General features: G+C 51.5%; 53 protein-coding genes (2 of these 53 cut by a window edge). 22 read left to right on the top strand and 31 right to left on the bottom strand.

Going from position 1 to position 57,671, the window contains the following annotated elements; all coding sequences use genetic code 11:
• From Q9292_RS06890 to purM, 8 genes are all read right to left on the bottom strand, one after another.
• Positions 1–342: the 5' end (the start) of a hypothetical protein gene (locus Q9292_RS06890; protein ID WP_313986282.1), read on the bottom strand. The gene continues 858 nt to the left of window position 1, outside the view; only the first 342 of its 1,200 coding nucleotides appear in the window; the start codon lies at positions 340–342; its stop codon lies off the left edge, out of view.
• Positions 339–1,178: an FkbM family methyltransferase gene (locus Q9292_RS06885; RefSeq protein ID WP_313986280.1), complete on the bottom strand. Its 840-nt coding sequence runs from the start codon at positions 1,176–1,178 to the stop codon at positions 339–341. The genes Q9292_RS06890 and Q9292_RS06885 overlap by 4 nt, the downstream gene beginning before the upstream one ends.
• Positions 1,175–2,458 (bottom strand): ABC transporter ATP-binding protein, encoded by a 1,284-nt coding sequence (locus Q9292_RS06880; RefSeq protein WP_313986278.1) that lies wholly within the window; start codon positions 2,456–2,458, stop codon positions 1,175–1,177. The genes Q9292_RS06885 and Q9292_RS06880 overlap by 4 nt, the downstream gene beginning before the upstream one ends.
• Before the next feature lie 3 nt (positions 2,459–2,461).
• Positions 2,462–3,247: an ABC transporter permease gene (locus Q9292_RS06875; protein ID WP_313986276.1), complete on the bottom strand. Its 786-nt coding sequence runs from the start codon at positions 3,245–3,247 to the stop codon at positions 2,462–2,464.
• A gap of 354 nt (positions 3,248–3,601) precedes the next feature.
• Positions 3,602–4,876, bottom strand: coding sequence for an RsmB/NOP family class I SAM-dependent RNA methyltransferase (locus Q9292_RS06870; RefSeq protein ID WP_313986274.1), 1,275 nt, complete (start codon positions 4,874–4,876; stop codon positions 3,602–3,604).
• 39 nt (positions 4,877–4,915) lie between these two features.
• Positions 4,916–6,010 carry a DUF3108 domain-containing protein gene (locus Q9292_RS06865; protein WP_313986272.1) on the bottom strand — a complete coding sequence of 365 codons (1,095 nt, stop codon included), beginning with the start codon at positions 6,008–6,010 and terminating at the stop codon, positions 4,916–4,918.
• 25 nt (positions 6,011–6,035) lie between these two features.
• Positions 6,036–6,737 carry a DUF3108 domain-containing protein gene (locus tag Q9292_RS06860; protein ID WP_313986270.1) on the bottom strand — a complete coding sequence of 234 codons (702 nt, stop codon included), beginning with the start codon at positions 6,735–6,737 and terminating at the stop codon, positions 6,036–6,038.
• Positions 6,737–7,783 (bottom strand): phosphoribosylformylglycinamidine cyclo-ligase, encoded by a 1,047-nt coding sequence (purM, locus tag Q9292_RS06855; RefSeq protein ID WP_409934477.1) that lies wholly within the window; start codon positions 7,781–7,783, stop codon positions 6,737–6,739. Before purM ends, Q9292_RS06860 begins: the two co-directional genes overlap by 1 nt.
• 173 nt (positions 7,784–7,956) lie before the next feature.
• On the opposite strand from purM, the gene Q9292_RS06850 reads away from it, so the two are divergent.
• Positions 7,957–9,087: an AI-2E family transporter gene (locus Q9292_RS06850; protein WP_194749796.1), complete on the top strand. Its 1,131-nt coding sequence runs from the start codon at positions 7,957–7,959 to the stop codon at positions 9,085–9,087.
• A 20-nt stretch (positions 9,088–9,107) separates the two neighbouring features.
• A complete protein-coding gene (locus tag Q9292_RS06845) occupies positions 9,108–9,713 on the top strand; it encodes an HdaA/DnaA family protein (RefSeq protein ID WP_313986268.1) in 606 nt (201 codons plus the stop codon).
• Between the two features lie 39 nt (positions 9,714–9,752).
• On the opposite strand, the gene Q9292_RS06840 is transcribed toward Q9292_RS06845, so the two are convergent.
• On the bottom strand, positions 9,753–10,847 hold the full coding sequence (locus tag Q9292_RS06840) for a diguanylate cyclase domain-containing protein (protein WP_275356468.1): 1,095 nt from the start codon (positions 10,845–10,847) through the stop codon (positions 9,753–9,755).
• Positions 10,848–11,031: 184 nt separating this feature from the next.
• Between Q9292_RS06840 and Q9292_RS06835 the strand changes: the two genes are divergently transcribed.
• Positions 11,032–12,663: an NAD(P)/FAD-dependent oxidoreductase gene (locus Q9292_RS06835; RefSeq protein WP_313986265.1), complete on the top strand. Its 1,632-nt coding sequence runs from the start codon at positions 11,032–11,034 to the stop codon at positions 12,661–12,663.
• A 65-nt stretch (positions 12,664–12,728) separates the two neighbouring features.
• On the opposite strand, the gene ahpF is transcribed toward Q9292_RS06835, so the two are convergent.
• The 4 genes from ahpF to Q9292_RS06815 all read right to left on the bottom strand — a co-directional run bounded on the left by ahpF (position 12,729) and on the right by Q9292_RS06815 (position 17,576).
• Positions 12,729–14,294: an alkyl hydroperoxide reductase subunit F gene (gene ahpF / locus Q9292_RS06830; RefSeq protein WP_313986263.1), complete on the bottom strand. Its 1,566-nt coding sequence runs from the start codon at positions 14,292–14,294 to the stop codon at positions 12,729–12,731.
• 189 nt (positions 14,295–14,483) lie between these two features.
• Positions 14,484–15,047 carry an alkyl hydroperoxide reductase subunit C gene (gene ahpC / locus Q9292_RS06825; RefSeq protein ID WP_313986261.1) on the bottom strand — a complete coding sequence of 188 codons (564 nt, stop codon included), beginning with the start codon at positions 15,045–15,047 and terminating at the stop codon, positions 14,484–14,486.
• A 153-nt stretch (positions 15,048–15,200) separates the two neighbouring features.
• Positions 15,201–16,007, bottom strand: a complete 807-nt coding sequence (gene soxZ, locus Q9292_RS06820) for a thiosulfate oxidation carrier complex protein SoxZ (protein WP_313986259.1) — start codon at positions 16,005–16,007, stop codon at positions 15,201–15,203.
• A 9-nt stretch (positions 16,008–16,016) separates the two neighbouring features.
• Positions 16,017–17,576 (bottom strand): M48 family metalloprotease, encoded by a 1,560-nt coding sequence (locus Q9292_RS06815; RefSeq protein ID WP_313986257.1) that lies wholly within the window; start codon positions 17,574–17,576, stop codon positions 16,017–16,019.
• A gap of 127 nt (positions 17,577–17,703) precedes the next feature.
• On the opposite strand from Q9292_RS06815, the gene moaC reads away from it, so the two are divergent.
• The gene (gene moaC / locus Q9292_RS06810) at positions 17,704–18,192 is read left to right on the top strand and encodes a cyclic pyranopterin monophosphate synthase MoaC (protein WP_313986255.1); all 489 of its coding nucleotides are present in this window, start codon (positions 17,704–17,706) and stop codon (positions 18,190–18,192) included.
• A 779-nt stretch (positions 18,193–18,971) separates the two neighbouring features.
• Here the strand turns inward: moaC and Q9292_RS06805 are convergent.
• A complete protein-coding gene (locus tag Q9292_RS06805; RefSeq protein ID WP_313986253.1) occupies positions 18,972–19,982 on the bottom strand; it encodes an NAD(P)/FAD-dependent oxidoreductase in 1,011 nt (336 codons plus the stop codon).
• Between the two features lie 73 nt (positions 19,983–20,055).
• Positions 20,056–22,032, bottom strand: a complete 1,977-nt coding sequence (locus tag Q9292_RS06800) for a cation:proton antiporter (RefSeq protein WP_194749709.1) — start codon at positions 22,030–22,032, stop codon at positions 20,056–20,058.
• 224 nt (positions 22,033–22,256) lie between these two features.
• On the opposite strand from Q9292_RS06800, the gene Q9292_RS06795 reads away from it, so the two are divergent.
• Genes Q9292_RS06795 through Q9292_RS06775 form a run of 5 tightly spaced genes read left to right on the top strand, consistent with a single transcriptional unit; the run spans position 22,257 to position 26,883 of the window.
• Positions 22,257–23,258 carry a KpsF/GutQ family sugar-phosphate isomerase gene (locus Q9292_RS06795; protein ID WP_313986376.1) on the top strand — a complete coding sequence of 334 codons (1,002 nt, stop codon included), beginning with the start codon at positions 22,257–22,259 and terminating at the stop codon, positions 23,256–23,258.
• A gap of 25 nt (positions 23,259–23,283) precedes the next feature.
• Positions 23,284–23,907: an LPS export ABC transporter periplasmic protein LptC gene (gene lptC, locus Q9292_RS06790; protein WP_194749711.1), complete on the top strand. Its 624-nt coding sequence runs from the start codon at positions 23,284–23,286 to the stop codon at positions 23,905–23,907.
• A 22-nt stretch (positions 23,908–23,929) separates the two neighbouring features.
• A complete protein-coding gene (gene lptA, locus Q9292_RS06785) occupies positions 23,930–24,580 on the top strand; it encodes a lipopolysaccharide transport periplasmic protein LptA (protein ID WP_194749712.1) in 651 nt (216 codons plus the stop codon).
• A gap of 8 nt (positions 24,581–24,588) precedes the next feature.
• Entirely contained in the window at positions 24,589–25,332 is a 744-nt protein-coding gene (lptB, locus tag Q9292_RS06780) for an LPS export ABC transporter ATP-binding protein (protein ID WP_194749713.1), read from the top strand.
• A 6-nt stretch (positions 25,333–25,338) separates the two neighbouring features.
• Positions 25,339–26,883 (top strand): RNA polymerase factor sigma-54, encoded by a 1,545-nt coding sequence (locus Q9292_RS06775; protein ID WP_275356460.1) that lies wholly within the window; start codon positions 25,339–25,341, stop codon positions 26,881–26,883.
• A 45-nt stretch (positions 26,884–26,928) separates the two neighbouring features.
• Here Q9292_RS06775 and tyrS read toward each other — a convergent pair whose 3' ends face one another.
• On the bottom strand, positions 26,929–28,167 hold the full coding sequence (gene tyrS / locus Q9292_RS06770; RefSeq protein WP_313986250.1) for a tyrosine--tRNA ligase: 1,239 nt from the start codon (positions 28,165–28,167) through the stop codon (positions 26,929–26,931).
• A gap of 124 nt (positions 28,168–28,291) precedes the next feature.
• Here tyrS and Q9292_RS06765 point away from each other — a divergent pair, with 124 nt between their 5' ends.
• Both Q9292_RS06765 and gltA read left to right on the top strand, forming a co-directional pair.
• Positions 28,292–29,419, top strand: coding sequence for an anhydro-N-acetylmuramic acid kinase (locus Q9292_RS06765; protein ID WP_194749777.1), 1,128 nt, complete (start codon positions 28,292–28,294; stop codon positions 29,417–29,419).
• Between the two features lie 183 nt (positions 29,420–29,602).
• Complete coding sequence (gene gltA / locus Q9292_RS06760; RefSeq protein ID WP_275356458.1) at positions 29,603–30,892, top strand: citrate synthase; 1,290 nt, start codon at positions 29,603–29,605, stop codon at positions 30,890–30,892.
• Positions 30,893–30,945: 53 nt separating this feature from the next.
• Here gltA and speD read toward each other — a convergent pair whose 3' ends face one another.
• A complete protein-coding gene (speD, locus tag Q9292_RS06755) occupies positions 30,946–31,317 on the bottom strand; it encodes an adenosylmethionine decarboxylase (RefSeq protein WP_313986246.1) in 372 nt (123 codons plus the stop codon).
• 125 nt (positions 31,318–31,442) lie between these two features.
• On the opposite strand from speD, the gene Q9292_RS06750 reads away from it, so the two are divergent.
• From Q9292_RS06750 to Q9292_RS06725, 6 genes are read left to right on the top strand one after another with little or no spacing between them, the layout of a single operon-like run.
• Positions 31,443–32,441, top strand: coding sequence for an SPFH domain-containing protein (locus Q9292_RS06750; protein ID WP_313986244.1), 999 nt, complete (start codon positions 31,443–31,445; stop codon positions 32,439–32,441).
• A 12-nt stretch (positions 32,442–32,453) separates the two neighbouring features.
• Positions 32,454–34,409, top strand: a complete 1,956-nt coding sequence (locus Q9292_RS06745) for a DUF4178 domain-containing protein (protein WP_313986242.1) — start codon at positions 32,454–32,456, stop codon at positions 34,407–34,409.
• 13 nt (positions 34,410–34,422) lie between these two features.
• On the top strand, positions 34,423–34,566 hold the full coding sequence (locus Q9292_RS06740) for a hypothetical protein (protein ID WP_156171694.1): 144 nt from the start codon (positions 34,423–34,425) through the stop codon (positions 34,564–34,566).
• A gap of 15 nt (positions 34,567–34,581) precedes the next feature.
• Positions 34,582–34,797 (top strand): DUF350 domain-containing protein, encoded by a 216-nt coding sequence (locus tag Q9292_RS06735; RefSeq protein WP_049639492.1) that lies wholly within the window; start codon positions 34,582–34,584, stop codon positions 34,795–34,797.
• Positions 34,790–36,358, top strand: a complete 1,569-nt coding sequence (locus Q9292_RS06730; RefSeq protein WP_313986238.1) for a polyamine aminopropyltransferase — start codon at positions 34,790–34,792, stop codon at positions 36,356–36,358. Before Q9292_RS06735 ends, Q9292_RS06730 begins: the two co-directional genes overlap by 8 nt.
• 3 nt (positions 36,359–36,361) lie before the next feature.
• Positions 36,362–37,957: an FAD-dependent oxidoreductase gene (locus tag Q9292_RS06725; protein ID WP_313986236.1), complete on the top strand. Its 1,596-nt coding sequence runs from the start codon at positions 36,362–36,364 to the stop codon at positions 37,955–37,957.
• A gap of 40 nt (positions 37,958–37,997) precedes the next feature.
• Here Q9292_RS06725 and erpA read toward each other — a convergent pair whose 3' ends face one another.
• From erpA to rplM, 6 genes are all read right to left on the bottom strand, one after another.
• Entirely contained in the window at positions 37,998–38,354 is a 357-nt protein-coding gene (gene erpA, locus Q9292_RS06720) for an iron-sulfur cluster insertion protein ErpA (RefSeq protein ID WP_313986374.1), read from the bottom strand.
• Between the two features lie 66 nt (positions 38,355–38,420).
• The gene (locus Q9292_RS06715; RefSeq protein WP_313986234.1) at positions 38,421–38,828 is read right to left on the bottom strand and encodes a polymer-forming cytoskeletal protein; all 408 of its coding nucleotides are present in this window, start codon (positions 38,826–38,828) and stop codon (positions 38,421–38,423) included.
• Between the two features lie 64 nt (positions 38,829–38,892).
• Positions 38,893–39,255, bottom strand: a complete 363-nt coding sequence (locus Q9292_RS06710) for a hypothetical protein (RefSeq protein WP_194749718.1) — start codon at positions 39,253–39,255, stop codon at positions 38,893–38,895.
• The gene (argC, locus tag Q9292_RS06705) at positions 39,255–40,301 is read right to left on the bottom strand and encodes an N-acetyl-gamma-glutamyl-phosphate reductase (RefSeq protein WP_194749719.1); all 1,047 of its coding nucleotides are present in this window, start codon (positions 40,299–40,301) and stop codon (positions 39,255–39,257) included. The genes Q9292_RS06710 and argC overlap by 1 nt, the downstream gene beginning before the upstream one ends.
• A 118-nt stretch (positions 40,302–40,419) precedes the next feature.
• Positions 40,420–40,812 carry a 30S ribosomal protein S9 gene (rpsI, locus tag Q9292_RS06700; RefSeq protein ID WP_049639496.1) on the bottom strand — a complete coding sequence of 131 codons (393 nt, stop codon included), beginning with the start codon at positions 40,810–40,812 and terminating at the stop codon, positions 40,420–40,422.
• Between the two features lie 22 nt (positions 40,813–40,834).
• A complete protein-coding gene (rplM, locus tag Q9292_RS06695) occupies positions 40,835–41,263 on the bottom strand; it encodes a 50S ribosomal protein L13 (RefSeq protein WP_194749720.1) in 429 nt (142 codons plus the stop codon).
• Between the two features lie 362 nt (positions 41,264–41,625).
• Here rplM and Q9292_RS06690 point away from each other — a divergent pair, with 362 nt between their 5' ends.
• Positions 41,626–43,185, top strand: a complete 1,560-nt coding sequence (locus Q9292_RS06690) for a hypothetical protein (protein ID WP_313986229.1) — start codon at positions 41,626–41,628, stop codon at positions 43,183–43,185.
• Here the strand turns inward: Q9292_RS06690 and ubiA are convergent.
• The 6 genes from ubiA to thiS form a co-directional block, all read right to left on the bottom strand.
• The gene (ubiA, locus tag Q9292_RS06685; protein WP_313986227.1) at positions 43,177–44,040 is read right to left on the bottom strand and encodes a 4-hydroxybenzoate octaprenyltransferase; all 864 of its coding nucleotides are present in this window, start codon (positions 44,038–44,040) and stop codon (positions 43,177–43,179) included. The genes Q9292_RS06690 and ubiA overlap by 9 nt on opposite strands.
• 24 nt (positions 44,041–44,064) lie before the next feature.
• Positions 44,065–44,619, bottom strand: coding sequence for a chorismate--pyruvate lyase family protein (locus Q9292_RS06680; RefSeq protein WP_313986225.1), 555 nt, complete (start codon positions 44,617–44,619; stop codon positions 44,065–44,067).
• 5 nt (positions 44,620–44,624) lie between these two features.
• On the bottom strand, positions 44,625–45,782 hold the full coding sequence (locus Q9292_RS06675) for a murein transglycosylase A (protein ID WP_313986223.1): 1,158 nt from the start codon (positions 45,780–45,782) through the stop codon (positions 44,625–44,627).
• A 167-nt stretch (positions 45,783–45,949) separates the two neighbouring features.
• Positions 45,950–46,333: a Co2+/Mg2+ efflux protein ApaG gene (apaG, locus tag Q9292_RS06670; RefSeq protein ID WP_275356445.1), complete on the bottom strand. Its 384-nt coding sequence runs from the start codon at positions 46,331–46,333 to the stop codon at positions 45,950–45,952.
• Positions 46,334–46,335: 2 nt separating this feature from the next.
• Positions 46,336–47,118 carry a thiazole synthase gene (locus tag Q9292_RS06665; protein ID WP_313986372.1) on the bottom strand — a complete coding sequence of 261 codons (783 nt, stop codon included), beginning with the start codon at positions 47,116–47,118 and terminating at the stop codon, positions 46,336–46,338.
• A gap of 51 nt (positions 47,119–47,169) precedes the next feature.
• Positions 47,170–47,373 carry a sulfur carrier protein ThiS gene (thiS, locus tag Q9292_RS06660; RefSeq protein ID WP_194749782.1) on the bottom strand — a complete coding sequence of 68 codons (204 nt, stop codon included), beginning with the start codon at positions 47,371–47,373 and terminating at the stop codon, positions 47,170–47,172.
• A 336-nt stretch (positions 47,374–47,709) separates the two neighbouring features.
• On the opposite strand from thiS, the gene Q9292_RS06655 reads away from it, so the two are divergent.
• Positions 47,710–47,889 carry a hypothetical protein gene (locus Q9292_RS06655; protein WP_194749724.1) on the top strand — a complete coding sequence of 60 codons (180 nt, stop codon included), beginning with the start codon at positions 47,710–47,712 and terminating at the stop codon, positions 47,887–47,889.
• 287 nt (positions 47,890–48,176) lie between these two features.
• On the opposite strand, the gene gndA is transcribed toward Q9292_RS06655, so the two are convergent.
• Together gndA and Q9292_RS06645 are read right to left on the bottom strand one after the other, a co-directional pair.
• Positions 48,177–49,691, bottom strand: a complete 1,515-nt coding sequence (gene gndA, locus Q9292_RS06650; protein WP_194749725.1) for an NADP-dependent phosphogluconate dehydrogenase — start codon at positions 49,689–49,691, stop codon at positions 48,177–48,179.
• Between the two features lie 168 nt (positions 49,692–49,859).
• On the bottom strand, positions 49,860–50,600 hold the full coding sequence (locus Q9292_RS06645) for a dienelactone hydrolase family protein (RefSeq protein ID WP_194749726.1): 741 nt from the start codon (positions 50,598–50,600) through the stop codon (positions 49,860–49,862).
• A 182-nt stretch (positions 50,601–50,782) separates the two neighbouring features.
• Between Q9292_RS06645 and Q9292_RS06640 the strand changes: the two genes are divergently transcribed.
• The 3 genes from Q9292_RS06640 to Q9292_RS06630 form a co-directional block, all read left to right on the top strand.
• On the top strand, positions 50,783–51,736 hold the full coding sequence (locus Q9292_RS06640) for a serine protease (RefSeq protein WP_313986218.1): 954 nt from the start codon (positions 50,783–50,785) through the stop codon (positions 51,734–51,736).
• A 107-nt stretch (positions 51,737–51,843) separates the two neighbouring features.
• Positions 51,844–53,124 (top strand): glutamate-1-semialdehyde 2,1-aminomutase, encoded by a 1,281-nt coding sequence (gene hemL / locus Q9292_RS06635; protein WP_313986216.1) that lies wholly within the window; start codon positions 51,844–51,846, stop codon positions 53,122–53,124.
• A 444-nt stretch (positions 53,125–53,568) separates the two neighbouring features.
• Positions 53,569–57,671 carry the 5' portion of a glutamate synthase-related protein gene (locus Q9292_RS06630; protein ID WP_409934478.1) on the top strand. Its footprint extends 547 nt past the window's final position, so the window shows 4,103 of its 4,650 coding nt (coding positions 1–4,103); the start codon lies at positions 53,569–53,571; its stop codon lies beyond the right edge, outside the window.

Here is a 57,671-nt window from a genome sequence, read left to right as displayed (position 1 = left end):
TTCAAAAAAATCACGGTACGTTATGATTGATGTAATGAGAAAATCTGCATCAACAACCCAAAACCAAGGAGTATCTACAAAACTGTCACCAATAAGCTTAATGTACATTTGGTTACGAAAATCATCTTCGACCAATTCAGGAATATCATCCTTGTAATGGATTACCAAATTTTCTGGGCACAGCACTTCAGATAGAGCTTGCGCGTCTTTTCTCCAAATGACGACATGAATATTGCCTCTGATTTTAAAAAAAAGTTTATAGCTTAATAAAAAATGTCTTAATAATTTAATATCTTGACCATTTGAGACAATTAAAACATCCAGCTTATCCTCTTGATTCATAAGCTTTTTATTAGTAACTCACTTGAGAATTTAGGATCTTCATTGAAAAGTGGGGTGTAAAAAACCTCCTCTTTATCTCCAGCAGAATGCGGAGCTTTATAAAAACCTTTAAAGCCCCGTTGCTCAAACCATCTATAGATTGCTAGATCATCTCCAGCCTTACCTAAATTTGAAAGCTCAACAACAAATACTACATGACTCATAAACTCAATAGAGGACTCCATACCTTTTAAAATATCGAGTTCAGCCCCCTCACAATCAATTTTTACTACCTTTAAATTTGATAAGAACTCTCTACATTTAAACAAATCATCAAATCTCGTAGCTAGTACCTCTTGCTTTAACGGCTCCACTGTATTACCGACAAAAATACTATTTTTTCCAGGATTCAAAGAGTTACTCAAATAAAAACTCTCAAAACGAATAGAAGCAGAGCCTAATGCTATATTTAGCAACGCAATATTCTGCTCTTGGTTAGCATTGACGTTCTTTAGAAGCTTTGCAGACTCCCTTATAGAGGGCTCGACACTAAGGCAAAATTTTGCACCATTTTTAATGGCTAATAGAGATAACACACCGTGATTTGCTCCAATATCCATCACCACGCCATTTCTTGCGTACTGGGCAACAGCACTCAAAAAAAACGGATTAATATTTCGACCAAGCAAAACAAATCGATCTAGCAATGAGAGTGGCGATATATAAAGCAAAACAGGGCCATATTTTACTTTTAAATTAAGAATTGAGAAGAAACTCAAAAATAATCTTCCCCAAAACCCCAATGATGCTTCCGGCGGGAAGAAACGGGCAACAATTCTTCTGATCACAAAAATCATAACTCTACCGACCCGACTTCAACAGGCAGCCCAAACATTCCGACAAAAGGAGCTTCATCTTCTTGATAATTCCAAAATACTGATATCGGACCTAAATTTGGCGTTTGATCGAACGTACCACCACTATTTGGTCCAGTTTTATATCCAAGAGTGACTACAATTGAATATTTCCCGGACTCTAAAAGCATGGGCAAAGTGAAATTAAATTGTTTCAAACCAATCGTTGTCACTCCAGCCGAAATAAGCTTATTAGAGTTAAAACAAGTCACTAACTGACCATACTTGTTAACTATACCGACCGAGATAGTTTCCGTGTCACTACCAAAGCTTTTAAAAATCACTTTCAATGTAACGCTGCAACCTATTCTGATAGAGCTAACATTCAAGTCGTTTTCATCATGAAGCGCAACTTGAAACAATGATGGCGACGAAACCGAATCTAAATCTTTATCAGTTTGCCAAAGAGGCATTATCAAGCCCGCAACCGGTGGATTAAGCTTGCCTGGTAAGGAAGACTCAACACGCTCAACAGAATTAGGCGTATCCTGCTGATCATTTCGCACAAAGTAGTAGCTGACGACCCTTGCTGAATCGCCGTCTTTCTCAACCGAGCCATTGCGTAAATAAATTGCACGACTACATACATCTCTTACTGTACCCATATCATGAGATACAAATAAAAGAGTCACTCCCTTTGCACACAAAGTACGAATGTAGCTCAAGCATTTCTGCTGAAAGAAAAAATCTCCGACACTTAAAGCTTCATCTATAATTAGAATCTCCGGCTCACACAAAACCTGTACAGCAAACGCCAACCGCATCATCATTCCGCTGGAGTATGTTTTCACAGGACGATCTATTGCTGTTCCAATTTCAGCAAACGCCTCAATCTCATTGAATCTACTTAATATTTCCGCTTTACTCAGTCCTAACAGCAACCCGTTTAAAATGACATTGTCGCGCCCAGAGTACTCTGGATTAAATCCGCTCCCAAGCTCCAAAAGGGCGGACACACGGCCATTCACTTTGAGGTTGCCAGTTGTGGGAGTCAATGTACCAGTTAATATCTCAAGCAGCGTACTTTTACCGCCACCATTTCGGCCAATGATTGCAACAGCTTCTCCACGCTTTATGTCAAAGTTAACATCCTTCAGCGCCCACAGCTCTTGCATTCCTCTCTTGTAGCTTGGCCAAAACATGTGAAGGAAGCGATCACGCTGACTATCAAATACCTTGTAACACTTACTTAGGTTACTTACTGAAATTGCGATATCACTCATAAGTTATAAAATATCCGCAAAACTTGGACGTACCCATCTGAACAATAAAAAGGTAAGAACAGCAAACAAAGAGGCAATCACAAAATATAAAATCAACCCAGTGAAATTAGGGATACCTCCATAAAACAGCACCAATCGAAGCTGCTCAACAATAAAACTTAACGGATTAAGCATCAAAGCCTTTTGAATCATCGAAGGCGCAGATTCGATACTATAAAAAATAGGAGTTAAAAATAATAATGTATGATTCAACAAACCTGTAAGCTGACTGATATCTTTTACCAAGACCCCAATACTGGAAAGTAGCCAGCCTAACCCCAAAACTACAGGCACAAAACTTACCAAGACTAATGGAAAAAAAATCAGCGTCCAATGCGGAAATCCTATAAGTAGCGCATAGCCTACAGCCCAAACACCTAAGGCGATAAATGCATGCAATAGTGCTGTCGCCACAACAACAACTGGTAATAACTCTAATGGGAAAACCACTTTTTTAACGAAATTGGGATTTGTCGTAACAAGAGTTGCAGCTTTAGAAAGCACTTCAGAGAAAATATTGAACACAATCAAACCAGCAAAAAGCAATAGTGCATACTCTGAAGTGCTTCCAACTCCGCCCCATCGTGCTTGAAGAATTACTCCAAAAGCAACAGTGTATACGGCCAACATGAATAGTGGCTGCGCGAAAGACCAAAAAATGCCACCGAAAGAGCCGCGATATTTGCCTGAAAACTCACGCTTGGTAAGCTCAATAAATAAGCTGCGTTGACGCCAAAAAGAAAATAACAAGCTAGATTACCCCTACCAGGCATTTAGCTGCTACCAAATGCTCACTATAATGACTAATTAACTCAACAAAAACTTGTAACCCCTGCCGAGTTTTGGAAGCCCTAAAAACATTGAAAGCTGCACCAGCAGAGCAGCTTTCATTAGCAATGTTAGAGAGTTGCTCAATCAACCCGCTGCCACCCCTAAACATAATCACATACTACATCCAGATATACCGCTTTATGAATCAAAGCCGTAGAGATGCTATTGCTTTCATTGCTAAAAATTAATTTACAATTATAGCTTGGGTCTGCAATTCTTGACAATGCAACACATGAGTAATGTGGTGAAGTAATAAATAATTAGGATAAAAAACTAACCTTTTTCAAACACCGCCGCAAAAAACCCATCCGTGCCATGCAGATGAGGCAATAATTTCAGATAGTCACCTGTATCCATCGCAATATTTTGCTGGGCTAAAACTTCATTGGCAGGGATGAGTTTGAAGTCGGGGTGTGCAGCAAGAAAGGCTTCGGCGATGGCCTCATTCTCTTCACGTAACAAGCTACAGGTCGCATACACCACGCGGCCACCAGCTTTGCAGAGCTTGGCGGCTCGGGCGAGGATATTGGTTTGCTTCACATTGAGCTCAGCCACATCTTCTTCAGCTTGGCGCCATTTTAAATCCGGGTTGCGGCGCAGGGTGCCGAGACCGCTACAAGGGGCGTCGACCAGCACGCGGTCAAACTTGCCGTTGAGGCGTTTGAGTTTGAGGTCGTTTTCGTTGTTAATCAATTGTGCTTGCAGGTTGGATAAGCCACTGCGTTTGAGGCGCTGGCCGAGATTATTCAAGCGTTTTTCCGAGACATCAAAGGCATAGAGGCGACCGGTGTTTTTCATGAGTGCGCCAAGAGCCAGGGTTTTTCCACCTGCCCCTGCGCATAAATCTGCCACCATCTGGCCGCGTTTGGGGGCAACCAGATAGCTGAGCAACTGGCTACCTTCATCTTGCACCTCGATTTTGCCTTCGGTAAACAGGATGTGTTTGCCGATATTGAGGCGCGAACCCATACGGATGCCGACGGGGGAGTATGGCGTAGGCGTGATCACATTATCTTTAACCGTGTTTTCAGCCAGCATTCGAGCCAGCACTTCTTCACGGCTGGCCTTGATGGTGTTGACGCGCAAATCCAGACTGGCTTGCTCAAACATGCTGCGGCAGATGGTCATGGCTTCTGTCTCGCCATATTGTTCAACCAGCTTTTGCCAGAACCAGTCGCGCACATCGGCCAGCACTGCTGGCGCAAAGCCTTCACTGTTTTTGGCTTTGATGGTAACGGCCCATTCTTTTTGACGCTCGTCGAGCATCTCATCCAAGTCACGGATGCTTTTGCCCTCTATTTTAAGCAGCAAGGCGATAATGAGCTTGCGTGTGTCTTCTTGTTCATCTGGCTCGCTGACACTCACTTCACGCAAATAGCGATAGCGGCGCAAGACGCCGTAGGCGGTTTCAGCCACCCAAGCACGGTCTTTGGTGCCCAGCTCGCGATGCTGACGGAAAAATTCGCCGAGCTTGGCATCGGCCGGACTTTCAAATTTCAGCAGGTCGTTTAACAGCATCGCCGTCTGGCGCATCAGGGATTGGTTCATCAGGTTCTTTCAATACTTACGATAGTTGCAATAGTTGCGTTATTCGGCGCTCAAGCGCGTGGCCACTTGCTCAATCACCATGCCGTTTTTCTCGAGCTTTTTGATTTTAACCGGCACATAGCGATAGCCGCTGGCCAGCCATAATTCCACTTTTTCATCTGTGTCACCACGGGTGTGCGCAATATGCAGGGTAGACACAGACTGCTCGGCAATCTCTAACGTCTCCTCGCCTTCAAACACATACTCATATTCGCCCAGCCGACGGCCATTGGTTAATGTCACGCGCATTTCTTGCAGCGGCGGTACAAACATAAACTGATACATAAAACTCAGAATGTCTTGCGTATTGGCGGGCAACTCGCGCTTTTGCTCACCCTTGCTGGTTTTGAGGGTCACTTCACCGATCGCCCAGTTAAAGGTCGCCTCATAGGTTTTACTTTCACGGCTACCAAACGCATAACGGTAATAGCTAGGCCTGAGCCCAGCGGGCCCTACCTCACCGCGACTTTGCTGTTCAAGCGAGGGATACAACAATTTTAACAGGCCCTTGCCCTCAACCAGCCAGCGCAAGGAATAACTTCCTGCAGTCTCGCGCACATATTCAATGCTGGCACTGCCGGCCGGGCGCGACTCGCCATTCACATACACCGCATACTCGGTCAGCACATGCCGATATGGCGGGGCAGGCCGCTCATCGTCCGTTGCCTCTGGATGATCACTGGCATGCCACTCGGCAATTTGTTCTGCCACCGCCTCAGCCTCAGGCACAGCAGGCGCATCCTGAGCTGGCTGACTCACATCTGCTGACGATGACTCGCTTGAAGCATCCGGCGCGACACGATCAACCTGATCAGTCGCCGGTTCTGAAAGTGGCTGCACGGAAGAGCGCTTTTTCGCCGCAGGCGCAGGGCGAGAGGCCGGCGCCTCAACCTTGGAAGCGACTGGCGCGGACTTGGTTGGCAACACAAGGCGTGCTTGCAATCGCGCTGGCGGTTCCGCTTCTGCCGGTAACCAGCTCCGCCAATTGACCTCACTCAACACCAGCACATGCAACAACAAAGAAACACAGAAAGCGAGAAACAACGGCCACGAAAAATGCTGCGTGATCTTTTCTCGTACCCCTGACGCTGGCATGTTTAAGTTCCCAGCATTGACGGCATCACTGGCCGGTGATGCTGGTGATCACCTGCTCCATCTGTTTGCCATCATCTTGCACAATCAGCTTGACTGGCAGATAGCCTTTTTCTTTGGCCAGGTATAACGTTTTCTCACCCTCGGTATCCGCCAGTTTGATCACATTAAACGTCCCTGCCTCGGTGACAAGCGGTGTTTTTTCTTCGGTGATCACAAAGGCGTGGAGCGAGAGTTTTTTACCAGTTGCCACGTCCAGGCTGATTTGTTTACCTTTCGGGGGCTGCCACATCCAGCAATACATCACACTTAGCAAATCCTGTACGTTTTTGGTCAACGGCACGGTTTCCTGCTCGTCTTTGATTTGCATATTGAGGATTTTTTTCGCCCAGTCAAACTCGCTGATCAAGGCTTTATTCGGATGTTTGGATTGGCGTGACTCAAAATGTGCCGGACGCAAAGTATTTGAGATAACCTGGCCTTGACTGGAGAGTGTGCGCTCACCCATCAGCTTGTAAATGCCTTTACCTTCCGCCAGGGAGTTGATCTCGTAACGCCCTGCGGAGACATTGAGCTGATCTTTGATGGTGCCAATACTGACGCCTTGCTGCAACAAATCATAGGTGACGGTCAGTTGCTTGGGCGCAGCAGACAAGCACGGTGCGGCCAACAAGCCTGCAATCGCCAGACAGAACGCTAGATGGCGGCAAAAACGCTGCATGCCAGCCATTACACCACCACGGTTGGGGCTTCGCCCGCTTGCTGTGCGCGAATCTGACCAATCTGGTAAACCGTCTCCCCTGCGGAGGCCAGCACGGCTTGCGCCTGGTCTGCGTGCTCTGCCGCCACAATCACGGCCATGCCAATACCGCAGTTAAACGTGCGATACATTTCAATCGGTTCGATATTGCCTTGTGCCTGCAACCATTGGAACAAGGGTGGCAACGTCCAGCTGGCTTTCTGGATTTCTGCAGTCAGGCCTTCAGGCAACACGCGCGGGATATTTTCGGTGATACCGCCACCCGTAATATGCGCCATGCCTTTGACTGGCAAAGTTTCCAGCAATTTGAGAATAGACTTCACATACAGCTTGGTCGGTGCCATCACCACATCTTTGAACTTGCGGCCATGGAAATCTGACTCCATATCAATCCCGGATGTTTCGATCAGTTTGCGGATCAAGGAGTAGCCATTGGAGTGCGCGCCACTGGAAGCCAGGCCCAGTATCACATCACCGGCACGAATGGTAGAACCGTCAATAATATTGGCTTTATCGACACAGCCAACAGCAAAGCCAGCCAAATCATATTCACCGGCAGGATACATGCCAGGCATTTCAGCGGTTTCACCGCCCACCAGCGCACAACCGGACTCTTCACAGCCTTGCGCAATGCCTTTGATCACCGCAGCCGCAGTGCCGACTTCGAGTTTGCCACAGGCAAAGTAATCGAGGAAAAACAGCGGCTCGGCGCCTTGCACCAGAATATCGTTCACACTCATGGCCACCAGGTCTATACCCACAGTGTCATGCTTGTTCAACTGAAATGCCAATTTAAGCTTGGTCCCCACGCCGTCGGTGCCCGAAACCAGCACAGGCTCCTTGAATTTTTTTGGCATGGCAAACAATGACCCAAAGCCACCAATCCCGCCCATGACTTCAGGACGCAGCGTGCGCTTGGCAAAGGGCTTGATTTGTTCAACCAGGGCATCGCCCGCCTCAATGTCTACACCGGCATCGCGGTAGGTGATGGAAGTTTTATCAGAAGAAGTCGTCAAGATACTCTCGTTTCTTTCAATGCGATTAATTGTGTGACGCACTACTGGCAATGTGCAGATGTTTGCAACAAAGCGTAAGACCGCGTCGAAATTCAGTATAATTTTAAAATAATCATTATTTTAACGCATCTTGCCAGTTCGACCTATGCCGGATTCGCGCATGCGCCCTACCCATGTCAGACCAAGACCATCACAAGTCCATTGCTACCCAGTTTGTCAGTGATCATCGCTGGTGGATTGTGATCGGCATTTTCATTTACCTGTTTTACCTGCTCGAGCCCATCCTCACGCCTTTTCTGGCCGCTGCCGTGATTGCCTATATGCTGGACCCCATGGTGGACAAACTGAGCGAAGCCGGCCTGGGTCGCTGGCAGTTTGGCCGTACTGTCGCCACCTTGCTGGTGATGACTGGCGTCATTTTGGCGTTGATTGGTCTGTTGCTGATCTTGATTCCGCTCTTGCAACAGCAGTCGCAGTTAATCGCGCAACGCTTACCGGTCGTGGTCGATCACTTCCATCAGCAGGTAGAGCCCTGGTTACGCGACAAATTCGGCATCCACCTTGATATTGACAGCAACGTTGTCCAAAAACTGATCAGCGAGCACTGGCAAACCGCAGGCAGCATGCTGGGGAGTTTCTTGCTCAGCGCCGGGCAAAAAGGCCTTAACCTGATTGGCATGTTTGCCAACATTTGCCTGTTGCCTGTGGTGCTGTTTTACTTTTTGCGCGACTGGGATCATATGGTGGCTGAAACCGGCAACCTGATCCCGCGCAACTGGATCGCGCGGGTAAAGCATATCTGTAAAGACGTAGACAGCGTGGTCGCAGAGTTCTTGCGTGGCCAGCTTTCCGTCATGCTGTCGCTATGCGTGTTTTACAGCGTCGGCCTGTGGCTGGTGGGGCTGGATATGGCGCTCTCCATCGGCATGATTGCAGGCTTGTTAAGCTTTGTCCCCTACCTGGGCTTTGCCTTGGCCTTTGTGATGGCAGTCTTGCTCGCCTTGTTACAGTTTGCCTCGCTACCAGAAGTTGTCCCGGTCCTGCTGGTATTTGGCGTCGGCCAGTTTGTAGAAAGCTTTCTGCTCACGCCTATTTTGGTGGGCGACCGCATCGGCTTGCACCCGGTCATCGTGATTCTCGCATTAATGGCGGGTGGGCAATTATTTGGGTTTGCCGGCGTATTGCTGGCGTTGCCGGTGAGTGCCGCAATTGCCGTAGGCTTGCGCCATACCAAACAAAGTTATTTGCGTAGCGAAACCTATTTGAATAGCGAGCCGAATCTGATCCAAACCCTGGATGAGTGATCCCTCGCGATAAGACTGCCGTGAAACAACTGCTACTGAATATTCAGCCGCCGGCCGCGCCCGGTTTTGACAACTTTATTGTGGGCCAAAACCAAGAGGCGCTGGCCAGCTTACATGCCGTGCTGGCCGCACAAGCCCCCAGCCGTTTTCTTTACCTCTGGGGTGAGTCTGGCAGTGGCAAAAGCCATTTATTGCTGGCTGCACAGGCCCTAGGGGCGCATATTGCCGATGATGTGCACCTGCTGGATGAAGAGTCACAAATCATTTTGTTTGATACTTTTAACCAGATCAAGGCGGAAGGCGGCATGCTGGTGACCGCTGGCAGCCATGCGCCCACCCAGATGGGCTTGCGTGATGACCTCGCGACCAGGCTGGCCTGGGGCTTGGTTTATCAACTACATCCGCTGAGTGACAGTGAAAAAGCGGAGGCCTTGCGTGCTCATGCGCATGAGCGTGGCATGAAATTACCCGAAGAGGTGATTGCTTACTGCTTGCGCTATTTGCGCCGGGATTTGCCGACACTGATGGCCGTACTGGACGCGCTGGATAAATGGTCGTTGACCACCAAAAAGCCCGTCACCGTTGCCATGCTCAAAAAAATGCGTCAGTTGCAGACGGGGCTGTAATCAAACGCACGACGAGCGCTCCCTCATTCAGCCATCGGCCTACTCGCCAAAACTGAAACGATTCTTGCCATTTTTCTTGGAGTCGTACATGGCTTTATCTGCCACATGCAACAACTGTTTCACGTTTTTGCCATGATGCGGGTATTCGGCAATGCCGATACTCACCCCGATTTCCAATGGAATCCCGCGCACAACCACAGGTTGCGCAAACAAGTGGATCAAGCGCTGCGCGAGCTGCGTCAATTCCAGCCGATGTAAGTAGTTGCTCACCACCAATACAAACTCGTCTCCGCCCTGACGGGCCAGAAAGTCAGACTGTCTCAACACTTTCTTAAACATATTTGCCACTTCAATTAGCAAGGCATCGCCCACATCATGTCCATAGGCATCGTTCACCCGTTTGAACCCATCCAGATCCATAAAAAAGACAGCAAACTGCTTGGAGCCTATCCTGGCCATTTCGTAAGTGCTTTCCAGATAGACATTCACACTGCGGCGGTTTGGCAGGCTGGTGAGCAAATCGTGATCCGCCTGATGGCTAAGCTGCTTAGCTACGGCCTGATTTTCCATGACCTGTTCCAGCAAAAGGGTGGTACTGCGGTAAGAAAAGACCAAGACGCTGATAATGACAATACTCAATAGAATCGCCACCGTGACTGAAGCCAGGATGCGATTGCGGATCGCTTGCTCAAAGCCTTGACGCTGTAATACCAGTTGCTCGTCAATCTGCGCCATATGCCCATCAATCAACTTCATCAATTCACGCCCGCGATCTCTGCTTAATGAAAGATGTGGCGCATATTCACCCGCATGCATCTGCACCTGCACGCTTTTATCCATGACATTAAATTTTTGTTGCACCAACTGTTTGATTTTGTTTAACAAGGGACGCGCAGCACAGTCTATTGCTAAACTATTTTCTAGCTGTGCGATGACTTTAGAGGCTTCATCACGTCCTTGTTCCAGCGCATCCAAAAACAAGGTGTGCCCAGTGAGCAAATAACCACGCTGCCCACTCTCGGCATTGGTGATCGCCTTACCCAAGGTCACCACCTGGTAGCGCTGCCTGTCTACCAGGTCTTTTTGCTCTGAGTAATCAACCAGCTGATACATGGCAACAAACAACCCCGCCATTGAGATGCACAACAATGCAGCCGCAATGATTAGTGGGATAAGTATTCGTCGCTTGTAATTAAACATACAGACTTTATATCGTCACAATCTCACATATTTTTTAGGGAAAATTTCCAACTAATTGATGATAAAGCCTTACCGAATAGAATAAAATAGCCTTTTGATAGATAACCACTATCCCATTATGCTCAGAATCACAGAAATCAAACTACCGATTGAGCTTGCAGATACGCTCAAACACCAGGATGACCAAATCAAGGCGGCGCTGATCAGACGCCTTGAAATCCCCGAAAGCGAACTGCTCCGCTTTGAGATCTTTAAGCGCGGCGTAGATGCACGCAAGTCACATGCCATATTGTATGTGTACAACCTGGATGTCGAGGTCAAAAACGAAGCCAAAATACTGGCACGGTTTAAAAAAGACCCGCATATCAAACCGGCACCGGATACCAGCTACCACTTTGTCGCACAATCCAGTCAGAACAAGACACACCGGCCTGTTGTGGTGGGATTTGGTCCAGCCGGGATTTTTGCCGCGCTGATTCTCGCGCAAGCCGGCTTCAATCCGATTGTGCTCGAACGCGGCAAAGAAGTGCGCAAGCGGACCCAAGACACCTGGGGACTCTGGCGCAAACGCACATTAAACCCTGAATCCAACGTGCAGTTTGGTGAGGGCGGAGCCGGTACTTTTTCAGATGGCAAACTCTACAGCCAGATCAAGGATCCCAAACATTACGGCCGCAAGGTCTTGCAGGAATTCGTCAAGGCCGGGGCGCCAGAAGAAATTCTTTACGTCAGCCATCCGCACATCGGAACGTTCCGTCTGGTCGGAATGGTTGAAGAAATGCGCAACACCATTATCAGCCTGGGCGGCGAGATCCGCTTTGAAAGCCGGGTAACCGATATTGCCATTGAGAACGAGCAGGTACAGGGCGTCACTCTGCATAGCGGTGAATTTATCCCGACCAATCATCTGGTGCTCGCCGTCGGCCACAGCGCACGGGACACGTTTGAGATGGTCTATGAGAGAGGCATTTATGTTGAAGCCAAGCCGTTCTCGATTGGCTTCCGCATTGAACATCCACAAAGCCTGATAGATCGCGCACGCTATGGCAAAAGCTATAGCGACGATATCCTTAAGAAACTGGGCGCAGCCGATTACCGGCTGGTGCATCACGCGCAAAATGGCCGTAGTGTGTATAGCTTTTGTATGTGCCCGGGCGGCACGGTAGTTGCCGCCACCTCAGAACCCAACCGCGTGGTGACCAATGGCATGAGCCAATATAGCCGCAACGAGCGTAACGCCAATGCCGGCATTGTGGTTGGCATCACGCCGGAAGTGGATTACCCAGGCCACCCACTTGCGGGTGTCGAATTCCAGCGCCAGCTTGAAAGCCAGGCCTACGTGCTCGGCGGCAGTAATTACTCAGCCCCCGGCCAACTGATAGGCGACTTTTTAGCTAACCGCCCTTCGACCCAATTTGGTGAAGTGACGCCGTCTTACACGCCCGGTGTGCACTTGACCAACCTGGATACGGCATTGCCTGAATTCGCGATTAGCGCCATGCGTGAAGCGATCCCGGCTTTTGCCAAACAAGTTTCCGGATTTGACCTGGCCGATGGCGTCCTCACTGGCGTGGAAACCCGCACCTCCAGCCCGATCCGCATCAAACGCACCGACGATACCTTGCAAAGCATCAACACCAAAGGCTTGTTTCCCTGTGGTGAAGGCGCAGGCTACGCAGGCGGCATTCTGTCAGCCGCGGTAGATGGGATTAAGGTGGCAGAAGCCGTTTCGCTGTCGCTGACTTCCTGATCAGTTTTTCAAAATAGACCACATAAAAAAACCTGCCGAGGCAGGTTTTTTTATTGCCAACACAATTACTGACGAATCAGGTAATCAAACGCCCCCAGTGCCGCATTCGAGCCCTCACCCATGGCAATGATGATTTGCTTGTAGGGAATCGTTGTGACATCCCCTGCCGCAAACACACCTGGCAACGAAGTGGCATTGTGGTGGTTAATTTCAATTTCACCATATTTGCTCAGATCCAGGGTGCCTTTCAGCCAGTCACTGTTAGGGACCAGGCCAATCTGGATAAACACGCCTTCCAGTGCGACATGCTTGCTCTCGCCAGAGACGCGGTCGGTGTAAGTAAGGCCATTCACACGTGTACCGTCACCAGTGATTTCGGTCGTTTGGGCGCTAGTCAAGATCGTCACGTTTTCCAGTGAGCGCAATTTGCGTTGCAATACCGCATCTGCCTTCAGCTCAGTATCAAACTGCAGCAAGGTGACATGACCAACCACACCAGCAAGGTCAATTGCGGCTTCCACACCGGAGTTACCACCACCAATCACTGCGACATGCTTGCCTTTAAACAACGGGCCATCGCAGTGTGGGCAGTAGGCCACGCCTTTGTTTTTATAGGCTTCTTCGCCAGGCACATTCAGATTTCTCCAGCGTGCACCGGTTGCCAGAATCACAGACTTGCTGCGCAAAATCGCCCCGCTTTCAAGCTTCACTTCAATCAAGCCAGCATGTTTGCTGTCGGTTTTGCTAGGCTCGGCCAATCCAACGGCACGTTGCAATGGCATGATATCCACGTCGTAGGTTTTCACGTGCTCTTCAAGCGCCGCGACCAGTTTAGGGCCCTCGGTCTCTTTGACTGAAATAAAGTTTTCAATCGCCAGGGTGTCGTTAACCTGGCCACCAAAGCGCTCAGCGACGATGCCGGTGCGTATGCCTTTACGGGCTGCATAAATTGCTGCTGAAGCACCCGCCGGGCCACCGCCAACCACCAGGACATCAAACGCTTCTTTAGCGTTGAGCTTTTCGGCCTCTCTGGCAACAACGCCCGTATCCACCTTGGCCAGAATTTCTTCGACCAGCATACGGCCTGAGGCAAACATCTCGCCATTGAGGAAAGTGGCGGGTACCGCCATGATGTTGCGCTCGTTGACTTCGTCCTGAAACAGCGCGCCGTCAATCACGGTGGTCTTGATGCGTGGGTTGAACACAGTCATCAGTGTGGTCGCCTGCACGACATCCGGGCAGTTATGGCAAGACAAGCTCATATAGACTTCAAAATTCAAATCGCTATCCAGCGCCTTAATCTGGTCAAGCACATCCTGCTCCACTTTTGGTGGATGGCCGCCGGTCCACAACAACGCCAGTACCAATGAGGTGAACTCATGGCCTAACGGAATCGCCGCGAAACGCACACCATGGGTTTCGCCTTCTTTGGCAATCACGAATGACGGTTTGCGTGCATCATCGCCAGTCTCGTCCAGGCTGACCTTGTCGGACAGCGCGGCAATTTCTTGCAACAGTTCACGCATTTCTGCCGCACGCTCGCTGCTATCCAGCGAAGCAATCAAACGGATAGGTTGGCGCAACATGCCAAGGTAAGTCTGCAGTTGGGTTTTTAAGGTGTCATCTAACATATTCATTCTCCAAAATCACGGCTGGTGCATTTCTTCAGGCAACAACAAACCGTGGCCATCATGCATGGCAATCAAAAATGGTTGGGGGAAACTCGCTCAGGAAAAACCACAGTGACAACACATCCACTCAGTGACTTTTCCTGAGCGCCCTGCTGGCGCAGGGCGTTGCTCATACCAATCTCAACGAGATTAGATCTTGCCTACCAAGTCCAAAGATGGCGTCAAGGTTTTTGCACCTTCGTTCCACTTGGCTGGGCACACCTGGCCTGGGTTAGCAGCGGTGTATTGCGCAGCCTTCAATTTGCGCAAGGTTTCTTTTACATCACGGGCAATTTCGTTGCTGTGTACTTCAACAGTCTTGATCACGCCGTCTGGGTTGATCACGAAGGTACCGCGCAATGCCAAACCTTCTTCATCAATATGCACGTCAAATGCACGGGTTAATTGGTGAGTTGGGTCGCCAACCAATGGGAATTTCGCCTTGCCTACTGCAGGTGAAGTCTCGTGCCAAACCTTGTGGGAGAAGTGGGTATCGGTGGTCACGATGTACACTTCAGCACCAGCCTTCTGGAATTCCGCATAATTGTCAGCCGCATCTTCAACTTCGGTTGGGCAGTTGAAAGTGAACGCTGCTGGCATGAAAATCAACACAGACCATTTGCCTTTCAAAGACTCTTCAGTCACTTCGATAAATTTACCGTTGTGAAAAGCTTGCGCCTTGAATGGTTGTACTTGTGTGTTAATCAATGACATGTAGTTCTCCTTTATGATTTAGAACGTGGGTTAATTAAACAGACTTCATTAAATATTGCTGCATTTCAACAGCGAATGAGTGCATTGTAGACACACACATTTAATATGTAAAATTGATTATTTTAATTTTATCAATAAATTATTTTTATCAAACTATACAGCCACCGTGACTTGTCCATGCCCTTCAAGGCCACGGTTATCCTGCCAGTTTACCGTAATCACATCGCCGACCTTGGCATCCTGTATATAAAAGGTGAAATAGGGATTGCGTGCAATCGCGGTGCCCGTCTGGGCATCTACAATCACCTGCCCATTCATCACCACTTGCATCAGTTGCATAAAGTGCGCGGGCATTAACTGGCCATCTTCATTTTTGCTACGACCCGTACGCATGGGATGCACAATAATGATTTTAAGTTCAGTGACATGGTTCCCCAGCGGGCTGCTCTCCAGCATGCGCGCACGCATTTTCATGCTGCTGGCAAACGGCTCTTCACGTTCGCTGCTGGCGCAACCATCTTCGAGCACGATGACCTGACGCCGCTGCTGCGTAAACTGGCCATTCCCCTGTTCTGCCAACGCGATCACCTCCCCCGATTGCGCGAGCTTGACGCGTGTCACCAGCCTCGGCAATACCTGCTTGCCTAACTCAAAACTCGCAATCAAGGGGGTGGGGTTGGCATCTGCCAGCAAACGCAAGCTACGCAACTTGCCAGCAGCCTGTGTGCTACTCAGCTCAATTTGCACCACGGCGCCATTTTCAGCTTTTTGCGGTGCGTCAATACTGAGATCACTGGTGACAGGCACCGCAGTGGCTTTGAGCGCCGCCAACACTTGTGCCGTTTGCTTGGCCTCAAAGGCAGAAGCAAACCAGGTGGCCGCTTGCACTTTGCGGGCGATGATCCATAACGGTAGCGCTGCCAGCAGCACACTGTTTTTTAACCAGCGACGTCTGTCCATCCTGCTCTCCTATCCATTTTTGTCATCCCCTTGTTCCAGCTTGAGCTGCACCCTGAGCGCTTTCAATCTGGCCTCGACTTTGGATTGCAGGTAAAAATCGCCATCCTTGGCCTTGCTGGCAATCTCAAACTGCTCAATCGCCCGCGGCAAGTCATATTTGCGCACATAAGACTCCCCCAGCGCCTGATGACGCAACATCTGTTTATCCTGGCCCTGATACGCGGCAGCCAGCCAGTCATACAGTTTTGGGTCCTCAGGGAAGGCCTCCAGCTGTTTCTGGATGAAGCTGACTGCCGGCGCCCACTGGTTGCTGCGGATCAATAACTCAGCCTCGCCTTGCGCCAGCGCACGATGTTGCGGATATTGTTGCAAGCCCTGAACAAAACGGTTTTGCGCCTGTGCCACCTGCCCCGACTTGGCCAGGGTCAAGCCTTGCAGGGTCACCAGATAAGGGCTGGAAAGCCCATGCTTAACCAGCCAGTCGACCTCGGTCAGTGCTTTTTGCGGCTGATTGACACGCAGCCAGGCGTAAGCCAGGCCATAGTGTTCAGCCAGCTCATTCTGATAGCGGCCCTCGTTAATATTGTTCTGAAACTCTTCTACCATTTGCTGGGGCGCGCCTTGAAAGGCCCGGATTTTTGCCCGCATCATAAAAAAGGGCAGACTTTCATTCACCTGCTTATAAGGCAAGTTTTGTACACGGTTGCCTATATCGGCAATCCGCTCGCTGGTCAGCGGGTGGGTACGCAAATAGCTGGGCATATTGCCATCCGAAAAGCGCGTCGCCCGCTGCATGGTGGTAAAAAAGGCCGGCATGGCGCGCACATCAAAGCCTGCATCTTGCAAAATGGTCAAGCCGACCCGATCTGCTTCGCGCTCGTGCTCACGCGTGTAATCCAGCTGCTTTTGTATCCCGGCCGCAGAGGCCGCAGTCATCGCGCCCATGACCACTTGCGGGTTAGAGCGTGCCACCAGCAAGGCCAGGGCCGTCGCAGCGATATTCTTGAACATATCGTACTTTTGAGAGGCCAGCATACGCGCCAGGTGATGCTGCGTGACATGGCCGATTTCGTGCCCCAGCACACTGGCCAACTCAGACTCACTGTTGGCCGCAATGAATAAACCGGTATGGACGCCAATGACGCCGCCCGGCATGGCAAAAGCGTTAATCGACTTGTCCTGTACCACAAAAAAATAAAATTTCTGGGCGCGGTCCGGGCTACTCGCCCCCAATCGCGTCCCCAGTGCCTGCAGGTAGTCTGTTACCTCAGCATCATCAAACACATCTTCATCGGTAGCGACTTGCTTTAAAATCTGGTGCGCAATTTTTTCTTCATCGCGCAATGACAACACGGTTTGTGAGGCGTCACCCAACTCAGGCAGCTGGTTAGATGAATCGGCAGGCAGGGTGACATCCAGATCGCCAGGCTCATAAGGCTTGCCAGAAAAAATACCAGTCGCGTTATTCGCCAACAAGGACGCCCCGGGCACGATGAACAGTGCGCACAAACACAACCCGCGCAACAGCCGCGCATAACGTGTACGCAGATTGCCAGATTCAAATACCATGTGAAGTGGTTTAAAACGCATGTGCCCTGTGCTAAAGACCCAAACTTGTTATGATAACGACTTCACTGCCCGAGTTCATCCTTTTTCACTCGCACTGATTTCACTAGAACTGAGCTCAAGACCACTTATGTCAACTGCCAACAACGGACTCACCCACTTTAACGCCCAAGGCCATGCCCATATGGTCGATATCGGTGACAAAGCACACACCAAACGCATCGCCATCGCTGAAGGCAAGATTCAAATGCAGGCAGCCACGCTGCAAACCATCCTGCAAGGCACCGCCAAAAAAGGTGACGTGCTTGGCATCGCCCGCATTGCCGCGATCCAGGCCAGCAAAAAAACCAGCGACCTCATACCGCTCTGCCACCCGCTTAGCCTAAGCCGCGTCGATGTCAGTTTTATGGCAGATGAAGCGCAACACAGTATTACTTGCCGAGTGCAATGTGAGACCACCGGGCAAACCGGGGTGGAAATGGAAGCCTTGACTGCTGTACAGGTTGGCCTGTTAACGATTTACGATATGTGCAAAGCCATTGATAGAGGCATGACAATACAAAGTGTTCGCGTGCTCGAGAAGCATGGTGGGAAAAGTGGGGATTGGCTGGCGGACTAAGCAACACAAGTTACCACACTAAACATTTCCTTTCGCCTCTCGTCAAGTTAATTTCTGTTGCTTTCCCCACAGAAAGTAACCACAACTAACGCAGTGTTGCGGCGAAGGCTAACCTTTAGGTTAAGCCACGTAGTGGCGGCCGAAGCCAAAGAAGAGGGCACCCAGCCATCACGACCTTCGGCTACCGTGCGTTGTTGGCTACGGTTGCTATGCTTAACATCGCTACGCGAGTTAGCCTAGACCTTAACAGACTGCTTTGCAGTCTTAGTGATCAACAAGTAAGCGGTCACGAGCCTTGCCCTGGCATCTTGCACACCATGCAAGCTGCCGCGGAGCTCAGACAGTCGCTCCCTTCTTCCTTACTTTGTTTCCGCTACTCAGCGTGATGGGATTTATCTCGTCAAAGTCACACTGTTGAAATTTGGACCGTTCAAAAATTAATTCTTTTTTAATTCACGGACGCTAGCAGTCGCATGGTTTTCTGGGCCCCCATCTGACGCGCCGAGCAACGCAGGGTTGGCGGGAGTACTCGGCCATCAGCTGTCCGAGCTCCGCAGTGGCTTGCGTCTTGTGCAAGCCGCCAGGGCGAGTTTCGATGGCCGCTCGGCAAGCAGAGTAGCACAGGAAACAAGCGGAAGCTGGGGTGCACTTTCTTTTGGTTACTTTATCTTTGAGTGCAAGCAAAGAAAAGTAACTCGCCTAAAGGCGAAAAGGAAAGTTGGTTAGTATGCCGAAGCAGACCCACTGTTACCAAAAAGTTAAAGAATTACCTTCTTTACTTAAGCCAACAATGCCGCAATCCGCCTCGCGCATTCTGGTGCCATGGTGACACCATAGCGAAAATGACCGGTATTCAAATACAGATTTTCAATGTTTGGATGACGGCCTATGGTCGGGATATTGTGCGGCGTGCCGGGGCGCAAGCCACTCCAGTGTTTGATCACTGATTGCCCTCGCAAGGCTGGCAGAATCGCCTCGGCTTTTTGCAGCATTTCCTGACGCATGCTTTCAGTCACCCCGGTATCAAAACCGACATCTTCCAGACTACTGCCGGCTAGCAAGTGCCCATCGCGGCGTTGCAGCATGTAAAAACCTTCACGGTAAAGAATATGCGGTAGCAGGCCAGGGGACATCTGATACAACAGCATTTGCCCGCGCATGGGTTTGATCTCCAGACTTAGAGCGGTTTGTTTGAGTAGCTCAAAACTCCAGGCGCCGGAGGTGACGACAAAATGGTCGGCCGACAAGGTGTCGCCCGTTGTGGTTTGCCAGGTGTGGATGCTGGAAGCACCTTCTTGCAAAGGCATGAGTTGTGTTTGTTCGCGCAGAGTGACGCCATGCTTGATCAACCAGGCTTTGAGCGATTGTAGCAGGCGCGGGTTACGGATTTGCACCACTTCAGGAATCAGCAGGTTATCTCCTTGCAACTCTGCTTGCAGTCCATAGCGCTGGCACCAGTCGAGGGCTGCTTGCTGGTCAAACGGCGGCTGGATCAGCATGCCGCTACGCGTGCATTCGGGGTCTATACCGGTTTCGGCAAAGAGCTCTGCACTGACGGCTGGATAGGCGCGCGCACCAGCCAGCGCCAGCTCGTTGACAATCTCCTGATAAAACCATGGCAACAGCGGAAAAGCGATGCCCGCCCCAGCCCACGAAGACTCCCCTGACGTTTGCGCAGCGACGATATTGCGCTCAACCAGCGTGACGGTGTGCCCTTGTTTCTTTAACTGCATGGCAGTGAGGCAGCCTACGATGCCACCGCCGACCACGACCACTGAAGTGTTTGCCATAAGACCCGGTATTTAAAATGAAAAAGCCTGAGGCCCCGAGCTGCAACAGTCAGGGCCTCAGGCCTCTATTGTCTTACGGTTTACGGCCAGAAATCAAATAGACTTCCATGGCGATCAGGGCGGCATTGCTACCGAGCAGGACCAGAATATCGCCTTCGTTGAGAATAATATCCGGTCTGGGTGCAATCGGTTCTGGCATATTGGTACGCCTGAGCTGTTTGACCTCGACCGCAAAATCCTCAAACGGGATATGGTCCAGGCGCAAACCATGCGCATAAAAGTTTTTATACATCTCTACCGAATGCAGTTGTGGCAGAGCGGCGGTGGTCGTATCCGCATCACTCACGCCACGGAAGTAACCTTTGAACATTTTGTAACGCTCTTCGCGGAACAGACGGATACGTTTGACCACGCGGTTAAGCGGAATCCCCAGCGTGACCAGTGCATGCGAGGCAAGCATGAGGCTGCCCTCCAGAATTTCTGGCACCACTTCTGCCGCCCCGGCATCTCGCAGCAAATCCATTTCACTGTCATCATGGGTGCGCACAATCACGGGCAGGGTCGGATATTTCTCCTGGATCACATGCAGCACCTTCATGGTGCCACGCGTTTCGGCATAGCTGACAATCACCGCTTTGGCCCTGGCCAGCCCGGCCGCCTCAAGCACAGAGCGGCGGCCTGCATCGCCGTAAATCACATTTTCACCGGCGGCGGCGGCTTCCTGAACGCGGCTGGCATCCATATCCAGTGCCACATAGGGGATATTTTCTTCGCGCAAAAAGCGGCCCAGATACTGACCACTGCGGCCATAGCCGCAGATGATGACATGGTCGCGCAAATCGAGGCTGTGCTCCTGAATAGTCTCCACCACCTTGTAGCTATTACGCGTATAACTCTTGACCAGTTTGCGCGCAATCCTGCCGTTATATTGAATAATGAACGGCGCCACCAGCATAGAAAGCACGGCCACGGACAGCACCAGCTGTAGGGACTCGCCGTCGATCAAATGCGTTTGCAAGCCCAGGGCCAGCACCACAAAACTGAACTCCCCCGCCTGGCCAAGAATAATGCCGGTACGGACGCCCACGCCCATCTCAAAGCCATACAACTTGGTTAAAAAGGCAATCAGGCCAATCTTGAACACCAGGAACAGGGCTAACAGGAAAACAATCAATACAATATGATTGATCAGTACAGAAACGTCGAGCAGCATGCCGACGCTGATAAAAAACAGACCCAGCAAGATATCGCGGAAAGGCGCAATATCTGATTCAACCTGATAACGGTATTTGGTCTCGGAAATCAGCATCCCGGCGACAAAGGCCCCCAGCGCAAAGGACAAGCCGACATAGTTGGTGGCTGCCGCCATCAGCAGGGTCACCATCAGCACATTGAGCACAAACAACTCGCGTGAGCGCTGTTTGGCGACCAGCTCAAACCAGAAGTTAAGGATGTTTTTCCCGAACTTGAACAGTAAAAACAGCAGTACAGACGACTTGAACAGCGTCAGCCCCAGCACATCCAGCCAATTATCGCTATGCGAGCCTAGCGTCTGGATCAATACCAGAATCGGAATCACGGCCAGATCCTGGAATAGCAGCACGCCGATACTGAGACGACCATGCCTGGAGTTCAGGTCTACACGCTCCATCAGAATTTTGGACACAATCGCGGTCGAGGACATGGTGATGGCCGCACCAATGATAAAAGCAGAAGTCAGGCTGAGCCCGGCCACTTTGCCCAGCACCAGACTGGCCAGCAAGGTCAGCACGACCTGTCCGCCCCCTAGCCCGAACAGCGTTTTTCGCATGGCATACAGCTTAGGCAGACTAAACTCGAGACCGATGCTAAACATCAAAAACACGATACCAAACTCGGCCACCTGGCGACCGGACTCTTCATCCTCCAGCAAGCCCAGGGCGTGCGGGCCCAGCACGATGCCGATGACAAAATAGGCCAGCATGGCAGGCAAGCCGAGGATGCGGAACAAGCCCACGGCGAAGACCGAGCTGGTCAGCAGTAATAAAAGATGTATCAGGGAATCAAACATGCAAAGCTCTAACGCATTTATACCAAGCCGGTCAAACAGGGGTTTGATCGCCATCAGCCAGCGCTGAAGGGTCAAGGTCTATTATGAAACGCAATTGTTTCAGGATGATGCATCGTGCCACAAAACTTTGTTTTATGCAAAAAATGTGCCTGAGAATAAAAAAACCGTAAAAAAAGGGTGTTTTACTTTATTGTCAGGCAACTCGCTTGTTATACTTACCCGCCATGATGACAGCAAATTCCGGCATCCATCTTGTTAAAACACCCGATATCGTGTCGCGCGCACGAGGGGTGTTGTTGCACGAAGCCGATGAAATCAGGCATCTGGCAGACCGCATTGGCTCGGCTTTTGAGGCCGCCGTCCATATGATTCTGGCCTGCAAGGGCCGGGTGGTGGTCACGGGCATGGGCAAATCTGGCCATATCGGCGGCAAAATTGCGGCCACCTTGGCCAGTACCGGCACACCGGCGTTTTTCATGCACCCGGCCGAGGCCAGCCACGGCGACTTGGGCATGATTACGGCAGAAGATGTGGTGATCGCGCTGTCCAATTCTGGCGAGAGTGATGAAATTATTAATATTTTACCGGCGATCCGCCGCATCGGTGCTCGGGTGTTGAGCATCACGGGCAGCGAAGACTCCACCTTGTCACGTGAGTCGGAAGTGCATTTGAGTGCTGCCGTGAGCCATGAGGCTTGCCCACTCGGCTTGGCTCCCACAGCCAGCACGACAGCGGCCTTGGCCCTTGGCGATGCTTTAGCACTCTGCGTGCTGGATTTGCGTGAGTTCACTGCGGAAGACTTCGCCCGTTCGCATCCCGGTGGCAGCTTGGGCAGACGGCTACTGGTGCGCATCAAGGATGTCATGCGTACCGGCGAGGCCGTGCCCCAAATTGATCAACACGCCTCCATTCAGGAAGCCATCACGCAAATTTCACTCAAGGGCATGGGCTTCACGGCTATTGTGGACCACGCGCAACGCCCAATAGGCATTTTTACCGATGGCGATTTGCGCCGCTTGTTTATGCAGGGCAAGAACAATCCACAGGCATCCATTGATTCCGTGATGAACAAACAGCCGTATTTGCTGGAGACGAATCAGATGGCGGTTGAAGCAGTTAACATGATGGAGCAGCACAAAATAAATGGCTTTTTGGCAGTCGATGCCCAAGGGCAGTTGGTAGGGGCATTCAATATGCATGACTTATTGAAAGCCAAAGTCGTTTAGCTTATACAGGCATTAGAATTCAGGCATGCTTAAACACCCCATTTTGTTGCCGATTGCGTTAATGCTGTTGCTGGCGCTGCTGACCTTCTGGATTAACCAGAATGTGCAAGAGCAAGCACTCAAAATGAACATACTTAATCGCCAAGCGCCGGACTACATGTTGTACAACTTTGTGAGTACCCGCACGGATGCGTCCGGTAATACCAAATATGTGCTGGCGGCCGCAAAAATGCGCCACTTTCCTGCCAATGACTATACAGAATTGCAGCGGCCACGCTTTACCCAGTTTGGCCTGAACAAGCCTTACACGCAAATTTATGGTCAGCAAGGACGTGTTTCCGCCAATGGTAAACTGGTCGAGTTTAGCAAACAGGTCAAGGTGATCCGCCAAGCCTCCGCCACCAAGCCAGAAACACAAATGCAAACCGAGCGGCTTTGGCTGGAGCCGGATACCGAGGTAGCACACACAGACCAGCCGGTGGTCATCCGCCAAAAACCGGCGACAGTGATTACAGGCACGGGCATGCGTTTTGATAACCGGGCTGATACCATGCAATTGTTTAACCGGGTACATGTGCATTATGAGCGTCCACCCGTCGCCAGCAATTTGGCAAGCCCGGCCCAGGCGTCAAACACAGAACGCCAATGACCGTTGATTATGGAGAAATGAGTTGAACACGCACAAGCCCTTATTTTTAGCGATCTGCATGAGCGTATGGGCGCTATTGTCCATGCCGCTGAGTGTGCTGGCCGAAGAATCCGACCGAGATCAACCGATAGAGCTTGAGGCGGATACCGTGACCGTGAACGATGCTAAAAAAATTAGTATCTACACGGGCAACGTGATTCTTAATCAGGGCACTTTGCAAATCAAGGCGGACAAAATGATCGTACGCGAGGATCAGGACGGCTTTCAACATAGCACCTGTACCGGCAACCCCACCACATTCAAGCAAAAACGTACCGGTAAAGACGAGTGGATGCAAGGCAGTGGTCAACGTATCGAATACAACGCCCGCATGGATAAAGTGCAACTGTATACCAATGCCTGGGTTAAACGTGGTGAAGACATCGTGACCGGGGACTACATCAGCTACGACGCCAATGCCGAGTATGCCGAGGTGATTGGCGGCACCAAAGCCAACCCGAACGGGACGGCTGGCAGCCGCGTCAAGGCCACCATACAGCCTAAAAATAAAACCACACCGCCTGTCATTGACAACAAGCCAACCTCTCAACAGGGATTACGGATGAATCGCTCCTTGCAACTCAAGGTCGAACCTGCCCCTGCCGAAAACACTGGTGAGCAAGGCAAAGAGTAAGCTTAAAGATGGAAACCATGGCAGCAGATCAGAACCATTTGCAGGTTAACCGCCTGAAAAAAACCTATCAGGGCCGTACCGTCGTCAAAAACACGACGCTTGAGTTACGCAGTGGCGAAGTGATCGGCTTGCTGGGTCCCAACGGGGCAGGCAAAACCACCAGCTTTTACATGATTGTAGGGTTGGTTGCGCTGGATGAAGGCAACATTACGCTGAATGGCGCCGACGTGAGCCGCGCGCCCATGCATGAGCGCGCGCGCATGGGCTTGGCTTATCTGCCCCAAGAAGCATCCATTTTCCGCAAGCTCAGCGTAACCGACAACATCCTCGCCATTCTTGAAACCCGTCCCTATACGGAAGAGCAACGTGAGGCGAGGCTTGAATCCTTGCTGGATCAATTGCATATCCAGCACATCCGCAACAGTCAGGCCGTCAGCTTGTCTGGTGGCGAACGTCGACGCGTTGAAATTGCGCGCTGCCTGGCCACTGACCCTAAATTTATTTTGCTGGATGAACCGTTCGCCGGGATTGATCCGATTGCGGTGATCGAAATCCAGAAAATCATCCGCTACCTGAGCAGTCAGAATATTGGTATTTTAATCACCGACCACAATGTGCGCGAAACGCTGGATATCTGTGACCGCGCTTATATTGTCAATGAAGGCGCTGTGTTTGCAGCAGGCACGCCCGATGAAATCATTCAGAACGAAGGTGTGCGTGAAGTGTATCTGGGCAAGAATTTTAGGCTGTAATCCGTCATGAAACAGAACCTGCAATTACGTATTTCGCAAAATCTGGCGCTGACGCCGCAGCTGCAGCAATCGATCCGTTTGCTGCAACTTTCCACGCTGGAACTGAACCAGGAACTGGAAACCATCCTGCAGGAAAACCCGTTACTGGAAATGTCAGACGGTGAAGAAGGCGAGTTTGAAGATAACACACCGCCTCCCCCCACTGTAGAAGCTGAGCCGACAGATGCCAGCTCGTTTGACATGGCAACGCAGCAAGAGATCACCGCACCGGCAGAAAGTCTGCGTGAAGACTTGCACGATGAGCTGGGCGGGAGCGAGAGCGACCTGCCCAATTTAAACGAGGAATTCACGCCGCCAGAGTTTGAAGATGATTATGAAGAGTTTGGCAGCACCAGCAACTGGGACGAAGCCGGACGCAATCATCAGGAAGACGAAGACAGTGACTTTTCCAGACAGGAAACCACCAGCATCAGTTTGCGCGAGCATCTGATTGATCAGATACAACTGGCACATTTATCGCAACGTGACATGAGCCTGGTCAAACTGCTACTGGATAGCATCACTGATGATGGCTATCTGGAGCAAGATCTGCAGGAGATTGTGGAGCACTTGCCACTCGAACTTGAGGTCGAGCTGCTGGAACTGGAAACCGCCCTCAAGCTGATCCAGAATCTGGACCCTGTAGGCGTAGGTGCGCGCGATTTACGCGAGTGCCTGCTCTTGCAACTGACGCGTTTGCCGCAAGAAACGCCACACTTGCAAACCGCCATTGCCATTGCCAAAGACCACCTGGCGCTGCTTGCCAACAAAGACTTTGTCAAACTGCGCAAGGTGCTTGGTTGCGATGAAGCGGTACTCAAGGCGGCGCAGCACCTGATCCGCCAGCAAAACCCCAGACCCGGCAGCGAGTTTTCCAGCTTTAGTCACGATCACTTTATCCAGCACGATGTGGTGGTTAAAAAAATCAAGGGCATTTGGGTCGCCTCCTTAAATGATGGCGTGATCCCCAAACTGCGCATCAACCAGATGTATGCGGACATCCTCAAGCGCAACCGCGAGAGTTCAGGCCAATACCTGCAAAGCCAGATGCAGGAAGCCAAATGGATGATCAAGAATATCCAGCAGCGTTTCTCGACCATTTTGCGCGTGTCGCAAGCCATTGTAGACCGCCAACGCAACTTCTTTGAGCATGGTGAAATAGCCATGCGCCCACTGGTACTGCGTGAAATCGCCGAAGAACTCGACTTGCATGAAAGCACAGTTTCACGTGTCACCACGCATAAGTATATGCTCACACCGCGTGGCGTCTATGAACTCAAATACTTCTTTGGCAGCTCGGTAGCCACAGACGCAGGCGGCTCCTGCTCTGCCACCGCCATCCGAGCCTTGATCAAGCAAATGGTGGCCGAAGAAAACCCGAAAAAGCCTTTGTCGGACAACCAGATCACCGACACACTGGCACAACAAGGCATCGTCGTTGCCCGCCGTACCATAGCCAAATATCGCGAGTCCCTTAATATTCCGCCCGCGAACTTGCGCAAAACGCTCTAAACAAAAAAGGCCGCAGATGCGGCCTTTTTTGTTTCTCAGCTCCGATCACCTGATTGTGATCTTGGCAAATTTACGTTTACCCACCTGTGCGATCACTGTCACACCTTTAGTCAAAGGCAGATTCTTATCATCCACCTTGACGCTGTCGAGCTTGACGCCGCCTTGCTGCACTGCGCGCATGGCTTCACTGGTGCTTTCAACCAGGCCCGCCTGTTTTAACAATTGGCTAATGCCGATGCTGTCGCCTTCAATGGTCACTTCAACTTCGGGCACGTCATCCGGGATGCCGCCTTTGGCACGGGTCTGGAAGTCCTGCAAGGCTTTTTCAGCCGCGGCTTGACCATGGAAACGCGCCACAATTTCTTGGGCAAAGCCGACCTTGATATTGCGGGGGTTTGCGCCACTGGCGACTTGCGCCTTCCATTCGGCAATGGTTTCCAGCGTCGCAAAAGACAGCAAATCAATATAGCGCCACATCAGTTCATCTGAAATCGACATGATCTTGGCAAAAATAGTCTCTGGCGCCTCGCTAATGCCAATGTAGTTACCGAGTGATTTGGACATTTTATTGACGCCATCCAGCCCTTCCAGCAGCGGCATCATCAGCACACATTGCTGCGACTGGCCGGCCTGCTTTTGCAATTCACGCCCCATGAGCAGGTTAAACTTCTGGTCGGTACCACCGAGCTCAAGATCCGCTTGCAGGGCGACCGAATCATATCCTTGCAGTAACGGGTACAGAAACTCGTGAATCGCAATCGGTTGATTACCCTTGAAGCGTTTGGAGAAGTCATCGCGCTCCAGCATGCGGGCCACGGTATGGCTGGCAGCCAGCTTGATCATCCCCGCCGCACCGAGTTCACTTAACCAGTTGGAGTTGAAAACAATCTCGGTTTTGGTAGGATCCAGTATTTTAAAGACTTGTGCAGCATAGGTATCGGCGTTGGCCTTGACCTGCTCCACGGTTAAGGGTGGACGGGTGGCGCTTTTGCCAGTCGGGTCACCAATCATGCCGGTAAAGTCACCGATCAGGAATAAAATCTGATGGCCCAGATCCTGCAACTGGCGCAATTTATTAATGAGGACGGTATGACCCAGGTGCAAGTCGGGCGCGGTAGGGTCAAAGCCAGCTTTCACACGTAACGGCTTGCCTGTTTTCAGTTTCTCGACCAGCTCCTGCTCGATCAGTAACTCATCTGCGCCACGCTTGATAATGGCCAACGCCTTGGCAATTTCTGGGCTCAATGCTGGCACTTCAGATGAGGGTTGTTTGGTATCGGTCATGCGGGTATCCGTCAAATACAACGATGCGCACTGATGGCACCGTCTCAAATAAGTAAAACAGCTATTTTAACGTAATCCCATGCATTTCTGTAAGCGCGGCTGGAGCAGTGTTAAAATGACACCCATGCAAGTTTCTGCCGATCGCTCCCAGCCACGTTTGTTTATTGGACTGATGTCTGGCACCAGCCTGGACGGGGTGGATGCCGTGCTCACCTCGCAATGGGGCGAGCAACTGAGACAAACGGCCACCTATTTTCTGCCCTACCCTGACGCGCTTAAACAGCGTCTACTGGCCTTGCACACGCCCGCCAATAACGAGTTACACGAGGCCGCAGTGGTTGCTAACCAGCTCGCAGAACTCTACGCGCAAGCCGTCAAGCAACTGCTTAAGCTCGCCGACATCCGTGCCGAGGCCGTGACAGCCATCGGTTGCCATGGCCAGACCATCCGGCACTGTCCGACACTGGCAGAGGGCATGGCATACACCATACAATTGGGCAACCATGCCCGCTTGGCAGAATTAACAGGGATCACGGTCATTGGCGACTTCAGAAGTCGCGATATTGCCGCCGGCGGCCAAGGCGCACCGTTAGTGCCGGCCTTCCACCAAGCGGTGTTTACGAGTGCAGACAGGCATCGCGTCGTCATTAATATCGGCGGCATTGCCAACTTGAGTGATCTGCCAGCACACGGACAAGTCACAGGCTTTGACTCGGGACCCGGCAACCTGCTCATGGATGCCTGGACGCAGCAACACACAGGCCAACCCTATGATGCGGGCGGGCACTGGGCAGCTGGCGGGAAAATTAATCCAGACTTGCTCAATGCGATGCTGGCCGATCCTTATTTTGCACTGACCGCACCTAAAAGTACGGGACGCGACCTGTTTAACGACACCTGGTTAATGCAACTGCTGCATCAGTACCCCGACGGTGCACAAAATGTGGCGCGTACCTTGCTTGAGTTAACAGCAGTGAGCATCACCGATGCACTGACGCGATTCTGCCCAGGGGCTCAGGAAGTCTACGTCTGTGGGGGTGGTGCACATAATCTGGCCTTGCTGAATAGACTGCAGGCGCTGTCTGGTCAGTCCATACAGCTGACGGATCAATTGGGCGTTGGCGTGGACTGGGTGGAAGCGGTCGCCTTTGCCTGGCTGGCGCAACGCTGTGTAGATCATTTGCCGGGCAATTTGGCCGCGGTAACAGGTGCGGCTGGGCCACGTATTCTGGGTGCCGTTTACCCCAACTAAGCACCGGCAACGACGCGTAGCAATGATTCCCAAAAGCAGTGCAAACGCACCAGTGACTTGATTACATCTGGTGCAGGCTTTTGATTGTTTTTTTAACTTTTCCGCGACAGTCACCGCACAAGCGGTGATAAAACAAAACGATTGCGTATAATTTAACCAACTTGATTAAAGACTGAGTACGTTATGGCTACCAAGGCGACCATTACATTTGACAACGATAGTAGCGCAATTGAGCTACCGGTACTAAAAGGCTCACTGGGCACGGATGTGATTGATATCCGCAGCCTGGGTAAACATGGTTATTTCACGTTTGATCCTGGCTTTATGTCTACTGCATCGTGTACGTCTGGCATTACCTTTATTGATGGTGAAAAAGGGCTGCTTTACTACCGTGGCTATCCGATTGAGCAACTGGCCGAGAACTGTGACTTCCTTGAGGTCTCCCACCTGTTGCTGCACGGCGAACTGCCGGATAACAATCAACGTGAGGAGTTCGTGAGCACCATCAGCGAACACACCATGTTGCACGACCAGATGAGCAATGTATTTCGTGGGTTCCGCCGCGATGCGCACCCGATGGCGGTCATGATCGCGGTCGTAGGCGCCATGGCGGCTTTCTATCCAGACAACAACAATGTGTCCGACCCGGAATCACGTAAAGTGGCTGCCATGCGCCTGCTGGCCAAAGTTCCCACCATTGCCGCCTGGAGCTATAAGTACAACATCGGCCAGCCATTCATGTATCCCAAAAACAAATTGGGCTACGCCGAAAACTTTATGCACATGATGTTCGCCACGCCCTGTGAAGACTATGTGCCCAACCCGATTCTGGCCCGTGCGTTTGAGCGGATTCTGATTCTGCACGCAGATCACGAGCAAAACGCTTCTACCTCTACCGTGCGTCTGGTCGGCTCCAGCGGCGCCAACCCGTTTGCCTGCATCGCAGCCGGCATCGCCTCGCTATGGGGCCCCTCACACGGTGGCGCCAACGAAGCCACACTTAACATGCTGGAAGAAATCGGCGACGTCAGCCGCATCGGCGAATTTATCAAACGCGCCAAAGACAAAACCGACAGCTTCCGCCTGATGGGCTTTGGTCACCGCGTTTATCGCAACATGGACCCCCGCGCTTCTATCATGCGAAAAACCTGCCATGAAGTGCTCAATGAACTGGGCCTGCACGATGACCCGATGTTCAAACTGGCGATGGAACTGGAAAAAATTGCGCTTGAGGACGAATACTTCGTTTCGCGCAAACTCTATCCAAACGTGGACTTCTACAGTGGCATCGTCATGCGCGCCATGGGCATCCCCAATTCGATGTTTACGGCGATTTTTGCCCTGGCCCGCACTGCAGGCTGGATTTCACAATGGTGTGAGATGAATGCCGACCCCGAACAGAAAATTGGCCGCCCTCGCCAGTTGTATGTGGGGTCTGAACGTCGGGAATTCGTTCCTTTGCATCAGCGTTAACATAGCAGCATAAAATAAAAACGCCGGATTTCTCCGGCGTTTTTATTTTAGGATTATGCTCGTTGCACCTCGAACCGATCTACATGCCCCGGAGAGAATGCAGCGATCACTGCCTCAAACACGCGGCTCGCCTTGTCTGAATTGTCCTCTTGATAGTTGCAGACAAACACATCCAAAGTCACATAACGCGACTCCGGCCACGTGTGTATCGTCAAGTGGGACTCCGCAAGGACCAGCGCACCAGTCACACCCTGCCCCTGACCAAAGCCATAGAAGCTCTCGCCTACAATAGTCAATCCTGCATCACTGACCACTTTTCGGCAAAAGTGCTGACAGTGGTCTACACGGGTCATCAAGGTCAACCCTGGATCCACCTCATGTAAATTGGCCATCAAGTGTAATCCACTATGCGCGAATCTTTTCATAAACGAACTGAAGCAATACAACGATCACTATTTTGAAGTATATTTACAATAATTGGTCGATTCGCATTGTATAGTAATTTTGCGTTAACCATGTCCAGTCAAATAAAAACAAACAGGGAGCCAGAGTGGGTATTTTTGACTTTGTAAAAAAACAATTTGTTGATGTCATCCAGTGGACGGAAGAGGGTCATGGTGTACTCGCTTATCGTTACCCCATGATGGATATGGAGATTCAGTACGGCGCCCAGTTAACCGTAAGGGACTCGCAAAGCGTATTGTTTGTGAACGAAGGTCAAATTGCCGACAGCTTTGGTCCTGGTTTGCATACCCTCAACACCAAAAACTTGCCGCTACTGACCAATTTGCAGCATTGGGACAAGCTATTCGAGTCCCCATTCAAGTCAGATGTGATTTTCTTTAGCCATCGTTTGCAACTTGACCGCAAATGGGGCACCCCCAATCCGATTACCCTGCGTGATCCAGAGTTTGGCATGGTCAGATTGCGGGCTTTTGGCATCTACAGCTACCGCCTGAGCGATACAGCTTTGTTTTATAAAGAGGTGTGCGGCACACAAGGGGTCTACACCGTCGAAGAGCTGGATGGTCAACTACGTAATGTGATGATCGCTGAACTCACACAACTGTTTGCCAGTAGTAAACTCCCTTTTATTGATATGGCCGCCAACCAGGGCCAGCTGACGCAAGCCTTGCATGCCCAAATGACGCCTGTATTTGCGCGTTACGGTCTGACTCTGGACAATCTTGCAGTGGAAAACATCTCGCTTCCGGAAGAGCTTCAGGCTGTGCTGGATAAACGTATCAGTATGAATATGGTGGGCGATTTGAATCGGTATACCCAATACCAAGTCGCTGATGCGATTCCGTTAGCCGCGCAAAATGAAGGTGGCATGGCAGGGGTAGGCGCGGGCATGGGCGCAGGGCTGGTGATGGCACAAAATATGGCCCAGGCGATGGCACAACCGGCTAACGCGGCCACGCCAACCGCCACACAGGACGAGATTATTACCACACTAGAGAAGCTGCATACCTTGGTCAGCAAGGGGGTGTTGACTCAAGCTGAGTTTGACGCCAAAAAGGCTGAGCTGCTGGGTCAAATTAAATAAAGCGTTGTTGCTGTGATACGGTATAGTCAGTGCCCGGCTTGCGGCGCCAAAGTCCACTTTCGTGCCAGCACGACGCTGTTGATGGTCTGTGAGTATTGCCAGAGCACGTTGCTACGCAACGATATTAATCTTGAAAATCTGGGCAAAATGGCCGAACTGCTGCCAGATCGCAGCTTGTTACAAATTGGCAGTAGTGGTATCTATCTGGGCGATGGCTTTACAGTGATCGGCCGCCTGCAGTTTCAACATGAAAGTGGCCTTTGGAACAGCTGGCATTTGCTATTTGATCATGGCAAGACCGGCTGGCTCTCTGAGGCTTCAGGCAATTACTCCCTGAGTTTTCAGGTCAATGAGGGACTTCCTGATCTTCCGCTTGAGCGCTTCGTTCCGGATTTAAGCGTACCGGTCAACGGCCAGCGCATGTCCGTGATTCGTGTTGAAACTGCCAAATGTATTGCCGGACAGGGCGAGCTATCAGCTGCAGTGCCAGTAGGCCATACCTTGCACTTTGTCGAACTGGCTGTTGCACAAACCTATGCCTCTCTTGAGTTTGATGGTGCGAAGCCCACGCTTTATATGGGACAGGCAGTTGAATTAACCGCACTTCACCTGCAAAACCTGCGAGACCTTGAACAAAGCGCGATTCAGATTTCCAGCCGTCAGCTGCAATGCCCGGCTTGCGGCGGAAACCTGAACTTCCGGCTACAACAAGCACTGACCATCACCTGCCCCCATTGCGCCACGGTCCTGGATTCCCGCAATGACAAACTGGCAATCCTGCTCAAACAATCCAACAAGCTGCAACAATTAAACCGATTACCGATTCCACTCGGGAGCATTGGCCGCTTTGAACGCGCAACGTTTACAGTGATAGGCTACCTGCGCCGCTCTACCAGAGCCTCGGGCTTATTACACTACTGGGAAGAGTATCTACTCCACCATCCCGGCTATGGTTTTCGCTGGCTGGTCTGTAGTCAAGGCCATTGGAACCTGCTTAAACCCGTCCTCAAGGCCCCGTCTATCAGTAAAGGCTACACAGGGGACACCATCGCCATGCTGGAAGGCGAGACTTACCGCCACTTTGCCAACTACAAGGCAAAAATTGACCGGGTGGCGGGTGAGTTTTACTGGCGGATAAAGGTAGAAGACAGCGCCTCTCTGGAAGATTACATTGCGCCACCTTATTTACTCAGTAAAGAGTTGCAAGGTAAAGAAATCAACTGGAGCCAAGGGGAATACCTGCAGCCAGAACAAGTCAATGACGCCTTTGAGGGCAAACTGCTGCTTACGCCGCCAAAGGGCGTGTTTGCCAATCAACCTTGTCCGTATGAACCATCGGTCGATGCCTGGTTAAAAAACACGCTACTCTTTGTTGTCCTAGTCATCGTACTGCAATGCTGGTTTGTATTTGAATCCCGTCAGGAAGTCGTATTTAGCAAGGTCATGGAAGTCAGCGCTGTAGACAGCAGCGACTGGTCAAACTATCGTACGCTTAATCCAGAGAGCGCAAACCTGGAAAGTGAGCCATTTGAGATCCATTCAAACCATGGCAATGTGGTGATTGATATTGATGGCAATCTGGACAATAGCTGGTTGTTCTCCAGTATCAGCCTGGTCAATCTGCAAAACGGGCTGACTTACAGCAGTAGTCGCGAAATCAGCGATTATTCTGGCTACGATGGGGGCGAATACTGGCGCGAGAACGATAGCCATACAGACGTGGTTTTTAGCGCGGTTCCACCAGGACGTTACCAATTACAGGTTGAAGCAGAAAGTGAGCGTAGCTATGGCAGCGTCAATGCCAGAAAAACCCAATACCTGCGTGTGATTGCCAATGTCCCGCTCTGGCAGAATTTCTGGTTTGTGCTGATTTTCTTGCTCATTGGCCCAGCGCTCTTTTACCATTTCAGGCACCATTTTGAGCAGCAACGCTGGGCTGAAAGCGATCACCCCATGAATAATACCTGACAGGATACATCCCATGTGGCTCAGAATTTATCAATTGACGGCGATGATGGCAATCGCCTACTTTTGCAAACTGCAATATGACGGTGAACCTTTTTGGCAAAGAGATGATGCCATGCATGTCACCCGCGGCGGTTCGCATGAAGCCAACCATAAGTAAACAAAAGGAAGCATTATGGATACACTGTTACTGACTAATCTGCAAAATTCGGTCATTTTTTCATTACTAGGTGTAGTGATTTTCTGGCTGTGTTTTGTCATCATCGACAAAATCACGCCTTACCAACTGTGGCGGGAAGTGGTAGAAAAAAATAATCTGGCACTGGCAATCATTGTAGCGGCCATGTGTATAGGCATCGCCATGATTATTGCCGCCGCCATTCATGGCTGATACGGGCACTTCAACCACCAATCAACTGAGCGTGCATGACAAGGTGCTACGGCAAGCGCTGTTTGCATCTGTGTTTATTATCGCGTCATGCGGACTGGTATATGAATTAGTCGCTGGCACCGTTTCCAGTTATCTGCTTGGCGACTCGGTCACGCAGTTTTCCACGGTCATCGGCGTCTATCTCTTTGCGATGGGCGCAGGTTCATGGGCGTCCAAATATATTCATCAACATCTGGTCAAACGATTTATAGAGCTGGAGTTGCTGGTCGGACTGACAGGTGGGTTTTCCGCAGTCATTTTGTTTCTAGCCTTTGCCCAGATTGGCTACAACGGTGGCCTTGCCTTTCATGCTATTTTATACATACTGGTATTTGTGATTGGCCTGCTGGTAGGGTTGGAGATCCCGCTGGTCATGCGCATTCTGGAAGCGTCACTGACCCTGAAAGAACTGGTTTCCAGAGTGCTGACATTCGATTATCTGGGGGCATTGGCAGTCTCACTGGCTTTTCCATTGTTTCTGGTTCCCCATCTGGGATTAATGCGTACTAGTCTGGTGTTCGGACTCCTCAATGTCGCCGTTGCTGTCTGGGCCATCCAGTTATTTGGCGTGCAATTGCGACAACGTCGTCAATTGTTGATCGTTGCAGCCCTGTCCAGCACAGCACTGGTCGCTGGCCTGATCTTTGCTGAGCACCTGACCCGCTACAGCGAAGAAATGCTGTTTGAAGACCGCATTGTATTTTCAAAATCGACACGCTATCAGCGCATGGTGCTGACGCAATGGCGTGATGACACACGGTTGTTTTTAAACGGTAATTTACAATTTTCCTCCCGGGATGAATACCGTTACCATGAAGCGCTCATACACCCGGCTTTAAGTGCCGTCTTGCATCCTCGCAACGTGCTGGTACTAGGTGGTGGAGATGGGCTCGCCTTGCGCGAGATTTTGAAATACCCCTCCATCGAGCAGGTGACGCTGGTCGATCTTGACCGGGAAATGACAGACACCTTTAAACATAACCTGCGATTAAGCCAACTCAACGCGCATGCTTTTGACTCACCCAAGGTTAAGGTCATTACGGCAGATGCATTTGTCTGGTTGGACCAGCAATCCGGTTTTTATGATTTCATCGTCGTCGACTTTCCTGACCCGACCAATTTTGCGCTGGGCAAACTCTACACGACCAGCTTTTACCAGCTGATTGCCGCCCATCTTTCGCAACACGGGCTGGCAGTGATTCAATCGACCTCACCCCTCTATGCCAGACAGTCGTTCTGGTGCATCGTTAACACCATTGCGAGTGCCGGATTGCATACCACGCCTTACCACACGCTAGTCCCGTCATTTGGCGAGTGGGGTTATGTGATTGCTAGTCACCAGTCCTATCAGCCACCCGCCCGGATTGAAATCAGTGGCTTGAAGTTTATTCAAGCCCAGACGCTGCCCAGCTTATTTTACTTTCCACCTGATATGCAAGTCGTTCCTGCCGAGATCAACCGCTTGAACAACCAGCACCTCGTGCATTACTACGAGCGCGAATGGAATCATCAGGGCCCCTAAGCCATGGATAGACGGACATTTTTGCTCAGCCTGGCTGCCAGCCCATTGCTCATGCAATGCCAGTCAAGGAAAAATCAAGCGTTTGGCGGGCAGCTATTAGGCCCAGACCATGTGGCCGGACATGCACTGACCAAAGGCGAGTTTCCACCCTACTCCCAGACACGTCGTAACCGGGTAGTCATCGTTGGTGGCGGGATCAGCGGGTTGAGCGCCGCTTGGTACCTGCAGAGTCAGGGCATGCACGATTTTGTCTTGCTAGAACTGGAGGAGAATACAGGTGGCAATGCGCGTAGTGGGCATAACCGCATCAGCGCCTACCCCTGGGGAGCGCACTATTTGCCCATCCCCAACCATGAAAACCATATGCTCAAGCAGTTCTTGGCTGAAACAGGGGCAATTGTCAGCGGGCATCACACACACAAACCGATTTATCACGAGCGTTATTTGTGTTTTGCACCGCAAGAGCGGCTGTTTATCCATGGCCAATGGCAAGAGGGTCTGCGTCCACACCATGGCTTGAGCAAAAACGAACTGGCCGAAATAGAAGCGTTTGAACAACAGATGCACACATTTCGTCTGGCACGGGGAAAGGATGGCAAACCGGCTTTCAGCATTCCTCTGATAGAATCATCACAGGATTCGCAATGGTTGGCGCTGGACCGGTTAAGCATGACAGATTACCTCTACCAGCAAGGCTGGCAAGGGCAAGCGCTTCACTGGTACGTCAATTACGCTTGTAGAGATGATTACGGCATGCCGGCCAGCCAGATTTCGGCTTGGGCCGGTATCCATTATTTTGCTGCACGCCGCGGCGAAGCCGCAAACGCTGAATTGGATCAAGTACTGACCTGGCCACAAGGCAACGCTTGGTTGGCTGAGCAACTGGCAAGCAAATCTTTGACCCAAATCCAATCACGGCAACTGGTACATGCCATCAGTCAAGAAAAACACGGCATCACAGTGGACGCTCTAGATCTAAACAGCCGACAGACTACCCGCTGGCAAGCCGACCATGTCATTTATGCCTCACCCGCCCATGTTCTGCCTTTTGTGTTACGCCAACACACTGATCTGACACAATCCGCACGTAATATTTCGCATGCTCCATGGTTGGTCGCCAATATTAGCCTTTCTCATGCGTCTACCCTGCAGGGTAATCTCCCCGTCGCCTGGGATAATGTCATTTATGACCGCCCCGGATTGGGTTATGTGGTTGCCAACCACCAAACGCTACAACAACCAAGCGAATCAGTGATTACCTACTACCACGCACTGGCTCAGGCTGATTCAGTCCGTGCACGCAGAGAACTGTACTCGAAATCCTGGCAAAGTCTGCAGCATAGCATTATGCAAGAGCTACACACGGCCCATCCCATGCTTGAAGAGGCCATCACACACATGGACATCTGGCGGTGGGGCCATGCGATGACATTCCCCAAACCTGGTTTTTTAACAGATCATCATCGCCTGCGGCTAAACCAACAGCACGATAGATTGCATATTGCACACACCGATGCAGCTGGCATTTCAATTTTTGAAGAGGCCTTTGCACAAGGTGTACGTGCAGCAAGCCATTGTTTACATCGTCGTGCAAAATGAAAAAGCCGGGGTTAACCCGGCTTTTAGGCGCACCAGTGAGTTAAACCGAGAACGAGCTACCGCATCCACAAGTGGTGGTCGCATTCGGGTTACGAATGACAAATTGCGAGCCTTGCAGGCTATCGGTATAGTCGATTTCTGCGCCCATGAGATACTGCAGGCTCATCGGGTCAATCAACAAGGTCACGCCGTCCTTGTCAACTTGGGTATCGTCGTCGTTCACTTCTTCTTCAAAGGTGAAGCCATACTGAAAGCCGGAACAACCACCACCGCTCACAAACACACGCAGTTTCAGCTCTGGCGTACCTTCTTCATCAATCAGCTCTTTGACCTTTCTGGCAGCATTATCGGTAAATACCAAAGGACTAGGCATTTCAAGGGTGGCTTCTGTGGTCATCATAGACTCCTGTAAAATTCGTATTCAGTATATGGCGGTATTCCGCCGGATTTCAAGTGGCTGCGTTTAAGTGGCTTCTGTCGTTGATGTGTCTGTGGGGCTTGCTTCCGACTGCTCACCCAGATAAATCAGTTTTCCTTCAATCACGGCACCGGTGTGCATTTCGAGCGATTTGTAATACAGGTCACCGATAATACGCGCCTTGCTTTGCAACTCGATAAAGACGGAAGACCGCACCGGCCCGCGTATCATGCCGTTCAGTACAATTTTGGAGGCCTCGACACTACCGGTCACCGCCCCGTTTTCACTGATAATCAGTGTACTGGGATGCGTTTGCTTTTCAATGACATTACCAACAATCAAGCCATCTACTCTTAAGCCACCTGCAAACTGCATATTGCCATTTAACTGCGTTTCATGCCCGATCAGGGTATCAATGTGACTGTCAATTTGAACACTTTTCTTGAAAAACATGCGACTTCCTGTTCCGATATACTTAAATGGCAATCCTGATTGCGTCAGCGCTGATGGCATAGACTCAATGCTTGGTCATGTTCTTGTAAAAAACCAGCTCCTCTTTGAGCTTGATATTTTCGTCCTGCTGCGCAGTCAGTGTTTTGGCCAGGTTGTTGCTCGTTGCCAATTCCACCTGTAACTCACGCTGGGAAGCGATCAGTTTCTTCTGCAACTCAATATTTTCCGTCGTGACCTGGCGCAGGCGATGCCGAATATTTTCACTATCATCATCATGCAACACCCAGTAGGCCAATGCAAACCCAATCACCACATAGGAAACCGCCAATATCCCCTGAAAGTACCAGGGACGGTGTGAGCGCACAGCCACCTGTTTGGCAGTCAGGCCAAAGTGATTCCTGAGTCTTCTGCGGATAGGCCTGATCATTATGGCAACAATGGCAATACTTGCAAACCAGCCTCAGGGGCCAGATTGAACATCAGGTTCATGTTCTGCACCGCCTGACCAGAGGCGCCTTTGACCAGGTTGTCCTGCACGACAATGATTGTGACATAATCATCCGCCTGTGGGTACACCGCCATCCTTAAAACATTCGATCCACGGACCGAGCGTGTCTCGGGAAGCGCACCGGCCGGCATCACATCGACAAAAGTCGACCCCTGGTAGCGTTGCTCATACACCTGCTGAATGGATGCCCGCTGCGCTTGCCTATTGAGTTTGACATGGAGCGTACTGAGCATGCCGCGTATCATCGGGATCAAATGCGGCACAAAGATAAGCTGGACAGCTTCATTGCCAGACAGTTTTTTGAGTTGTGCCAGAATCTCGGGATGATGCCTGTGCCCGGCCACACCATAGGCTCTGAGGTTATCACTCGCTTCAGAGAACAGCGTAGACACTTCTGCTTTTCTGCCGGCGCCGGAGACACCCGACTTCGCATCCGCGATAATTGGCACCGAGAAATCAATCCAGCCTTGCTCAAGTAAGGGCGCCAACCCCAGCAACACGGTGGTGGGGTAACACCCTGGATTACCAATCACTTGCGCCTGCTGCACCTCTTCGCCATATAGCTCTGGCAAGCCGTAGACGGCATCTTGCAAAATATCGGTACAGCTATGGGGGAGTTTGTACCATTTTTCAAAGACAGCGGCATCCTGCAACCGGAAATCTGCTGCCAGATCAATCACCTTCACGCCAGCAGCTACCAGCGCAGGCGCTTGCGCCATGGCCACCCCATGGGGCGTGGCGAAGAACACCACATCACATTGGGTCAGATCAACGGTCGCTGGGTCACTAAAGGCAAGTTCAACGACGCCACGCAAACTGGGAAACATCTCTGCCACAGGCAGGCCCGCTTCACCCCGTGAAGTAATGACCTGCAATTGCACATTGGGATGACGCGCCAGCAAGCGCAATAACTCTACACCGGTATATCCTGTGCCGCCAACGATGCCTACCTTAATCTTTTCCATCTGCCTTACCCAGTTGAGGAGTTAAAACGCACACTGCGTAAAAAGTTAATTAATATAAATGAAAAAGGCCGCCAATGCGACCTTTTTGCACAACAGGTTTGTAACAAACGTTGAAAAATTAACGTTTGGAGAACTGTTTCCGACGACGCGCTTTACGCAGACCGACTTTCTTACGTTCAACTTCACGTGCATCACGTGTTACGAAACCAGCGTGGGACAATGCGCTCTTCAGCGCAGCATCGTAGTCAATCAATGCACGGGTAATGCCGTGACGAACTGCACCAGCTTGACCGGATTCACCACCACCATGCACATTGACCAGAATGTCAAAGCTCGCAGTGTTGTTGGTCAATTCCAGAGGTTGACGCAAAATCATGCGAGAAGTCTCGCGTGAGAAGTACACGTCAGCTGGCTTGTCGTTTACAACGATATTGCCGCTACCGGACTTGATGAACACACGTGCCACTGAACTTTTGCGGCGGCCTGTGCCGTAGTTGTATTTACCGATCATGTTTTATCCTAATCGTCTTGAATTAGATGGTTAATGGTTGCGGTTGTTGCGCAGTATGCTCGTGCTTGTCACCCGCATACACTTTCATTTTTTTGATCATGGCATAGCCCAAAGGACCTTTTGGCAACATGCCTTTCACTGCTTTTTCCAATGCACGGCCTGGGAAACGGTCTTGCATTTTGGAGAATGAAGTGGTTGTAATACCGCCTGGATAACCAGAGTGACGGTGGTACAGCTTGTCACCAGCCTTGTTACCGGTTACTTTAATTTTGTCCGCATTGACTACGATGATGTAGTCGCCTGTATCCACGTGCGGTGTGTAAATAGCTTTATGCTTACCACGCAGACGATGAGCGATTGCGCTGGCCAGACGACCCAATACCAAGTCAGTGGCGTCAATCACGAACCAGTCACGTTGTACTTCATGCGATTTTGCTGAAAAAGTTTTCATTTTATAACTACCGAGTTATAGCGTATAAATTAAGAGGGCGGATTATATGCTAGCTTGAGAAAGCTTGTCAACGGATTATTCTAAAATAATCCCTGACCAATGCCGCGAGCCTTGATGATCTTATCAGGCTGCAGATTTGGGGCTGTTTGCCATCAATTTTGCAAATAAGTTGAAGTAAAGTATGCTTTTTAAGCAAAAGATCTTTGTTTTATCAGGAATAATTGCAAACAGATGCTATATTAGCTCAAGTTTCGACTTGATGCACTGAATCATTTCAACCGCAGAGATTAAAAAATAATATTTTCATGCGCTCAGGCCATTCACAGACGCGAGAGTCCACGATTACAACAGCATTGCGCTGCATGGCGTTGCCATTGTTGCTTTTGTTAGCGCCAACCTCACTCGTGCAGGCCGCGGATTTATCCGCATTCCGCTTTGAGTCTGAACCTGGCCAACCCCTGTTGGCACAAGTGCCGATCACACATGCCACATCCAGTACGGACATCAGCTGTTTTCAACTGCAGCAATCTGTGGCTGATTTTGTGCATCTGGAATACACCACACTGAGCACAGATCAAGGCATGCTCATGCTATGGTCCGACCGCGCAATGAGCAGCCCGGTCAAAGTCACCCTAACAGATACATGCCAACGCACCGCGCAGACCTTTACCCTGCACCCGGACATGAAAGTGTCGTTTGAAGTAGAGGCGCCTCAGCAAACAGCGACCCAGCCAATTACGGCAGAGGCACCCACCTCGACCCCGCAGGCACCCTCTCAACCGATACAGGAGAGCATCCCGCTGGAGGCCTACGACAAGCTACAGGGACAAATCAATGAATTGCAGCAGGCATTTAACACCTTGCAAAGCAAATCCGATGCCCTTTATGCCAGTTCAATGGCGCAAACGAATTTACTTGCCTCTCTGAAATCGCAATTGGTCCATGTGCAGAATGAAAACCACCTGCTGCGCACACTGGTGATGACGCTAGGCCTGGCCTTGATCGCCAGCGGCTTTTTCTTTGCCGACTGGCTCAGGCGGCATGCAGCAGTACCCAAGCGCGCCAAAGGCCGTCAACCAGCCTCAGCCACGGAAGAATCCACCGGTCCGGCGACCCAGCCGCAAACCAGCCAGCGATTCGCAACCACTTTGCCGCCACTCACCAGCTCACCAAGTCCTGCACAACCAGTCTCTGGTGCAACGCAACCGCCCTATACCCAACGAACCGGAAGTCGCTTGAAGTCGGTTCCTATCCACGCCAATGATGATGTGCTCGGGCTCGAAGCGGTTCCACAAAAACTCAGCTCACAAAAAAGCACGCAGTCCGTGATGCAAGATGCTTCCAGACTCTTCACACATGGTCGAGTGAATCAGGCCATTGAGCACTTGCAACAACACCTGGCCAAACACCCGAAATGCTCCCCCTGGATGTGGCTGTATTTACTGGATTTATTATCCAAAGAAGGCAAGCACCAGGAGTTTGACATGATGGCCAGCGAGTGCCGCAAGCACTTCAACTTGAATGTAGAGCACGCGCCAGACCTCAAACAACAAGGCATCGAATCTTTCCCGCGCGTGATGAAAGCCTTGCAGCAGGCCTGGGGCACGCCGCAGGTGATTGCGCTGATTGACGACCTGGTTTACAACACCCGCCTTGTGCCGCGTATGGGTTTTGAGCGTAGCGTCTTTGAAGACCTCATGCTATTGAAAGAAATTGCCTGCCAGACACAAAACCTACCTGCAATGCCCCCTGCGCCCAAAGCCCCGGACGAAGAGACCTCCATCAATGGTAACTTGCGCGAGTTGCAGCAACTCTCTGAAGACATCTATATCCTCGCTCCGGCAGAACAAGCGCCCTTCCAGTATTGGACCGACTTCACCTTTGAGCTGGGTGAGCCCGCTGGTGCACGCAAATCAGCCTAACCAATAGGCACCCGCGATGCCTGCCGTTAATGCCGCGCCTATCCAGATATTCTCCAAAAATGCCTTGAAACACTGCGCACGCTGACGCGTACGGATCAGTCCATATTGCCTGAATAACTGTAAGGCAGCGGCCACCCAACCCAGCCAGAATGGCCAGCCCAGCCTGAGCTGAATGGCGACCCAGGCCATCATGGCCAGCGTGGCAATCAGGCACAGCATAATCGCGAATACCTCACGGTGACCAAAGGTAATCGCGGATGAACGGATGCCGATCTTAAGGTCATCCTCACGGTCCACCATGGCATAAGCCGTATCATAGGCCACTGACCAGGAGACATTCGCCAGCAACAACCACCAGGCAGTTGCCGGCACAGCCCCTTGTAAGGCAACAAATGCCATCGGGATACCAAAGCCAAACGCAATACCCAAATAGGCCTGTGGAATGGCAAAAAAGCGTTTGGTGTACGGGTAGCTTACCGCCAGAAACAAAGCTGGGACGGACCACAGCACCACTTGCATGCCCAGCGTACACACCAGCACAAACGCTATCAAAGATAGCGCTACCGCCACGGCATAAGCCTCTTTGACAGAAATCTCCCCGGTCGCCAACGGCCGGCGTTGGGTGCGCGCCACCGCGCCATCCCAGTGCCGGTCGGCAATGTCATTCAATGCGCAGCCGGCTGAGCGCATCAGTATCGTACCCAACACAAACACGGTTGCCACCCATAGATCAGGGTACCCTGCGCCTGCAATCAACAGCCCCCACAATGTGGGCCAGAGTAGCAACCAAATCCCGACCGGCTTATCCAGGCGGGTTAAGCGATAATACGCATGCCAGTTGATGGTTGACTGCATTACAAAAGCTTTCCGATTAAAAAATTAATCATGGGGATGATCCACACAAGCAGGCAAAAACACTTCTGTCACCAGCAAAAGGTGATGATGCAGACGGAACAAGGAGCGTCTTGCCCAAAGGGGATGTTGCTGCAACTGCGGATGATAGCGGCATACCGCCTGATGCAAGGGATGCTGTGCGTACAATTTGCGGAACTGCAACGGCCCACGTGTGACTTTAGGATTGGCAAACAGCGCTGCCCCGAGCGGCACCCGCCCGATTGCACGCAAGCGGCACCATGGTCCGCGCAAATCCTGACGCGCGATGACACTATGCGCAAACACGCGCGGCTGGCCGTTTCCGCGCAACATGACTTCTCGCACCCATGCACGGGACATCGCATTCAGGCGCAACATGGCCTGTTCGTCTACATGCGGCTTGCGCCAGGCTTGGGCCAACAGCTCAACCGAAAACGCCGGATAATGTTTTTTCAGGCGGGCAGTTAATGACCCCCTTTCCTGCAACCAGGACCTGAAGGGTGTTTGACCAACAACAGCGCGTTGCCAGGCCCGCTCAGAAGATTGCTTCAGCTGCCGCATCTCGGTCAATGTGGCAACGGGAACGTTTTGGGCAACCACACCCATAATTTCCCTTGTTGGCGCATGGCCCCCGCCAGCTTGCCAGCAGCCTCGCCTTCTCCCCAGTACACATCGGCACGCACGCCGCCCTTGATCGCCCCCCCCGTATCCTGAGCGTGCATCAATTGCTGCAAAGGTGCCACATCATTGGGGTAAGTGGTCGCCAGATAGACCGGGGCGCCCAGGGGAATGTAAAACGGATCGACCGCAACACTACGTTCAGCTGTGAGCGGCACCCCTAATGCGCCTAATGGGCCGGACAACCCCGGTGGCAGCAACTTGAAAAACACATAGCTGGGATTCGCATCCAGCAAACCGCGTAACTGCTCGGGATGCTGCTGTGCCCAAGCCTTGATTCCCTGCATGGAAGCCTCGCTGGCGGTCATTTCTCCGCGCTCCACCAGGATCTTGCCAATAGACTGGTAAGGGTGCCCATTCTGGTCGGCGTAACCTACGGGAACACGCTCGCCGTTTTCAAGCGCAATGATGCCCGACCCCTGTACCTGCAGAAAAAATGCTTCTACCGGATCGCTGACCCAGATTAACTCACTGCCATTCAACGGCGATTGCGGCTGCTCAATTTCTGCCCGTGTGTAATAGGGAATCAGCGTTTGGCCCTGCAAGCGGCCACGCACGCGTTTATACTTGAGCTCGGGAAACAATGCCGACAAATTCACGGTAATCAAATCCGACGGCACTTGATAAAGCGGGACGCGGTAACGCGGACTTGCTTGCCTAGCCCCTTGCAACACAGGCTGATAATAGCCGGTGATCAAGCCCTGCGAGGCGCCATCCGCCTGCCGCGTGGCATACACATTAAAATATTGTTGCCAGTAGGCCTGAATGGCAGACACATCCTCAGCCTGCACCAAGAGCGCGGCAGCACAAACCGCTTTCCAGTCCGCTTTGTTTTTGAGCCCCTGACACCCTTGTAGCCATGCCTTCCAGCTGGCGACCCAGTCTTCTTTTTCCAACCCTGGCAGGTCGGCCCACTGCGCAGGCTGGAGCAATTCAAAGGCTTGTGATGGCGTAACAGGCGGGACACTGCTACTCGTACCGGGCTTTTCAACCGCAGGCTTGCTCGGAGCTGGCGATGTTCTGCCCGAGCTGTCCGGCGTTGGCACCGTTTGACATCCTGCCAGCCATAGCAGACTGGAGAGGACAAGACATAGACGGATGACAGAACTGTTTTTGATGGTTAACACGTTTGTGACTTCAACTTAAAGACCATTGATGGGTCTGCGGCCTCATGCAGCAGACAGCAGAAGAGGCAAATGTTTGCGCGTGCGGTTTAATGCAGCCCAGCTGCCTGATGCAACCAGAACGTCGGGATATCGACTTCAAACCAGTGCCCATCGACGGCCACCATCTGATAAGTGCCATACATTTCCCCACTGGGTGTACTGAACATGACGCTACTGGTATAGCGGTATTCTGCATCGGGCGCCAGCAAGGGCTGCTCGCCGACCACCCCCAGCCCTTTGACTTCCCGCACCTGTTGCATGGCATCGGTAATCACCCAATGTCGACTGATCAACTGCGCAGGCGTTTGCCCGGTATTGCGGATCGTAATCGTATAGGCATAGATGTACTGCCCCGTTTCCGGCGAAGACTGATCAGGCAAGTACTCTGTCTCGACAGATACCTGACAGGCATAGAGGGCGCGTTCGGTCACATTTATCCTATCATGCCAGTGGTTGGTGAACTAGGGCTGGCAGAATACAGCTTTTTCGCCATACGTCCGGCTAAAAAGGACTCACGGCCAGCCTCAATGGCTTTTTTCATGGCGCCTGCCATCAATACCGGGTCACGCGCAGCCGCAATAGCAGTATTCATCAACACGCCGGCACAGCCTAACTCCATCGCAATCGCCGCATCAGACGCACAGCCTACGCCAGCATCCACCAAGACCGGGATCTTGGCATTTTCGATGATAATTTGCAGATTCCATGGATTTAAAATCCCCATGCCGGAACCAATCAGCGAGGCCAAGGGCATCACTGCCACACAGCCAATGTCCTCCAGCTGCTTGGCGATGATCGGGTCATCCGAGGTATATACCATGACCTCAAAGCCTTCTTTGACCAGCGTTTTGGCCGCAGCAATGGTTTCGGTCACATTCGGATACAAGGTATTCGGATCACCCAATACCTCCAGCTTGACCAGGCGGTGATCATCCAGCAACTCACGCGCCAGACGCAAGGTGCGCACGGCTTCTTCAGCACTGTAACAACCCGCGGTATTCGGCAGATAAGTAAATTCGTTCGGCGGCAAATACTCCAGCAGAGAAGGTTCGCTTGCATGTTGACCGATATTGGTCCGGCGGATGGCCACGGTAATAATTTCAGCGCCACTGGCGTCTATCGCAGCGCGTGTCTGCGTAAAGTCCTGGTATTTGCCGGTGCCAACCAACAGTCTGGATTGATAAGATTGACCGGCAATCACTAAAGCATCATTCATCATTAAACTTTCTATTCCATTCTTAGCTGCATAACGCTGATGAGATCGCGCTCAACCGCCACCGACCGCACCGACGATTTCCAGCTTGTCATCCGCGTGCAACTGCACGTGGGCAAACTGGCTACGCGGCACAATATCGCCATTACGCTCAATCGCAATGCGCTTGCCTGTCAGTTGCATCTGCTCGACCAACGCTTGCACACTCATGGCCTCTGCGGCAAGTTGCATGGCTTTACCATTGACGAAAATTTGCATGCTGCTTTTAAAGGTTTTATTAAACAAGCCGTTATTCTACGAAAAATCAGCGGATTTGGCTTTCAGTTTTTACGTCACATGGTTTCAAGCCATCTTCAACACGTGTCATCCAACCTGGAGGAGTATGCGTTATTTTAAGCGTGAACATGGCACCATGTTTGCTTTAATGTTGTAGCGATACAAATATGCCTGAAGAATTTGACAAGTTTGGTCACTACGGCAAATTCCGCATTGCTGCAGAATGAACTTTTTGTTAATTTTGGCGCCACAAGCACGGCGAACACAATTCGTTGTTTTGTGTAATGAATATTGAGAATCCCAAAAGGAAGAGTAAAAATGCAAATCGTAGAATCCTACCAAGCCGTTTCATCACAACATTTCTTGATTGATGAAATTTACGCCCCTAGCCTCAACAATGCTGCTCCCAACGCTAAAGCGTTTGCCGAAGAACAGCAACACCTGAAAGCAATCAACGAGCTTCATCGCTTTTTGGAATCGAGTTGCGACTGCGTTTAATACACAGGGCGTTTCAAACCGACCCCGCAACGGGTCACTGATTTTCAGGTTGGATGCTTGAATCCAATCTTGGGTTAGCCGGAAATATGTGAAAACTCACTTCGGGCGCCCTTTACCCAAAAATTGCGCAACGACTGCGATATCGAAGTCTCTGCGTTAAAGTAGAGGTAATGATGAGACAAATAAAAAAGATGGCTTTTATCGCCATCTTTTTTATTTTCAGCGGTTGACTCAAAAGCAGCGACTACCTGTAAGAGCGGTCACTGCTATCATGCGATAACTGCAGATTACTCAACCGATAGCTGTGGACGTCCAGCTTCTGGCCAATCCAGATGGAAGAACTGACCACGTGGCTGATCTTTGCGCTCATAGGTATGCGCACCAAAGTAGTCACGCTGACCTTGCAACAGGTTGGCTGGCAAGTCAGCACTTCTGTAGCCATCATAGTAAGCCAATGCCGCCGCGAAGCCTTGTGCCGGAATGCCATTGGTCACAGCCAACGCAATCACTTTACGCCAGCCGGCCTGACCTTCGTTCATCGCATTGGTGAAGTATGGATCCAGCATCAGGTTTTTCAGGCGTGAGTTCAATGCATAAGCATCGGTGATTTTTTGCAGGAAGCGCGCGCGGATGATACAACCGCCACGCCAGATCTGGGCAATTTCACCGAAGTTGAGTTTCCAGTTGTAAGCCACTTGTGCCTTATCAATCAGCTGGAAGCCTTGTGCGTAGGCGCAGATTTTGGAGCAATACAAGGCATTCTTGATCGCCTCAATGGTTGCAACTTTGTCTTTCTCTTGCACAATCACTGGACCTTTGAGGATCTTGCTGGCTTCAACACGCTCCTCTTTCAGGCTGGATAATGCACGCGCATAGACGGCAGCTGCAATCGCATTGGCGGGCGCACCCAGTTCGAGCGCATTGGCCGCCGTCCACTGGCCGGTGCCTTTTTGGCCTGCCGTATCGAGAATCTGGTCAACCAGGAAGCCTTTGCCAGCCGGATCTTTTTGCTGCAGGATATCGGCCGTAATTTCAATCAGGAAGCTGGACAGCTCACCTTTGTTCCACTCGGCAAACACTTTGCCGATTTCATCGGCCGGCATGCCCAGCAGATTTTTCATCAGCCAGTAGGCTTCGCAAATCAACTGCATATCGATGTACTCGATACCGTTGTGCACCATTTTTACATAGTGACCTGCACCGTCCGGGCCGATATATTCCGCGCAAGAGAACCCACCCTGAACTGGTTTGCCAGGTGCGCCACCTTCTAACGGGGCACCTGTCACAGGATCCACTTTGGCTGCAATATCGCGCCAGATAGGCTCCAGACTAGCCCAGGCCTTGCGTGTACCGGAAGGCATCAGCGATGGACCAAAACGGGCACCGGTTTCACCACCAGACACGCCGGAACCAATGAACTCAATGCCTTTGGCAGCAAGCTCTTTTTCGCGACGGATGGTGTCCGTCCACAGCGCATTGCCGCCATCAATAATAATGTCCCCCTGCTCCAGGAAAGGTAGCAGGGCGTTAATGGTCACGTCGGTCGCACTCCCGGCTTTCACCAGCAACACAATCTTGCGTGGACGCTTGATGCTCAGTACAAAAGAGGCCAAATCAGCATGCCCTACCACACGTTCATGTGAGGGCTCATTCTTTTTACACTCCTCGATGAAGTTCAGCATTTTTTTCGGGTCACGGTTATAGACCGCAATGGTATAGCCGTGATCAGCAATGTTAAGCGCCAGGTTTTGGCCCATCACTGCCAATCCTACCAATCCAATATCCGCATTTTTTATAGTCATAGTTCTCTCTAAACAATGGTTAATTTAGTTGAAAAAAAAAGCACAGGCTTTTGGCCTGTGCTTGGACTAGGGTATGTATTGAATATCCCATGCAAGTTGTTTTGAGAATCGCAACTGGCATAACATTTTCAGCACCTTAGTTTTCTTTCGCTCAAGTGTTCCAGTCGGTTACTTGAGTACGTTACCGAACATCTGCAAGGTCAATTGATATCCAATGTTGACCAGCTGCGCATCGTAACGTTCCCCTTCATCGCGCATGAAGGCATGTTGTCCATTAAATTCATGCCAGGTGTAATGCAGTCCGGGCACCGCGGCAAAGCGGTTATACAGCTCTGCACGCTTATCTCCCGGGATATGAGGGTCTTGCTTGCCCCAGATCATAAGCAACTCGCCCTTGATTTCGCCGACACGGTCCATGCTGTGCTGACCAGGCTGGTTCGGGATAATGTTGGTGTGCAAATCGGTGGCATAGAAACAGGCCGTCGCTTTGACTTCGGGTTGCAAAGCTGCACGGAAAGCCAGGTGACCACCGATACAAAAACCGGCCGCACCCAAATTGCCGTCATACCAGGCTTGCTTGTTCAGATAGTCAATCATGGCGCGGTTATCCGTGTCGTAGGCCTGCACATCTTTGGCCATTTTGTCCGCATTGCCTTTGTCACGGCCAGCATCGTCATAGCCCAATACCGTGCCAATCGGATTCAACTCATGGAACACTTCAGGCACCAGCACGGCATAACCATGCCCTGCTAAAAAGCGCGCTGCGCGCTCAATCGGACCGGTCTGCTGAAAAATCTCAGAGTAAAACAAAACCGCAGGCACTTTGCCATCGTGTTTTGGACGATGAACATAAGTACGCATCACCCCGGTCGGGGTGTCCAAATCAACGATTTCGCTCGTAATCAGCATGATAAATCCTTAAACAATCAAAAAATACCGGCTATTCTAGCGCTGTTTGCATGGCTTTTCACAGATATTGTGTCAGGGCAAGCAGAATTTTTTGCAATTGCAGCTGACAAAGTCGAGGTAGCTTGCCTTCATCACCAACCATGGGAGTTTGTATGCGCCCCTCATTCAATCTTGTTTGCTTCATGCTCTTCAGCACGAGCGCTTTGGTGGCCCATGCCGAGCTCGACCATGAGCTGGTTTACCGGCTGAAAGCCTCGGTGGTAAAAGTGCACAGCATGACGCAAACGGGCGGTCACGGCGTCGGCAGCGGCGTGGTTGTGGCGCCAGATACAGTGGCTACCAATTGCCATGTGCTGGCGAACAGCAGCGGCGTTAGCGTTTCCAAATTCGGTGATAGCGTCAGCCCGGTTGGCATGGTCGCGGACTGGAAACACGATATCTGCCTGTTGAAATTTCAATATCTGGAACTGCCGCCAGTCAAGCTGGGCACAACCGCCGCCTTACATTATGGTGATGCCGTCTTTTCCATCGGCTTTCCAGGTGGACCGCCCAAGCCACAAACCATCGCAGGCCATGTAAAAGCCTTGTACCCCTATGATGACAGCCTGATTGTGCGCACCGATGCCGCGTTTATCATGGGCGCCAGTGGCAGCCCGACCTTTAACCAGACAGGCGAACTGGTTGCTTTAAGCACGTTTAAAAGTCCCGGCAAACAGGCCTACTTTTATAGTGTGCCGGTCGAGTGGATACAAACGCTGCTTGGCAAACTAGCCAGCAACAGCATTCAGGCCGACGCCACTCCCTTTTGGGACTTACCGCTGAATGAGCGCCCATTCTGGATGCAAGTGGTGATTCCTTACCAAAACAGCGACTGGCCGGCCGTAGAGCACATTGCGCGCACTTGGTTAAGCCAGCAAGCAGAGGCTGCAGAAGCACACTTTTATTTAGCCAGTGCACTTCATGGGCAAGGGCACCTCGCCGCAGCCCAACAAGCCTATTTACAAGCCACTAAGCTGGAGCCGAACTATCTGGAAGCTTGGTCAGGACTGGCCTTGCTCGCTCAACAATCCGCGCAGCCAAGCTTGCAGGCGGAGGCTGAGCGCCACCTTCAACAGCTCGCCAGCCAGACTCAATAGTCTTGGGCACACTCGCTGACCACAAGCCATCCGGCCAAGCGTACGCATGATCAACCCCAGAGGCTCTGCTAGAATAGCGTTTTTAATGTTTATCCGATTGCTCCGTCATGACCTCTCGCAACCAGCAACTGTTTGAAAAATCCCAGCAACTGATTCCAGGCGGTGTCAACTCACCGGTACGTGCGTTTCGCAGCGTCGGTGGCACGCCCATCTTTTTCAAAAAGGGCCTCGGCTCCAAGCTCTGGGATGCGGATGGTAAAGAATACATTGACTACATCAACTCCTGGGGCCCCATGATTTTGGGACATGCCCACCCGGAAGTTGTTGCGGCAGTGCAGCAAGCGGCCGCCAACAGCCTGAGTTTCGGCGCGCCAACCGGCCTCGAGCTCGAAATGGCTGAATTAATTAATCAACTTGTGCCCAGCATGGAACAAGTACGCCTGGTCAGCAGCGGGACCGAAGCGACCATGAGCGCCATTCGCGTGGCCCGTGGCTTTACCAAGCGCAATAAAATCATCAAATTTGAAGGCTGTTACCACGGCCATGCCGATGCCTTGCTCGTGAAGGCTGGCTCCGGCTTGCTCACCTTTGGCGAACCCAGCTCCGCCGGTGTCCCGCCAGAAGTCGCTGCGCACACCCTGACGCTCAATTACAACAACTCGCAAATGCTCAAAGACACCTTTGCCAGCATGGGGGAAGAGATTGCCTGCGTGATTCTGGAGCCGGTAGTCGGCAACATGAACCTGATTGTGCCTCACCGCGAATTCTTAACCACTTTGCGTGAACTGTGCAGCCAACATGGCACGGTACTGATTTTTGATGAAGTCATGACCGGCTTCCGCGTAGCACTGGGCGGTGCACAGGCACTGTATGGCATTAGACCGGACATGACGACCCTGGGCAAAGTCATTGGAGGCGGCCTGCCCGTAGGCGCCTTTGGTGGACGCAAAGACATCATGAGCGTGCTGGCACCACTAGGGCCGGTTTACCAGGCCGGCACGCTGTCAGGCAATCCCGTGGCAGTGACCGCCGGGCTGACCACCCTCAAACTGATCCAGGCACCCGGCTTTTATGAGGCACTGACGGCAAAAACAGCGCAGTTAATGGACGGCATGAAGCAGGCAGCACACAAAGCGGGCGTCACATTTAGCGCACAAAGCGTAGGCGGCATGTTTGGCCTCTATTTTAGCGCCAGCAACCCCACCAGCTACGCCGACATGATGCAGGCAGATAAAAATGCCTTTAATCACTTCTTCCACAGCATGCTGAACAGCGGCATTTATCTGGGGCCATCCGCATTTGAGGCGGGCTTTGTCTCGTCGGCACATACCGATGCCGATGTCGCCCAAACCATACAGGCGGCCGAACAAGCCTTTGCCAGCCTGTAAGCCAGACGTTTGCGTGGCGATTGCCACTCAGGCTCGCCACGCAAACAAATCCCCACATCACCGACCATGCCGGATGACGCCCCCCTGAGCGTCCTGACACCTTCTGGCAGGCCGTCTATATAAAGACAATCCAATCGCAATCTCTGATCAACGGACTCGCCAGGAGTGCTCTATTCAGGGATAAACCGCCTCACAATCGTGACAGACTCAACGGAGCCACGCCATTTTAAAACCCTGTTAGCTCTCTGGTATTTGTGCAACTTAAAGTGCAATCAGTTGGTAAATAAAAACCATTCTCAACTAAAAAATAAAATGCCTTTATCCGTTATTTAACGCAGGCTAAACAATTGAAATTGCTAAACTTTAACGGTATCATTGAAGGTTCCTCCAAATGTTTTGTAAGTGAAGAATCTGGCAATGGACATGCAGTCTGACAACAACCTGATGAGTGCTTCTCAAGATACCGCAACCGCCCGGGACGACCAATTCGGTTTAGCTCCTCAATCCCAGGGTTTATATGACAGACGCCACGAGAAAGATAGCTGTGGCGTGGGCTTTGTCGCCCATATTAAAGGCCAGAAAAGCCACGACATTGTCGCTAAAGGCCTGCAACTGCTGGACAACCTGACCCATCGCGGCGCGACCGGTTACGACCCTAAACTGGGTGACGGCGCGGGCTTGCTGATGCAGATGCCAGATACCTTTATGCGCGAAGAGGCTGCGAAGCTGGGCATGACCTTGCCAGCAGCCGGACAATACGCCGTCGGTCAGGCATTTCTGCCACAAAACGCAGACAACCGCGCGAAATGCGAAGCCATCTTTGCCAAAATCATTGCAGAAGAAAATCAAACCCTGCTGGGCTGGCGTGATGTGCCGGTCGACAACAGCAATATTGCCGACGCCGCCCGCGCGGTTGAGCCTGTAATGCGCCAGGTGTTTATTGCCAGCACCGTGACCGACAGCAACACCTTTGAACGCAAATGCTTTGTGATCCGCAAACGCATTGAGCACGCGATTCGCGCGCTCAACCTGCAAGACAAAGCGCAGTTCTACATGCCTTCATTCTCCTCCCGCACTATCGTCTACAAAGGCATGCTGCTGGCTAATGAAGTCGGTGTCTACTACAAAGATTTGAGAGATGAGCGCGTGATTTCAGCGCTTGCTCTGGTACACCAGCGTTTCTCTACCAACACCTTCCCAGCCTGGGATCTGGCCCACCCCTTCCGCATGATTGCACATAACGGTGAAATCAATACCGTTCAAGGCAACGTGAACTGGATGGCCGCCCGTCATGAGACCATGAAATCTGCGGTGCTGGGTGAAGACCTGGAAAAACTGTGGCCACTGATTGCAGAAGGCCAGTCCGACTCCGCCTGCTTTGATAACTGTCTTGAGCTGCTGGTGGCTGGTGGCTATAGCCTGCCACACGCCATGATGATGCTGATCCCGGAAGCCTGGGCAGGCAACCCATTAATGGACGAAGACCGCCGTGCGTTCTATGAATATCACGCGGCACTGATGGAGCCATGGGACGGCCCGGCTGCAGTCGCGTTTACCGATGGCAAAATGATTGGTGCCACGCTTGACCGTAATGGCTTGCGTCCAGCCCGCTACCTGGTGACCGAAGACGACATCGTCATGATGGCGTCTGAAATGGGCGTGATCACTTTCCCACAAGAAAAAATCGTTAAAAAATGGCGTTTGCAGCCAGGCAAAATGTTGCTGATCGACATGGAGCAAGGCCGCATTATCGACGACGAAGAAGTCAAAACTGAACTGGCACAAGCCAAACCTTATCGCCAGTGGATTGAACAGACCCGCTTCCATTTGACCGACTTGCCTGGCGTAGGCAATGGCGAAGTCAGCCTGAAAGCGGATTTGCTGGATACCCAACAAGCCTTTGGTTACTCTCAGGAAGACTTGAAGTTTGTCTTGCAACCCATGATAGACAACGGCGAAGAGGGCTCAGGCTCCATGGGGAACGACGCGGCCTTGCCCGTGCTGTCCAACAAAGCCAAGACGCTGTACAACTACTTTAAACAGTTGTTTGCACAAGTGACCAACCCGCCGATTGACCCAATCCGTGAAGAGCTGGTGATGTCACTGGTGACATTTATCGGCCCCAAACCCAACCTGTTGGCGATTGATGAGACCAACCCGCCATTGCGTTTGGAAAGCGGCCAGCCAGTGTTGAGCCTGGAAGGCCTGGAAAAACTCAAACAGATTGAGTCTTTGACCAAAGGCCAGTTCAAGTCCATCGTCCTTGACCTGACTTATGATGCCGCGTTAGGTAAAACCGGCATGAAACAGGCCCTGGACGTCTTGCACGACCAAGCCGAAAAAGCCGTGCATGACGGCTATAACGTACTGATCCTCTCGGACCGTGCCGTCTCAGCGAACCGTATTGCCATTCCAGCCCTGCTGGCCTGCTCGGCCACGCATGAGTTTCTGGTCAAAGCCGGCTTGCGTACCAGCACCGGTCTGGTGATTGATACAGGCTCAGCCCGTGAAGTACACCATTTTGCCCTGCTGGCAGGCTATGGTGCGGAAGCTGTTTGCCCATGGCTGGTGTACGAAACCATCAAGACCCTGACCGGCGATGTTGAAAAAGCCGGCAAAAACTTCGTCAAGGCGATCGGCAAAGGCTTGTACAAAGTCATGTCCAAAATGGGCATCTCGACCTACCAGTCTTACTGCGGCGCACAGATTTTTGAAGCGATCGGCCTCAATAGCCAGTTTGTGAATGACTATTTCACTGGCACGGTCAGCCAGATTGAAGGCATCGGTCTGGAGCAAGTTGCCGAAGAAACTGTACGTATGCACATGCAAGCATTTGGGAATGACCCCGTGCTCTCCAATGCGCTGGAAGCGGGCGGTGAGTACGCCTTCCGTGTACGCGGTGAAGAGCACTTGTGGACGCCGATGTCGATCAGCAAATTGCAGAACGCGACCCGGACTGGCAAATACGAAACTTACAAAGAGTACGCCGCACTGATCAACGATCAGACACGTCGCCACATGACCTTGCGCGGACTGTTTGAAATCAAACCGGCGGGTAAAGCGATCCCATTGGATCAGGTGGAATCGGCCAAAGAGATTGTTAAACGCTTTGCCACTGGCGCCATGTCTTTGGGCTCCATTTCAACCGAAGCGCACGCCACCTTGGCTATTGCCATGAACCGGATTGGCGGCAAGTCCAATACTGGCGAAGGCGGTGAAGACGTCAAACGTTTTATTCCGGTCCAAACAGAATCCAGCCTGGCCACCGTATTGGGCACAGACTTGATTGAAGCAGATGTGCCAATGCAAGCGGGTGACTCTTTGCGCTCACGCATCAAGCAGGTGGCCTCTGGCCGCTTTGGCGTGACTGCCGAATACCTGAGCAGCGCTGACCAGATCCAGATCAAAATGGCACAAGGTGCCAAGCCTGGGGAAGGCGGTCAGTTGCCTGGCCACAAAGTGTCCCCCTACATTGCGAAACTGCGTTTCTCGGTGCCTGGCGTCGGCTTGATCTCTCCACCACCACATCACGACATTTACTCGATTGAAGATTTGGCGCAGCTGATTCATGACCTGAAAAACGCCAATCCAAAAGCCTCGATTTCGGTCAAACTGGTGTCAGAAACCGGCATCGGTACCGTGGCAGCGGGTGTGGCCAAGGCTAAGTCTGATCACATCGTGGTCGCTGGCCATGACGGCGGGACAGGTGCCTCACCAATTTCTTCGATCAAACACGCAGGCACGCCATGGGAGCTTGGTCTGGCTGAAACGCAGCAGACGCTGGTACTCAACCAGTTACGTGGTCGCGTGGTGCTGCAAGTCGATGGCCAGATGAAAACCGGCCGTGACGTACTGATTGGCGCACTGCTGGGTGCGGACGAATTTGGCTTTGCCACTGCACCGCTGGTGGTTGAAGGCTGTATCATGATGCGTAAGTGTCACTTGAACACTTGCCCGGTCGGTGTTGCCACCCAAGATCCAGAGCTGCGTAAGAAGTTTACCGGCCAGCCTGAGCATGTCGTGAATTACTTCTTCTTTGTCGCTGAAGAAGTGCGTGAACTGATGGCCAGCATGGGCATTGCCAAGTTTGATGACTTGATCGGCCGTGCCGATTTGCTGGACATGAAAGCCGGCATAGAGCACTGGAAGATCAATGGCCTGGACTTCAGCAAAGTGTTCCACTTGCCAGACATGCCAGCCAGTGTGGCACGCAAAAACAATGACGTGCAAGATCACGGCATCGCCAAAGCATTGGATAACCAATTGATCGCATTGGCTAAACCGGCGTTGGAAAAAGGCGAAAAAGTCACGCTTGAGTTGCCAATTGTGAACACTAACCGTACAGCAGGTACCATGCTGTCACACGAAGTGGCGAGCCGTTATGGCAACGCCGGTCTGCCTGACGGTACCATCCACGTCAAATTCACTGGCACCTCCGGTCAGAGTTTTGCGGCATTCCTGGCCAAGGGCATTACCTTTGAGCTGACAGGTGAAGGCAACGACTACGTGGGTAAAGGCCTGTGTGGTGGTCAGATCATTATCAAACC

This window comes from Methylophilus sp. VKM B-3414 (genome assembly GCF_032248435.1).
GTDB classification, from domain to species: Bacteria; Pseudomonadota; Gammaproteobacteria; order Burkholderiales; family Methylophilaceae; genus Methylophilus; species Methylophilus glucosoxydans.
Note: the sequence above shows the minus strand (reverse complement) of the source record. Positions and strands in the feature narration are given on the sequence as shown.

Excerpts from the sequence above, each read along its gene's own strand:
- Q9292_RS06800 (WP_194749709.1), bottom strand. The coding sequence starts at position 22,032 with ATGTTTGATTCCCTGATACATCTTTTATTACTGCTGACCAGCTCGGTC.
- Q9292_RS06850 (WP_194749796.1), top strand. The coding sequence starts at position 7,957 with ATGTCAGACCAAGACCATCACAAGTCCATTGCTACCCAGTTTGTCAGT.
- Q9292_RS06690 (WP_313986229.1), top strand. The coding sequence starts at position 41,626 with ATGGCGTTGCCATTGTTGCTTTTGTTAGCGCCAACCTCACTCGTGCAG.
- argC (WP_194749719.1), bottom strand. The coding sequence starts at position 40,301 with ATGGAAAAGATTAAGGTAGGCATCGTTGGCGGCACAGGATATACCGGT.
- moaC (WP_313986255.1), top strand. The coding sequence starts at position 17,704 with ATGTCAACTGCCAACAACGGACTCACCCACTTTAACGCCCAAGGCCAT.
- Q9292_RS06680 (WP_313986225.1), bottom strand. The coding sequence starts at position 44,619 with ATGCGGCAGCTGAAGCAATCTTCTGAGCGGGCCTGGCAACGCGCTGTT.
- gltA (WP_275356458.1), top strand. The coding sequence starts at position 29,603 with ATGGCTACCAAGGCGACCATTACATTTGACAACGATAGTAGCGCAATT.
- rplM (WP_194749720.1), bottom strand. The coding sequence starts at position 41,263 with ATGAAAACTTTTTCAGCAAAATCGCATGAAGTACAACGTGACTGGTTC.
- speD (WP_313986246.1), bottom strand. The coding sequence starts at position 31,317 with ATGAAAAGATTCGCGCATAGTGGATTACACTTGATGGCCAATTTACAT.
- soxZ (WP_313986259.1), bottom strand. The coding sequence starts at position 16,007 with ATGGACAGACGTCGCTGGTTAAAAAACAGTGTGCTGCTGGCAGCGCTA.
- thiS (WP_194749782.1), bottom strand. The coding sequence starts at position 47,373 with ATGCAAATTTTCGTCAATGGTAAAGCCATGCAACTTGCCGCAGAGGCC.
- rpsI (WP_049639496.1), bottom strand. The coding sequence starts at position 40,812 with ATGATCGGTAAATACAACTACGGCACAGGCCGCCGCAAAAGTTCAGTG.
- Q9292_RS06885 (WP_313986280.1), bottom strand. The coding sequence starts at position 1,178 with ATGATTTTTGTGATCAGAAGAATTGTTGCCCGTTTCTTCCCGCCGGAA.
- Q9292_RS06740 (WP_156171694.1), top strand. The coding sequence starts at position 34,423 with ATGTGGCTCAGAATTTATCAATTGACGGCGATGATGGCAATCGCCTAC.
- lptC (WP_194749711.1), top strand. The coding sequence starts at position 23,284 with ATGCTTAAACACCCCATTTTGTTGCCGATTGCGTTAATGCTGTTGCTG.
- Q9292_RS06775 (WP_275356460.1), top strand. The coding sequence starts at position 25,339 with ATGAAACAGAACCTGCAATTACGTATTTCGCAAAATCTGGCGCTGACG.
- Q9292_RS06835 (WP_313986265.1), top strand. The coding sequence starts at position 11,032 with ATGCTCAGAATCACAGAAATCAAACTACCGATTGAGCTTGCAGATACG.
- Q9292_RS06870 (WP_313986274.1), bottom strand. The coding sequence starts at position 4,876 with ATGAACCAATCCCTGATGCGCCAGACGGCGATGCTGTTAAACGACCTG.
- Q9292_RS06815 (WP_313986257.1), bottom strand. The coding sequence starts at position 17,576 with ATGGTATTTGAATCTGGCAATCTGCGTACACGTTATGCGCGGCTGTTG.
- erpA (WP_313986374.1), bottom strand. The coding sequence starts at position 38,354 with ATGACCACAGAAGCCACCCTTGAAATGCCTAGTCCTTTGGTATTTACC.
- Q9292_RS06710 (WP_194749718.1), bottom strand. The coding sequence starts at position 39,255 with ATGATCAGGCCTATCCGCAGAAGACTCAGGAATCACTTTGGCCTGACT.
- Q9292_RS06865 (WP_313986272.1), bottom strand. The coding sequence starts at position 6,010 with ATGCCAGCGTCAGGGGTACGAGAAAAGATCACGCAGCATTTTTCGTGG.
- ubiA (WP_313986227.1), bottom strand. The coding sequence starts at position 44,040 with ATGCAGTCAACCATCAACTGGCATGCGTATTATCGCTTAACCCGCCTG.
- Q9292_RS06840 (WP_275356468.1), bottom strand. The coding sequence starts at position 10,847 with ATGGCGGGGTTGTTTGTTGCCATGTATCAGCTGGTTGATTACTCAGAG.
- Q9292_RS06795 (WP_313986376.1), top strand. The coding sequence starts at position 22,257 with ATGATGACAGCAAATTCCGGCATCCATCTTGTTAAAACACCCGATATC.
- lptB (WP_194749713.1), top strand. The coding sequence starts at position 24,589 with ATGGAAACCATGGCAGCAGATCAGAACCATTTGCAGGTTAACCGCCTG.
- ahpF (WP_313986263.1), bottom strand. The coding sequence starts at position 14,294 with ATGTTAGATGACACCTTAAAAACCCAACTGCAGACTTACCTTGGCATG.
- Q9292_RS06735 (WP_049639492.1), top strand. The coding sequence starts at position 34,582 with ATGGATACACTGTTACTGACTAATCTGCAAAATTCGGTCATTTTTTCA.
- Q9292_RS06655 (WP_194749724.1), top strand. The coding sequence starts at position 47,710 with ATGCAAATCGTAGAATCCTACCAAGCCGTTTCATCACAACATTTCTTG.
- hemL (WP_313986216.1), top strand. The coding sequence starts at position 51,844 with ATGACCTCTCGCAACCAGCAACTGTTTGAAAAATCCCAGCAACTGATT.
- Q9292_RS06805 (WP_313986253.1), bottom strand. The coding sequence starts at position 19,982 with ATGGCAAACACTTCAGTGGTCGTGGTCGGCGGTGGCATCGTAGGCTGC.
- Q9292_RS06860 (WP_313986270.1), bottom strand. The coding sequence starts at position 6,737 with ATGGCTGGCATGCAGCGTTTTTGCCGCCATCTAGCGTTCTGTCTGGCG.
- Q9292_RS06880 (WP_313986278.1), bottom strand. The coding sequence starts at position 2,458 with ATGAGTGATATCGCAATTTCAGTAAGTAACCTAAGTAAGTGTTACAAG.
- Q9292_RS06640 (WP_313986218.1), top strand. The coding sequence starts at position 50,783 with ATGCTCTTCAGCACGAGCGCTTTGGTGGCCCATGCCGAGCTCGACCAT.
- gndA (WP_194749725.1), bottom strand. The coding sequence starts at position 49,691 with ATGACTATAAAAAATGCGGATATTGGATTGGTAGGATTGGCAGTGATG.
- Q9292_RS06725 (WP_313986236.1), top strand. The coding sequence starts at position 36,362 with ATGGATAGACGGACATTTTTGCTCAGCCTGGCTGCCAGCCCATTGCTC.
- Q9292_RS06665 (WP_313986372.1), bottom strand. The coding sequence starts at position 47,118 with ATGAATGATGCTTTAGTGATTGCCGGTCAATCTTATCAATCCAGACTG.
- Q9292_RS06730 (WP_313986238.1), top strand. The coding sequence starts at position 34,790 with ATGGCTGATACGGGCACTTCAACCACCAATCAACTGAGCGTGCATGAC.
- ahpC (WP_313986261.1), bottom strand. The coding sequence starts at position 15,047 with ATGTCATTGATTAACACACAAGTACAACCATTCAAGGCGCAAGCTTTT.
- Q9292_RS06645 (WP_194749726.1), bottom strand. The coding sequence starts at position 50,600 with ATGCTGATTACGAGCGAAATCGTTGATTTGGACACCCCGACCGGGGTG.
- Q9292_RS06715 (WP_313986234.1), bottom strand. The coding sequence starts at position 38,828 with ATGTTTTTCAAGAAAAGTGTTCAAATTGACAGTCACATTGATACCCTG.
- Q9292_RS06765 (WP_194749777.1), top strand. The coding sequence starts at position 28,292 with ATGCAAGTTTCTGCCGATCGCTCCCAGCCACGTTTGTTTATTGGACTG.
- tyrS (WP_313986250.1), bottom strand. The coding sequence starts at position 28,167 with ATGACCGATACCAAACAACCCTCATCTGAAGTGCCAGCATTGAGCCCA.